Annotated in this window: 46 protein-coding genes, 1 tRNA gene and 1 pseudogene (1 of these 48 running past the window's edge); 7 read left to right on the forward strand and 41 right to left on the reverse strand. The window is 46.3% G+C overall.

What is annotated here, in order from left to right:
- The 17 genes and pseudogenes from ICN39_RS03305 to hrpA form a co-directional block, all read right to left on the reverse strand.
- Positions 1 to 193: pseudogene (locus ICN39_RS03305) on the reverse strand (IS3 family transposase); the annotation flags it as partial.
- An 89-nt stretch (positions 194 to 282) separates the two neighbouring features.
- Complete coding sequence (locus ICN39_RS03310; RefSeq protein ID WP_216232687.1) at positions 283 to 1170, reverse strand: alpha/beta fold hydrolase; 888 nt, start codon at positions 1168 to 1170, stop codon at positions 283 to 285.
- Between the two features lie 139 nt (positions 1171 to 1309).
- Positions 1310 to 2410, reverse strand: a complete 1101-nt coding sequence (locus ICN39_RS03315) for a patatin-like phospholipase family protein (RefSeq protein WP_216232688.1) — start codon at positions 2408 to 2410, stop codon at positions 1310 to 1312.
- Between the two features lie 66 nt (positions 2411 to 2476).
- Positions 2477 to 3787 carry a lipase family protein gene (locus ICN39_RS03320; RefSeq protein ID WP_216232689.1) on the reverse strand — a complete coding sequence of 437 codons (1311 nt, stop codon included), beginning with the start codon at positions 3785 to 3787 and terminating at the stop codon, positions 2477 to 2479.
- A 143-nt stretch (positions 3788 to 3930) separates the two neighbouring features.
- Positions 3931 to 7068, reverse strand: a complete 3138-nt coding sequence (locus ICN39_RS03325; RefSeq protein WP_216232690.1) for an efflux RND transporter permease subunit — start codon at positions 7066 to 7068, stop codon at positions 3931 to 3933.
- 2 nt (positions 7069 to 7070) lie between these two features.
- The gene (locus ICN39_RS03330; protein ID WP_216232691.1) at positions 7071 to 8324 is read right to left on the reverse strand and encodes an efflux RND transporter periplasmic adaptor subunit; all 1254 of its coding nucleotides are present in this window, start codon (positions 8322 to 8324) and stop codon (positions 7071 to 7073) included.
- Positions 8321 to 10000: an efflux transporter outer membrane subunit gene (locus tag ICN39_RS03335; RefSeq protein ID WP_216232692.1), complete on the reverse strand. Its 1680-nt coding sequence runs from the start codon at positions 9998 to 10000 to the stop codon at positions 8321 to 8323. The genes ICN39_RS03330 and ICN39_RS03335 overlap by 4 nt, the downstream gene beginning before the upstream one ends.
- A gap of 88 nt (positions 10001 to 10088) precedes the next feature.
- A complete protein-coding gene (gene xth / locus ICN39_RS03340; RefSeq protein WP_216232693.1) occupies positions 10089 to 10937 on the reverse strand; it encodes an exodeoxyribonuclease III in 849 nt (282 codons plus the stop codon).
- Positions 10930 to 12381: a nitrogen regulation protein NR(I) gene (ntrC, locus tag ICN39_RS03345; protein WP_216232694.1), complete on the reverse strand. Its 1452-nt coding sequence runs from the start codon at positions 12379 to 12381 to the stop codon at positions 10930 to 10932. Before ntrC ends, xth begins: the two co-directional genes overlap by 8 nt.
- Complete coding sequence (gene glnL, locus ICN39_RS03350; RefSeq protein WP_370623685.1) at positions 12378 to 13499, reverse strand: nitrogen regulation protein NR(II); 1122 nt, start codon at positions 13497 to 13499, stop codon at positions 12378 to 12380. The genes ntrC and glnL overlap by 4 nt, the downstream gene beginning before the upstream one ends.
- Positions 13500 to 13525: 26 nt before the next feature.
- Complete coding sequence (gene glnA / locus ICN39_RS03355) at positions 13526 to 14941, reverse strand: type I glutamate--ammonia ligase (protein ID WP_216232696.1); 1416 nt, start codon at positions 14939 to 14941, stop codon at positions 13526 to 13528.
- A gap of 205 nt (positions 14942 to 15146) precedes the next feature.
- The gene (locus ICN39_RS03360) at positions 15147 to 16013 is read right to left on the reverse strand and encodes a molybdopterin-binding protein (protein ID WP_216860010.1); all 867 of its coding nucleotides are present in this window, start codon (positions 16011 to 16013) and stop codon (positions 15147 to 15149) included.
- Positions 16006 to 16875, reverse strand: coding sequence for an EI24 domain-containing protein (locus ICN39_RS03365; protein ID WP_216190082.1), 870 nt, complete (start codon positions 16873 to 16875; stop codon positions 16006 to 16008). The genes ICN39_RS03360 and ICN39_RS03365 overlap by 8 nt, the downstream gene beginning before the upstream one ends.
- A gap of 59 nt (positions 16876 to 16934) precedes the next feature.
- Positions 16935 to 17906 carry a sterol desaturase family protein gene (locus ICN39_RS03370; protein WP_216232697.1) on the reverse strand — a complete coding sequence of 324 codons (972 nt, stop codon included), beginning with the start codon at positions 17904 to 17906 and terminating at the stop codon, positions 16935 to 16937.
- Between the two features lie 3 nt (positions 17907 to 17909).
- Positions 17910 to 18686: a polysaccharide deacetylase family protein gene (locus ICN39_RS03375; RefSeq protein WP_216232698.1), complete on the reverse strand. Its 777-nt coding sequence runs from the start codon at positions 18684 to 18686 to the stop codon at positions 17910 to 17912.
- Positions 18687 to 18693: 7 nt separating this feature from the next.
- Positions 18694 to 19740, reverse strand: coding sequence for a cytochrome D1 domain-containing protein (locus ICN39_RS03380; RefSeq protein WP_255532273.1), 1047 nt, complete (start codon positions 19738 to 19740; stop codon positions 18694 to 18696).
- A 71-nt stretch (positions 19741 to 19811) separates the two neighbouring features.
- Entirely contained in the window at positions 19812 to 23849 is a 4038-nt protein-coding gene (hrpA, locus tag ICN39_RS03385; protein ID WP_216860954.1) for an ATP-dependent RNA helicase HrpA, read from the reverse strand.
- A 53-nt stretch (positions 23850 to 23902) separates the two neighbouring features.
- On the opposite strand from hrpA, the gene argA reads away from it, so the two are divergent.
- On the forward strand, positions 23903 to 25267 hold the full coding sequence (gene argA, locus ICN39_RS03390; protein WP_216190079.1) for an amino-acid N-acetyltransferase: 1365 nt from the start codon (positions 23903 to 23905) through the stop codon (positions 25265 to 25267).
- Positions 25268 to 25308: 41 nt separating this feature from the next.
- Positions 25309 to 25581, forward strand: a complete 273-nt coding sequence (locus ICN39_RS03395) for an oxidative damage protection protein (RefSeq protein WP_015421224.1) — start codon at positions 25309 to 25311, stop codon at positions 25579 to 25581.
- A 256-nt stretch (positions 25582 to 25837) separates the two neighbouring features.
- On the opposite strand, the gene rpiA is transcribed toward ICN39_RS03395, so the two are convergent.
- On the reverse strand, positions 25838 to 26548 hold the full coding sequence (gene rpiA, locus ICN39_RS03400; RefSeq protein ID WP_216232699.1) for a ribose-5-phosphate isomerase RpiA: 711 nt from the start codon (positions 26546 to 26548) through the stop codon (positions 25838 to 25840).
- 100 nt (positions 26549 to 26648) lie between these two features.
- On the opposite strand from rpiA, the gene tal reads away from it, so the two are divergent.
- Entirely contained in the window at positions 26649 to 27626 is a 978-nt protein-coding gene (gene tal / locus ICN39_RS03405) for a transaldolase (RefSeq protein WP_216232700.1), read from the forward strand.
- Positions 27627 to 27807: 181 nt separating this feature from the next.
- On the opposite strand, the gene ICN39_RS03410 is transcribed toward tal, so the two are convergent.
- Positions 27808 to 29406 carry a beta-propeller fold lactonase family protein gene (locus ICN39_RS03410; protein WP_216232701.1) on the reverse strand — a complete coding sequence of 533 codons (1599 nt, stop codon included), beginning with the start codon at positions 29404 to 29406 and terminating at the stop codon, positions 27808 to 27810.
- A gap of 290 nt (positions 29407 to 29696) precedes the next feature.
- Between ICN39_RS03410 and ICN39_RS03415 the strand changes: the two genes are divergently transcribed.
- Entirely contained in the window at positions 29697 to 30317 is a 621-nt protein-coding gene (locus ICN39_RS03415) for a hypothetical protein (RefSeq protein WP_216232702.1), read from the forward strand.
- A gap of 141 nt (positions 30318 to 30458) precedes the next feature.
- Here the strand turns inward: ICN39_RS03415 and ICN39_RS03420 are convergent, their stop codons facing one another.
- The 3 genes from ICN39_RS03420 to rnr are packed head-to-tail and all read right to left on the reverse strand — an operon-like array spanning position 30459 to position 33865.
- Positions 30459 to 30644 carry a DUF2892 domain-containing protein gene (locus ICN39_RS03420; RefSeq protein ID WP_216224441.1) on the reverse strand — a complete coding sequence of 62 codons (186 nt, stop codon included), beginning with the start codon at positions 30642 to 30644 and terminating at the stop codon, positions 30459 to 30461.
- A gap of 15 nt (positions 30645 to 30659) precedes the next feature.
- Positions 30660 to 31427 (reverse strand): 23S rRNA (guanosine(2251)-2'-O)-methyltransferase RlmB, encoded by a 768-nt coding sequence (rlmB, locus tag ICN39_RS03425; RefSeq protein WP_216190066.1) that lies wholly within the window; start codon positions 31425 to 31427, stop codon positions 30660 to 30662.
- Positions 31428 to 31471: 44 nt separating this feature from the next.
- On the reverse strand, positions 31472 to 33865 hold the full coding sequence (rnr, locus tag ICN39_RS03430) for a ribonuclease R (RefSeq protein ID WP_216232703.1): 2394 nt from the start codon (positions 33863 to 33865) through the stop codon (positions 31472 to 31474).
- Between the two features lie 157 nt (positions 33866 to 34022).
- Here rnr and ICN39_RS03435 point away from each other — a divergent pair.
- Positions 34023 to 34109: transfer RNA gene (locus tag ICN39_RS03435), tRNA-Leu, on the forward strand.
- Positions 34110 to 34232: 123 nt separating this feature from the next.
- Here ICN39_RS03435 and ICN39_RS03440 read toward each other — a convergent pair.
- Positions 34233 to 35933 carry an amidohydrolase gene (locus ICN39_RS03440; protein WP_216232704.1) on the reverse strand — a complete coding sequence of 567 codons (1701 nt, stop codon included), beginning with the start codon at positions 35931 to 35933 and terminating at the stop codon, positions 34233 to 34235.
- Between the two features lie 178 nt (positions 35934 to 36111).
- On the opposite strand from ICN39_RS03440, the gene ICN39_RS03445 reads away from it, so the two are divergent.
- Positions 36112 to 37434, forward strand: coding sequence for an APC family permease (locus ICN39_RS03445; RefSeq protein ID WP_216232705.1), 1323 nt, complete (start codon positions 36112 to 36114; stop codon positions 37432 to 37434).
- On the opposite strand, the gene ICN39_RS03450 is transcribed toward ICN39_RS03445, so the two are convergent.
- From ICN39_RS03450 to ICN39_RS03465, 4 genes are read right to left on the reverse strand one after another with little or no spacing between them, the layout of a single operon-like run.
- Positions 37420 to 37920 (reverse strand): ureidoglycolate lyase, encoded by a 501-nt coding sequence (locus ICN39_RS03450; RefSeq protein ID WP_216232706.1) that lies wholly within the window; start codon positions 37918 to 37920, stop codon positions 37420 to 37422. The two genes, ICN39_RS03445 and ICN39_RS03450, sit on opposite strands and share 15 nt — an antisense overlap.
- A gap of 17 nt (positions 37921 to 37937) precedes the next feature.
- Positions 37938 to 38744: a DUF4239 domain-containing protein gene (locus ICN39_RS03455; RefSeq protein WP_216232707.1), complete on the reverse strand. Its 807-nt coding sequence runs from the start codon at positions 38742 to 38744 to the stop codon at positions 37938 to 37940.
- A 5-nt stretch (positions 38745 to 38749) separates the two neighbouring features.
- Entirely contained in the window at positions 38750 to 39436 is a 687-nt protein-coding gene (locus ICN39_RS03460) for a dienelactone hydrolase family protein (protein WP_216232708.1), read from the reverse strand.
- 25 nt (positions 39437 to 39461) lie between these two features.
- On the reverse strand, positions 39462 to 40727 hold the full coding sequence (locus tag ICN39_RS03465) for an MFS transporter (protein ID WP_216232709.1): 1266 nt from the start codon (positions 40725 to 40727) through the stop codon (positions 39462 to 39464).
- A 58-nt stretch (positions 40728 to 40785) separates the two neighbouring features.
- Here ICN39_RS03465 and ICN39_RS03470 point away from each other — a divergent pair, with 58 nt between their 5' ends.
- Positions 40786 to 41301, forward strand: coding sequence for a hypothetical protein (locus ICN39_RS03470; protein ID WP_216232710.1), 516 nt, complete (start codon positions 40786 to 40788; stop codon positions 41299 to 41301).
- Here ICN39_RS03470 and ICN39_RS03475 read toward each other — a convergent pair.
- From ICN39_RS03475 to rlmN, 14 genes are all read right to left on the reverse strand, one after another.
- Positions 41288 to 41779, reverse strand: coding sequence for a hypothetical protein (locus ICN39_RS03475; RefSeq protein WP_216232711.1), 492 nt, complete (start codon positions 41777 to 41779; stop codon positions 41288 to 41290). The two genes, ICN39_RS03470 and ICN39_RS03475, sit on opposite strands and share 14 nt — an antisense overlap.
- 70 nt (positions 41780 to 41849) lie before the next feature.
- Complete coding sequence (locus tag ICN39_RS03480; protein WP_216232712.1) at positions 41850 to 44066, reverse strand: malate synthase G; 2217 nt, start codon at positions 44064 to 44066, stop codon at positions 41850 to 41852.
- 65 nt (positions 44067 to 44131) lie between these two features.
- Positions 44132 to 45472, reverse strand: a complete 1341-nt coding sequence (locus ICN39_RS03485) for an adenylosuccinate synthase (protein WP_216232713.1) — start codon at positions 45470 to 45472, stop codon at positions 44132 to 44134.
- Between the two features lie 60 nt (positions 45473 to 45532).
- On the reverse strand, positions 45533 to 46696 hold the full coding sequence (locus ICN39_RS03490; protein ID WP_216232714.1) for an ATP phosphoribosyltransferase regulatory subunit: 1164 nt from the start codon (positions 46694 to 46696) through the stop codon (positions 45533 to 45535).
- 20 nt (positions 46697 to 46716) lie between these two features.
- Positions 46717 to 47586 (reverse strand): protease modulator HflC, encoded by an 870-nt coding sequence (hflC, locus tag ICN39_RS03495; RefSeq protein ID WP_216232715.1) that lies wholly within the window; start codon positions 47584 to 47586, stop codon positions 46717 to 46719.
- Positions 47586 to 49094, reverse strand: coding sequence for an FtsH protease activity modulator HflK (gene hflK / locus ICN39_RS03500; RefSeq protein ID WP_216232716.1), 1509 nt, complete (start codon positions 49092 to 49094; stop codon positions 47586 to 47588). Before hflK ends, hflC begins: the two co-directional genes overlap by 1 nt.
- Positions 49084 to 50289 carry a GTPase HflX gene (gene hflX, locus ICN39_RS03505; protein WP_216232915.1) on the reverse strand — a complete coding sequence of 402 codons (1206 nt, stop codon included), beginning with the start codon at positions 50287 to 50289 and terminating at the stop codon, positions 49084 to 49086. Before hflX ends, hflK begins: the two co-directional genes overlap by 11 nt.
- Positions 50290 to 50317: 28 nt before the next feature.
- Entirely contained in the window at positions 50318 to 50560 is a 243-nt protein-coding gene (hfq, locus tag ICN39_RS03510) for an RNA chaperone Hfq (RefSeq protein ID WP_068321135.1), read from the reverse strand.
- A gap of 171 nt (positions 50561 to 50731) precedes the next feature.
- Entirely contained in the window at positions 50732 to 52096 is a 1365-nt protein-coding gene (gene der / locus ICN39_RS03515; RefSeq protein WP_216232717.1) for a ribosome biogenesis GTPase Der, read from the reverse strand.
- Positions 52093 to 53247, reverse strand: a complete 1155-nt coding sequence (gene bamB, locus ICN39_RS03520) for an outer membrane protein assembly factor BamB (protein ID WP_216232916.1) — start codon at positions 53245 to 53247, stop codon at positions 52093 to 52095. The genes der and bamB overlap by 4 nt, the downstream gene beginning before the upstream one ends.
- On the reverse strand, positions 53247 to 53906 hold the full coding sequence (locus tag ICN39_RS03525; protein WP_216232718.1) for a tetratricopeptide repeat protein: 660 nt from the start codon (positions 53904 to 53906) through the stop codon (positions 53247 to 53249). Before ICN39_RS03525 ends, bamB begins: the two co-directional genes overlap by 1 nt.
- A gap of 48 nt (positions 53907 to 53954) precedes the next feature.
- Positions 53955 to 55301, reverse strand: coding sequence for a histidine--tRNA ligase (gene hisS, locus ICN39_RS03530; RefSeq protein ID WP_370623686.1), 1347 nt, complete (start codon positions 55299 to 55301; stop codon positions 53955 to 53957).
- 32 nt (positions 55302 to 55333) lie between these two features.
- A complete protein-coding gene (gene ispG / locus ICN39_RS03535; RefSeq protein ID WP_216232720.1) occupies positions 55334 to 56602 on the reverse strand; it encodes a flavodoxin-dependent (E)-4-hydroxy-3-methylbut-2-enyl-diphosphate synthase in 1269 nt (422 codons plus the stop codon).
- 12 nt (positions 56603 to 56614) lie between these two features.
- Positions 56615 to 57671: the 3' portion of a 23S rRNA (adenine(2503)-C(2))-methyltransferase RlmN gene (gene rlmN / locus ICN39_RS03540; protein ID WP_216860959.1), read on the reverse strand. 119 nt of this gene lie beyond the right edge of the window; the window shows 1057 of its 1176 coding nt (coding positions 120-1176); the start codon falls outside the window, past its right edge — the gene reads right to left on this strand; it ends in the stop codon at positions 56615 to 56617.

Below are 57671 nucleotides of genomic sequence, written 5' to 3' on the forward strand. Positions count from 1 at the left end.
GGACTTTAAACTCTGGGGAGTAGCGTTGGAAGCTGGGGTTAAGGCCACTATGACCATGGGCTTGATAAGCCAAGGTCCATTTACGGACATCTGAATGGCTAATCTTAAATAAGTGACCTACCCGCCTGAGACCGCCTGACTTTAAAAACTCTTTAACTACCTTTAGCTTGAACTGCTTGCTGTACTTGCTCATAAAACAAAACCCCCTTGGTTGGACATAATGTCCAACTTTTGGGGGTCAGTTCAAATGAGTGGCTTTTAACTTTAGCAATGCTGACCTAACTAGTCTTTTTGGAGAAATACATTCACAGTCTCAGAAAGCTTCTTATAGCTTTGAAATAAGAATGCATGACCGCCCTCATAAAAAGCCAACCAAGCAAAAGGGATTTGATTGGCAATCACAACTGAGTTTTTTGGATTGTCGATAATGTCCTCACGACCGTCAGCCACTAGAACGGGAACTTTAATTTTCTTTAAATCCTGGTAGTTCTGATTATCAGCATTCCACAGAGTAATGCGAGCACGAACTTGGCGCTCTTTGGCTTCTTTAGAAATTACAAAATCATCAGGGATAGCTCCTGCATCTTTTGCCGCCATAAATCTCCCGTATACAAGTTTGGCAGCTGCTTTGCCTTCAGGGGTAATTGGGAACAATAACTCGAAATTCTCCATAGGAGAAAGGCTTGGATTATTCAACTCCTCTCCAACCTTTTTATCAATAGCGATCTGATATTTTCCACCGGGATTTGGGGCACACAGAATGACTTTGTTAACCAGCTCTGGATGTCTGATAACAAGCTGCTGGCCAATTCGTGCACCCATTGACCACGAGAATACGTTTACCTTTTTGAAACCCAGCGCCTTAACCAAGCCTGCGGCATCGTCTGCCATTTGCGGAATGGTTGTATTGTTTTCTTTGGTATCGGTTGAGAGTCCAGCGCCGCGGTTATCAAAAATGATCAGCTGGTTATTCTTTGACAACTCACCGAGCAGGGCTGGATCCCAAGCACTCATGGTGGCGGCATAGCCCATAATAAGGATCATGGGGTCACCTTTGCCTTTTAGGTAGTAGGCTAATTTCACATCTCCTACTTGGGCATACTTAACCTCAGGTTTTTCTTGAGCTTGAACTGGAATGCTTAGACCCAGAGAAACGAAAATGATAGCCATCGTTAAATAAATGCCTCGCATTAAAGCGGTAGTCAAAACGCTTAGGGAGCTATTAAGAGCCGTCATAAGGCCTAGTTTGGATTAGTTTTAGAAAGGGTCATATTAGCATTTCAATACCGAGCAAGAATTGCTTTGATCTCTAAGCGGACATCCAAAAACGCTTCATCTCAGGGAGATCTTGCATTCCTCGCTCATATCCATACTTAATGGCTGGCTCCATAATTGCCGGATCTACAACACTCATGGTTTTTCTGCCGGGGAGCATCCCAACCACAACCAACTTGGTCTTTGTGCCGACCGCCTCCAAGTCTTTTACTTCTAGCAAAATGGTATTAGGCAGATGGTTCAAACGCAGCCCTTCTTTTTCCTGGTCAATAGTATCTGCAAGGGCAACTACTAGAGCTCGCTTAGATCCCGCAACAATGTCGCAATGGGTTTCGGTAGAGCCAATACTGCCATCCATACAGACACGATCCTTAACCCAGGTTGGGCCAGTGACGCCTGGCGCAGAAGCACTAGCCGCACAGGCATCAATGACCGATACACCCGAATCTGGAGCAATCACTAAACGCTCAGCCGTATAACAATCAATCGTGGTGATGTACATCTTCTGGGGGATAGTTTTCATACCCCCCAGGAAAACTTTGATGTTATTTTGAAACTTTTCAGATGGAATGGATTTTGCAGCCATTGCAGCATGGCCAATCGCCTGAATAGTATCGGGATTACCATCCTTGGCATTAAGCCCCATCTTCATTACACGCTCCTGGCTGGGCAAGAATTTTTTCGTTGGAACTAGCTTAGCCATGACCTTTGGATAGTCGGCCAATAAATTAAATTCTGCTGAAAATAGGTCCAGGCGGCTACCTAATAAAGCACTTCCCAAAACTGCGCCAGCAGATGTGCCAACCACAATGTCTGCCAAGCGAAGATCAATACCATTGGTTAGCATTGCATGAAAGTAGCCAACTAAAAATGAGCTCATGTATTCAGAGCCTCCACCTAATACGATCGCCCTATCTTTGCCCTTACCCGGAGGATTTTTATATGGAATGGGATGGGCTAGACCATCATCCCAGCTTGAGGTTGTTTTCTGAATGTCTTTTGCATCCAAAGCTCTGACTTCTGCAATAGTCTTTTTAGATAGGCCTGGCGATTGGGCAAAAGCCTGAGTGCTAACAGCAACTGCCGCACCAATTGCAGATGATTTAAGGAAATTACGGCGAGTGGGTTGGGCCATACATATACTCCTAAAGAATAACCACCCGAAGGTGGTTATGGATGTCTAAGCTTTTTGAAATTGACATTACTGCTTCTGACTTGGTTGCGGGCAACCATTTGCCAGCGGCTTACCTGCAATGCGATCCTTTACCCAAGCTAGATACATAGGCGCTGATACGCCAGGAGTTGTAAAGTGCGTTTGCTCACCTGGTAACTGATTTCTTCCCACATTCGCTCCCATTGCGCACATCTGCTTTTGATAAAGCTCGTGCATGAGTGGTGGGACTGCAGTATCTTTGGTACCCCAATAAATAACTACTGGCGCTACTGGTTTTACTGGTTTTACGCTGCCATTAATAAATGCTTTGATCCACGCTAAGGAGTTACTAGGCTGGGGCTTAATCAAAGACTTGTATTGATCGCCGTAAGCATAGCTAAATGAATCAGCCATCACGTGAACACATTTATTGCCGGCTAACTGGTTAACAACCTTTACACCCTCATCAGTCAAAACATCTGTTAGCTTCAGGTTCGGATTAGCTGCTTGAGCTCCCCACAGACCCATGACGTAATGAGCAAATAGAAATACATTTGGGACATTCGCCTGAGTAAATTCATTCATGAGCTTATTAGCGCCTACCTCATCCGCTGGTAACTTTGGCAATACCGCTGCTACATCATCTGGTGCTAACGCAACAAATCCAAGATATTGGAGATTATCTGCCGCAGTGCCCTGTTGAGCTTGGTACTCTGGCAGACTTGCAGCTGCAATCGTCGCCCCGCCACCTTGAGACCAGCCATAAATAATGGCCCTTTTGCCAGCGCCGACTTCTTTCATGGAGCTAGCTGCTCTTGCAGAATTAATGGCATCTCTACCATTAGTTTGAGCCACTGCGTATTGATGCTTACCGCCACCGCCTTGACCTTGATAGTCGGTAGCAACGATGACATAGCCTTCTTTAATGAACTCCTCCACATTCGGAATGCCGTAGTCAGTCCAAGAATTACCATCCATTAAAAAATACTCATTTAAAGGAGTGACTGGGTTAATAATTTGAGAGGGGCCACAGTTTTGGGCTGATCCTGTTGTGCCATGAACCCAGGCCATGATCGGCCTACCCTCTTTAGGAGCCTGTCCAATAGGCGCTACGATTAAACCAGTCGAAATGGTCTTACGCTCAGCAACATCTGAAGAAATATAAGCAATCTTCCATGCTTGCGCACCTTTAACGGATGTTTCTATCTTTTCTTTTTTAATAATCTGCCCCAACTTACCCTCTGGAGCCATTTTCATGACAGAAGCATAAAAAGGTGGCATTGGAGGCTCGGCAAATGTAACTGGAGACATTGCACCAAGATAGGCGCCAAAGATCAGAATAGATAGTAATTTTTTCATCGGAGTTTGAAAGTAATCAAGGCGCAAGCCCTGTTGGTTAAAAATAGAACAATTCTAGTAAATATACCAAACTACATTTACCTATATCCCATGGAATTGCTGGGGAAATCCCGAACTTACCAGCGAGATATCCCTTCTAATGATTACTTTGGCGCAGCCTTGTCAGCCTTCTTATTTTTACGATTCTCAAAGAAGGTTTCGATTTCAACATAGAAGACTGGCACCAATGCTACTGCAAGGCATGTGGAGGCAATCATGCCGCTGAATACCGTAATACCCAGAGAGATACGTGCTGCTGCACCTGCACCAGTAGAGGTTAGCAATGGCATCACCCCCAATATGAAAGCGATAGATGTCATAACGATTGGTCTAAAGCGCTCTCTAGAAGCCTCTAGTGCGGCATCAACAAAACTCATGCCTTTGTGTCTGCACTCAATGGCGACCTCAACAATCAAAATAGAGTTCTTACAAGAAAGAGCGATCATCAACACCAGACCAATCTGAACATAAATGTTGTTCGGTAGGCCCGTAAGCAATAAGGCCAATACCGTTCCTGATAAAGAAAGTGGCACTGCAGTCAGAACTGCCAATGGAGCAACCCAAGTTTCATATTGCGCTGCGAGCACTAAGTAGACCAATAAGATCGATAGAGCAAAGATCAAAATTACCGTGTTTCCGACCAAATCTTCTTGATAAGACATGCCGGCCCACTGATAAGCAATGCCATCCGGCAAAGTCTTAGCAGCTACCTGCGCGAGAACCTTCATTGCTTGTCCAGAGCTATAGCCATCATTAGCCGCACCTAAGACGGCAGCGGAAGGATAGAGCTGAAACTGTGATGCGAATGCTGGTCCAGTGGTATCTTTGACATCAATGAAGGATCCAAGCGGAACCATGTTGCCGCTCTTGTTTTTGACATAGAGTCGATTCACCTGCTCTACAGCATCCCGATATTTGCCATCAGCCTGCACATACACTTGGTAGGTTTGGCCATATTTGAAGAATTGATTGACGTAAGAAGATCCAAGATAGGATTGCAATACGTCGTAGGCATCACCAATATCCACACCAAAAGTTTCGGCCCTACCCACATTAAAGCTGAGCTGAAGTTGTGGAACATTATTTTGGAATGGCGTAAAGATCATCATGATCTCTGGATGTTTTTGTGCCTCAGCAATAAAGGCCTTAGCGGCAGCGTCTAACTTGGCAAAATTATTACTACCATCAGTCAGCATCAACCTCATCTCAAAACCACCCGATAGACCCAAGCCCGGAATAGCTGGCGGCAAGAGCACAAAGGACTTGAGCTCTTGAACCTGCTTAAGCCCTGCGTTCATATTGTTATAGATGTCACGAAGGCCCTCACCCTTGCCTCGCTCTTCCCATTTCTTCATGATGACATAGAGGCCACCGCTATTGGATTGGGAGCTACTGTTGTTCAGCAAGTTAATGCCGCCGATCACCACAACCGTATCAACGCCAGGAACCTTCTTAATCACCTCAACTGCTTTTTTCATGCCCCCTTCGGTCCGCTGTAAAGAGGCTGCATCAGGCAAAGTAGTTGAAACAACTAAATAGCCCTGATCTTCGTTTGGAATAAAGCCGGACGGTACAAACATCAAGCCGATGAGAGAAGCAACAATAATCGCAATACCCACCATCGATGCTTTAGCTCGATTCTTCATCAAGCCTTCAATCTTGTGGCCATACCAAGTTGCCAGACGATTGAAATACAGATCAAATTTTTGATAGAGCTTATTTTTAACCTTGTTAGGGTCAATCGGCTTTAAATACTGAGCTGACTGGGTTGGCTTCAGAGTAATCGCATTGATACCACTAATCAAGGCAGTTGCTGCAATCACCAAAGCAAACTGTCGGTACATTTGCCCGGTAATACCCGCAATAAATGAAGCAGGAATAAACACCGCCATTAAGACCAGGGTGATGCCAATAATCGGACCCATCAAGGCGGTCATGGCATCAATTGCACCCTGCTTAGGATCCTCACCCTCTTCCACCTTCTTAGAAACCGCCTCGACCACCACAATCGCATCATCAACCACAATGCCGATACATAAAACGATTGCAAATAAAGTGAGCAAGTTAATAGAGAAGCCAAGAGCGGCCATACAGGCAAACGCACCAATAATCGTGACAGGCACCGTTGTCGCAGGCACCAGTGTGGCACGCCAGTTCTGCAAGAAAATCATGATTACGAGAAGAACTAAGATGCCCGCCTCGTAAAGCGTTTTATAAACCTCATGAATAGAGGCCTTCACAAACATCGTGGTATCAAATGGAATAGCCCAAGTCACTTCTTTTGGAAGTGTGTTGGCAATACTCTTCATCTCATCCTGAACTGCTTGTGCAGTAGCAATCGCATTAGCACCTGGCATTTGGTAAATAGCTATTCCACCTGCAGGCTTGTCATCAATCTTGAAGAATTGACTGTAGTTCTGACTGCCCATTTCAATTCTGGCGATATCACGCAAGTAAGTGATTTCAGCCTTACCGCCAGACTTGACGACGATTCTGCCAAACTGCTCAGGAGTGGTCATAGCACTGGTGACATTAAGCGTTAGCTGAAAGTCTTGCCCCATTGGCGTTGGTGGTGCACCAATTTGACCTGCCGTGAGCAATACGTTTTGCTTATTAATGACGGCAATTACATCACTTGGCGCCAGATTGCGCATCTTGAGCTGGGCAGGATCAAGCCAAACTCGCATACTGTAATTACCCACACCAAACACATTGGCTGCAGCCACACCGGGCAATCGTGCCAAGCGCTGTTGCAGTTTGAGGTTTGCTAAGTTACTTAAAAATAAGCCGTCATGCTCTGGATTAGAAGAAGTTAGGGTGACGAACTGCAAAATAGCAGTCGATTGAGTCTTTGTTGTCACGCCCTGCTTTTGAACTGCCTGCGGCAAAGAAGGAAGCGCAATGGCTACTCGGTTTTGTACATTAACCTGGGCTAAATTAGGGTCTGTGCCAACTTTAAAGGTAACAGTGAGTGTGTAGTTTCCATCATTGGTGGATGCGGACTCCATGTAGAGCATGCCATCAACACCATTGACCTGAGTCTCGATATTGCTAGCAACCAATTGCTGCACTAGCGTGGCACTTGCACCGGGATATCTAGCGGTCACCTGGATTGTAGGCGGAACGATATTGGGATATTGAGCAATCGGCAGGCTATTAATCGATACTGCCCCGATCAATAGCATGATCAGAGCAATCACATTGGCCAGTACCGGCCGTTCGATAAAAAATTTAGAGAGCATGATTATCGAGCCGGCATTGCCTCAAGCGTAACCTCGGTTGGTTTGGCAATTTGATTAATACTCAGGTTAATAAACCCATTTATAACTACTTTGCTATCGGGATTTAAACCTTTGCTAATCTCTACATATTTCTCAAATCGCTGACCCAAGTTAATGTCTTGACGTTGTGCACGCAGGGCATTATCCAAAACAAAAACATAATCACCCACTTGATCTGTCATGACGGCAGTCTTGGGTAGCAGTAGAGCCTGTCTTGGCGCGCCATATTGAGCCATAACGCGAGCATATAAGCCAGGGATTAACTGGTACTTCTCATTCTTAAAGATTGCCCGCAATTGCAAGGCACCAGTCTCTGTGGATATTAAATTAGCAGCATAATCCAAGACACCCTCAAAAGGATAACCAATCTCACCTTGAAGACCAACGTAGATGGGTAAGGTATTTACTTCAGACTTGCGCTCCGCATTTTGGTCTTGACTCTTTTGAAACTTTAAGTAATCCCTCTCATTAATAGAGAAGTAAACATAGATGGGTGAGATTTGCTGAATAGTGGAGAGCTGAACACCTTTTGTAGTGCTATCTAAATAGGCACCAACATCTAATAAGTGTCTTCCCATGAGGCCATCAAAAGGTGCCCTGATTTCGGTATAGCCCAAATTAATCTTTGCGAGGGTTAAATTAGCTTCCGATTGCTGGAATTGGGATAAGGCTTTATCAACCGCAGCCTGAGAGGTTGCATTCTCTTTAAGTAGAGATTTCTGGCGACCATACTCTAGCTTCGCTTCGGTATAAATTGCCTGTTTTAATTTCACCTCTTGTATGTATTGGTCTTGCTCAATGACAAATAGAAGATCGCCCTTCTTCACCATAGCACCGTCAGCAAAACCAATCTTAGTCAGGTAACCCTTAAGCCGTGCATCAAGGTTTACTGTGAGGTATGGATCCACCAAACCATCGAACGTTGCGAAACTACGAATTTCTTGAGAAAGTGGTTGCGCAGTTGTGACTGGAATTGGGTTTTGCTTAATTTCTTTGCCACAGGACTTCAAACAAATCAGCACAATCAAAGCAATGAGAACAAAGAAAGATACGCCAATCGTCCGAGGTGAAAGCTTCTTTTTCAGAATAGGAATTTCAACTGTACTTAACTTTACTAGGAGTGCATTCCATTTGGCTAAGAGTGAATTCCCTAGCGTCACAATACGACCCCAAATAGGCATCAGTAGAAGTTTGGCTTTAATTAATAGATCTTTCATGGCGCAGTACTTCCCTGGGTCGGCGGAATAGGTGTATTTGATGGTGCAATAACTGGGGTTGGTGCTATAGCTTGCGAAGGCTTTGATGGATCTGGAGCATCCACTAGAAACTTACTAGCCTTCACCGTTAAGGGATCACCCGTCCTTGTAAGGACAGAGCCCCAATCTGTTCGGTCGGTCATATCAGCAATCATCTGGTCCGGCAACTTAGGGGGACTCATGTCCGCCGTCCAGCCGCCACCAAGCGCTTTAAATGCGCCTACATATCCGATGAGTTCGTTAGATGAAGTTTGGACCAGGGAGTTTTGGATATTCAATAGATTCTGCTGTGCAGTGATCACCGTGGTGTAATCGTTCTGCCCTGCCTTGTAGCGCTCAAGAGCCAAATCTGCCGCACTTTGCGCTGCAATCACGCCACGACTTAAATCTTCTTTCGAGCTTTTAGTAGTCGAGATAGTAATGAGCGAGTCTTCAACTTCCTTCTGAGCATTCAAGACTTGATTTTGATAGGCTAAAAGGCTTTGCTGGAAGATAGCATCCTGCACGCGGACTTGATCCACAATTGCGCCTCTATAAAAAAGTGGTAAGTAAAGTCCGGCATTTACCCCAGAAGAGTTATTGCCCCAACTAAATAAATTAGCAGAGGATAAGGTTCCGTAATTTGAGGTGGCATAACCAAAGATACCGCCCAAGGTAAATGTTGGAAACAGTTGCGCCTTGCTTACGCCAATTAAGGCAGATTTAGAGGCGGCATCAAATTCGGCCTGCAACACATCTGGGCGTCGACGCAATAAATCTCTTGGCATACCAACCCCAAGATCAGCAGGAGGCTTCAGACTTCCCTTAGTGTTTCCGTAAGTCTTTTCATAGTATTCAGGGGGCTCGCCAAGCAAAATACTCATGGCATGCTGGTTTTTCTTTAAATTTGCGATCAATGCCGGGATTTGGGCCTTCGTCTGTTCATACTGTGCTTGTGCCTGACTTAAATCGAGCATTGAAGTGGCGCCATATTTAAAACGAGCACCTGCAATACGCAAACTTTCTTTTTGCAAGGCCAGATTGGTTTTGGCAACCACGATCAGTTCTTCGTAGTTACGAATATTGATATAGGTATTGGCCACATCCGCAGTTAAAGAAACATCTGCCGAGTAGAAAGCTGCAACCCCAGATAAATAGGAGGTCAATGAACTCTGAATTCCGCGGCGATTCTTCCCCCAAAAATCTATCTCCCAACTCATTTGAACTAAGGCATTTTTTGAGACTAAATTATTGGAATCATTAATCGCCTCTTGTATTGCACTGTTTCGATTATTGGAATAGGAAGCGCTTAAATTAACAGTTGGCAATAATGCGGCATCACTCACACCCAGTTGCGCCTGCAGTTGATATATCCGCAAAGCAGTTTGCTGCAAAGTGAGGTTTTGCGCAGTAGCTTGCTTTAGCAAGGTATTGAGCGTTGGATCATTAAAGCTCTGCCACCACTCCACTGGGTCCAGTATCTTATTTGAGTTTTCACCCAAGGATTCGGTAAATTCTGTTTGAGCGGAGGATTTATATTGATCAGCGGCCTTAACAGGGGGTCTTGCAAAATCTGGGCCAACCATCGTGCAGCCGGCAAGCATCAAGATGCCGGTAATCATTAATGCATGGGTAATCGCTTTTCTAGGTGATGGCATTAAAGGGGTCAGTTTTTTAAAGCTAAAGGGCTCACCAAATGGTGCTATTTCTATCAATAATAAGCCAATATAACCCCAGCCCAGAATACTAAACCTTGCTCATTACCGCTATCACAGGGGCATGGTCTGAAGGCTGCTCCCAGGCTCTAGGCTCTTTGTCTACTGTGCTGGCACTACATTTATCCTTGAGCGCCTCGCTCAGCAAGATGTGATCAATCCGCATACCGGCGTTTCTTCTGAAACCCATCATGCGGTAATCCCACCAACTAAAGGTTTTGGGCGCCTGTTCAAACATCCTGAATGAATCATGAAGCCCAAGCTTGATGAGATCTTGAAATGCTTCGCGCTCTGCTGGTGAAACGAGGTTCTGCCCTTCCCATGCTTTAGGGTCATGAACATCTTGATCTGCCGGAGCAATATTGAAATCACCTAAGAGTGCTAAACGCTCGCTCTGTTGAAGCTCTTCTGTTAACCAAGTTTGCAATGCTTTCAACCAAGCTAATTTGTATTGAAACTTGTCGCTATCTGGTGACTGCCCATTTGGAAAATAAGCCGATACCAGTCTCATCGGTTTCGTACCAGCAAAACAGACTGTAGCCGCAAGAATGCGCTGCTGCTCATCTACGTAATTTGGAATATTTCTAATGGGTTTTAGAAATGCTGTTTCTGGATCAGAAGCGATTGGTGCTAGAGCGGCTTTGCGCAAGATGATCGCCACACCGTTATAGGTCTTTTGACCTGCAGCCAAGCTTAAGTAACCCGCATCTTCCAGCTCTTTATAGGGGTACTTATCATCCGTGAGCTTAAGCTCTTGTAAGCAGAGCGCATCTATCGGCTGCTTCTTGCTTTCCTGGTCCTGCAACCAACGAAGGACTTGTGGAAGGCGAACCTTTAAAGAGTTCACGTTCCACGCGGCTATTCGAACAGAATCAGTCATCAATACCGAGCTCTTGTAACTTACGGGTAATCGTATTGCGGCCTATACCTAGGCGCTGAGCAGCCTCCACCCTTCTTCCACGAGTAACCTCTAGAGCTGCCTGCAATACCGCCTTTTCAAAACGTGCAGTCAAGGCATCAAAAACTTCTTTATCGCCATCTTGCAACATCTTCACAGCAAGTCGCCCTAAACCACTCTCCCAGTCACCTACTGCAACTTTGGCGGCAACAGGATTGCTTGGCGAAGACTCTCCTTGAATAATGATGGGTTGCTCACTCGCCTCGGCAACAATGTCAGCTGGAAGATCGCTTACGCCGATCACATTTGCAGACGTCATCACCGTTAACCAGTGACACAAGTTCTCTAATTGACGTACGTTGCCCGGAAATGGCATGGCGCTCATTTCTTTTAAGACTTCATCAGACAATTTTTTAGATTCAACACCTAAAGATTTCGCGCAGCTAAGCATGAAATGTCTAGCCAGCATTGGAATATCTTCACTACGCTCACGCAATGAAGGCATGCGCAAACGAATCACATTCAAGCGATGTAACAAGTCTTCACGGAAGAAGCCGGCGGCTACTCTCGCATCCAAATTTTGATGGGTTGAAGCAATGATCCGAACATTTGCCTTAATCGGATCTTGACCGCCAATGCGATAAAAATGTCCGTCAGTCAGAACACGGAGTAAACGGGTTTGTAGATCAAAAGGTAAATCCCCAACCTCACCCAAGAATAGAGTACCGCCGTCGGCTTGCTCAAAGCGACCACGACGCAAAGTCTGAGCGCCAGGGAAAGCGCCACGCTCATGACCAAATAACTCAGACTCCAACAAGTCTTTTGGTACGGCAGAAGTACTTAAAGACACAAATGGACCTTTGGCGCAAGGACTGTGCTTATGAAGAGCATGGGCAACCAACTCTTTGCCTGTACCAGACTCACCAGTAATCAGGACTGTGGCGTTAGATTGCGCTAAGCGCCCAATCGCGCGGAAAATTTCCTGCATTGCTGGTGCTTGACCAATAATCTCAGTGGCATCCTGCCTCCATGCAGTCAACTCTTTCGCACCAGAGTCATTGCGGATGCCCTGCTCTACAGCGCGGTGGATTAATTCAATCGCCTTTTCGACATCAAAAGGTTTGGTGAGATATTCAAAGGCACCACCTTGAAATGAAGAGACGGCTGAGTCCAAATCCGAATAAGCCGTCATGATAATGACCGGTAAATTCGGATGACTTGCTTTCACGTGTTGCAATAAATCTAAGCCATTACCACGTGGCATGCGAATGTCAGAGATCAACACCTGAGGAGATTCTTTTTCCAGGGCATTGAGCACATCATTTGGATTAGAGAAACTTTTGTGCGGAATATTTTCACGCGCCAAGGCTTTTTCTAAGACCCAACGAATAGATTGATCATCGTCAACGATCCAAATTGGTTTCATGATGCTTTCTCCTGCCTACGGTATGGAATTTGAATATGAAAATCGGTGCGACCAGGACGACTATTACAAGCAATAGATCCCTGGTGCTGCTGAACAAAGGTTTGCGCTAGGGTAAGACCAAGCCCACTGCCACCCTCTCTTCCTGAAACTAATGGGAAGAAGATGCGCTCAATAATTTCTTCTGGAATGCCGGGTCCGTTATCAATCACATGCAGGTCCATCGCAAGTTTGTAGCGATGCTTTGCAATCGTGACAGAACGCGCCACGCGGGTCTTCAACTCAATTTGCGCAACACCACTGGTAATCTCTTCTGAAAGCGCTTGTGCAGCGTTATGAACAATATTTAAGGTTGCCTGAATCAATTGCTCGCGATCACCTAAGACATCAGGCAGACTTGTGTCGTAGTTACGAATAATTCGCAAACCTTTTGGAAACTCTGCCAAGACTAAACTGCGCACGCGCTCTAATGCTTCGTGCACATTGAAGGATTCCATCACGTGCGCCTTGCGATGCGGCGCTAAGAGACGATCAACTAAAGTTTGTAGGCGATCTGACTCTTTAATAATGACTTGTGTGTACTCGCGCAAGCCTTTGTCTGGTAACTCAAACTCCAACAGCTGTGCTGCCCCACGAATACCACCCAATGGGTTTTTAATCTCGTGCGCCAAATTACGCATTAATTGTTTATTTGCCTCAACTTGCTGCGTCACGCGTTCATCGCGCTCACTACGCAACTGTTGATCGATTGGAAACCACTCCATCAAAATTAGACCGGGATCTTCTAAAGCGGCTACCACTACGTGTGCCGGCATGGAATCCTGATGAATACTACTGGGCAGCGAATGCAAAATCATTTCTTGGCGTTGCGCGAGCACATGCCCCAGCTTCACCTCAGAAATCATGTCATTTAATGCAACGTTATCGCCAAATAAATGATGCACAGATTGACCCTCAAGTGATTTACGCGAGAGGTCCAAAGCTGACTCAGCAGCTGGGTTCACGTATACCATTTGTTGGTTCTCAGCCTCAAATACCACGATGGCATTGGGCATCTGATCAAGCAATGTCGGAAAAAAAGGAGCAGCCGAAGCTGCTCCCTTGAACGAATTGCGCAACAGACCTGCGCTCAAGTTCTCTCCTTCGCTTACAGGGAGTAGTACATATCAAATTCGATTGGATGAGTAGTCATACGGAAACGTGTGACATCTTCCATCTTCAAATTGATATATGCATCAATCATAGATTCAGTAAATACTCCACCGCGAGTCAAGAACTCGTGATCTTTCTTCAATGCATCCAATGCCTCTTCCAAGCTTGCGCAAACAGTTGGGATCTTTGCATCTTCTTCTGGTGGCAAGTCATACAAGTTCTTGTCAGCAGCTTCGCCTGGATGAATCTTGTTCTGAACACCGTCCAAACCAGCCATCATCAATGCAGAGAAGCAGAGGTATGGGTTGGCCAATGGGTCTGGGAAACGAGTTTCAATACGACGACCCTTAGGATTGGGAACGTGTGGAATACGAATTGAAGCAGAACGGTTACGTGCTGAGTATGCCAACTTCACTGGAGCCTCAAAGCCTGGAACTAAACGCTTGTATGAGTTTGTGCCTGGATTAGTAATCGCATTCAATGCTTTAGCGTGCTTGATGATGCCGCCAATGTAGAACAAAGCAAACTCAGACAAACCTGCGTAGCCGTTACCAGCAAACAAGTTCTCGCCGTTTTTCCAAATAGACTGGTGAACGTGCATACCCGAGCCGTTATCGCCAACTACTGGCTTAGGCATGAATGTTGCTGTTTTGCCGTAAGCGTGAGCAACGTTTTGAATAACGTACTTCTGCCAGATAGTCCAGTCAGCGCGTTGTACCAATGTACTGAACTTTGTACCCAATTCGTTTTGGCCTTGACCAGCAACTTCATGGTGATGAACTTCAACTGGAATACCTAATGATTCAAGAATCAAACACATCTCAGAACGCATGTCTTGGAATGTATCGACTGGAGCAACTGGGAAGTAACCGCCTTTTTTACCTGGACGGTGACCAGTGTTGCCGCCTTCGATTTCCGCACCAGATGACCATGGCGCCTCTTCGGAATCAATCTTCACGAAGCAACCCTGCATGTCAGCACCCCAACGAACGCCGTCAAAGATAAAGAATTCTGGCTCTGGACCAAAGTAAGCAGCGTCACCTAAGCCGGTGCTCTTCAAATATGCTTCAGCGCGCTTAGCGATGGAACGTGGATCGCGATCGTAACCTTTGCCATCGGCCGGCTCGATAACGTCACAAGTGAGAACCAAAGTTGGCTCTTCATAGAATGGATCGATGTAAGCAGCTGTTGGGTCTGGTTTGAGCAACATGTCTGAAGCTTCAATACCTTTCCAACCAGCGATAGAAGAACCGTCAAATGCATGACCGCTCTCAAATTTATCTTCGTCAAAAGCAGAGATAGGAACTGTCGTGTGCTGTTCTTTACCCTTTGTATCCACAAAGCGGAAATCAACGAAAGTACACTCTTTCTCTTTTACTAACTTCATCACATCAGCGACGGTCTTCGTCATGCAAATCTCCTCTATTAACTAAATTCGGAATCAAAACTTAAGGCATACACCCTTGTTTATTCCAGGCACCAAACATGCCTATTGGATGTATGTAATTTACTGAAGCAAACAAATGGGAACTTCCATTATTGCACTGTTTAAGTGCCCAAATATCCCTTATACAAGCTCAAATACTCCTATTTGCACCATATTAGTGCAAATAGATTCAGCTGATGTCGTGGATTTCATAACCCAACTCCTGGGTGCCCGCTCTCAAGGCAATCCAAGCACTTTCCAGAAGGTTTGCATTGCCCTTAATGCCCAATTCAATATGGCGTTGGGCGTAGACACCGCCCCTGCTGGAATCGCCTACAGATGGCAGGCTAAAGACCTTCACCCCAGGAAAATTAGCTTCTATATGCTCCATTAAGGGCGTCAAAGTCGATTCAATGCCCTTAGGAACAATAAAGCTCTGCTCCGCCCAGTTTTCTTGATGGAAAAGATCCTTGTAATGTGTATCCAGACACCAAGCCATCATCGGCGCAGCCATCACTGGAAAGCCGGGAACAAAGTGATGCTCTTGAATTCGAAATCCCGGAATCTGGTTGTATGGATTCGGAATGATTTCACTGCCAATCGGAAACTCTCCCATCTTGAAGCGATGTTGATTCTCGGGAGTATTTAAATCTGCCTTAATCGGATCGCCCTCTGCCATCGACTGAATGCGGCCGGCAATCAACTCTTGCGCAGTAGGATGTAATTCGGTTTTAGTTCCCAATGCGAGTGCTGCGCATTGGCGGGTGTGATCATCTGGTGTTGCGCCTATACCGCCAGTACTAAATACAACGTCTCCGCTTGCAAAGCTCTCCTTTAGCGTAGCAGTGATTTGTGCAGCATCATCTGCAACGTATTTCGCCCAAGCAAGAATGAGGCCGCGCTCATTGAGCAACTCAATCAGCTTGCTCATGTGTTTATCTTGGCGACGTCCTGACAAAATCTCATCGCCAATCACGATTAAACCGAAGCGACGTTGTGCTGCAGCTGCTACATCTTTTGGTTCGTCAATTTCAACTTTTTTGATTGCATCAACCATGGTAAGGGAGTTCCATATCAACAACACGTGAATCCACTGTAAGTGCCTTATTCAATTCCTCTTCTCTTAGTTGCTTGAGTGCATCTAACAAGAAGTAGCTAAACCAGAGGGCAGCAAACACGAAAATTAAAGAATAAATCCAAAGCGCCACAAAACTCACAATCGGAAATAGGACTAGAGCCAAGGCGGAGGTGGCCCAGAAGAAAGTAGGCACTGCACCCAACATCCCCGAGGCAATACCCATGCAGAGCAAAGGCCAGTGATACTTTTGAAGCAGCAGATCACGCTCTTCAGTGCTGGCATGTTTGGCCAATACGTCATACGACATCAGGCGCATCGTTAACCAACCCCAAAGCAATGGTGGCAATACTGCCACTAAAGGAGGCACCCACCATACGGGCAAGGTCAACATCACCAACACTAAACAAATGAGCGCTGACCACAAGGAGTAAATCAAGCTACCAAAGAAACCGCCGCCCCGCTTACATTCAAGATCATGAAATTGAGATTGTCTAGAGGCGATTTTGACGATCGCAGGAACAGTTGAAAAAGCGATAAACACAAGCAAGCTGATCGTGATTAACGGAATGATCAGCATGACAAAAAAGAGAGGCGCAATCCATGCTCTGGCATTTTCAAAGCCTGCCCAAATAAGCCCCTCCTGTATCCAGCTCGTAAAGATGGAGGTGGTTAGAAAAATACTGAGCGCTTCAAGTGCTGGCGTCCATGTGAGCCAAATCAGCACACCCCATAAAACGGAGACGATCAGAAATGGCCTCAAGCTTAGCCAGAGCATGCGTGGATGCATGGTCCCAACCAAAGCCATGCCAAACGATTTGAATACCTGCTGCAATCCGACCATACAACTCCTATTGCCCTATTACCCCATTACTCCATTACCCGATTACCCAGTCAGTAAACCTACTTAGGCATGATTTCTTTAAGGGCGCGAACCAAACCTTGCCATTGTTGAGTAAAGATATTGTGTGAGACAGTTAAATTTCTTACGCCTGTAGGATAGACCTCTTTGGGGAAGATGGCCGTTCTAAACAGCATGTCCCACCATGGAAACAAAATACCAAAATTACAGCCGCCTAGAACACCTGGCTTGCCCTTGGCCTCATGACCATACCCAACTGCATGGTGCATGCGATGAAACATTGGGGAGATCAATAGATATTTTGCAGGCCCCAAGTGAACTTTGATATTGGCATGCTGCCAGCTTTGAATAAATTGGCTGAGCGCAATCAACATAATGAATTGCCCTGGAGAAACACCAAATAAGAGCGCAAAGAAGGCCATAAAACTCGCGCGCATGATGTCATCAATAATGTGATTTCGGTTATCTGACCAAGCAGTCATGATGGTTTGACTGTGATGCAAAGCATGTAGTTGCCACCACCAGTTAAAGGCATGTGAAGCGCGATGGTAAAGGTAATCAACGAAATCTAGCAGCACTAGATAAATCAAGAAGCTCACCACCGGAACTGAGCTCACCCCCGGCCACCAGGACTCTACATTCAATCGACCAAAACGAAAGTCGTGCAGAATGGAATCGATTTCAAAGAAGAATCCCGATAGGGCAATAAATATAAGTCCGTGAAATATTCCCAGGCGATGAAACAAGGTGTAGAACATATCCGCCCTGCTCGCTTTTGCAAAGCGTTCTTGCTTTTCTGCTGGAGCAAGTCTTTCCCAGGTCCTGAGTACAAAGACAATTAAGAAAATCTGAATGCAGCCAAACAAAAACCAATCGATGCCATCGAAGAGATCTTCAGCCCAAGACATCAAATCAAACTGATACAGAATTGGGCCTACGATATTGGAAAACAGAAACTCCTGAACACTGGCGTAAGCGTCTGAAATAAAGGAGGTGATGGTATTGAAATCCATGTCTTATTTTGCTGGATTTGGGGAATTCTTGGGCAGGAGCCCAAAGCAGAAGCCACGCCCCTTGAGGTTGACGATGAGTTGCTCCAAAACCGCAGGTGCCCAAGGGTCTTTTCTAGACCAAATGCCTAAGTGGGCCATGGTAACGTCGCCATCCTTTAGATCTCTAGTGGCTTTATTCAAAAGAGCGTCATTGGGATGTTTGTCGGAATTCAACTCATCCCCCAAGAAACCAGCAGGTGCCCAGCCAATATGCTGATAACCACACATATCACCCATACGAATCAAAGTAGGTGAAGTTTTTCCGCCTGGTGCGCGCCATATTCTTTGAATTGGATGATCTGTGAGCTCCTGAAAGCGCTGATCTACCCTGCGAATTTCTTTACACATGGCTGCTTCGTTATAGAGAATCGTCATGCCTGCTTTTGGTCCAAATTGAGGTTTCTCAAACACCTCACCCTTTGGTCCATCTTTCACGAAATACGTATGGTCGTAAGTATGGCTACCAAAGTGATGACCTTCTTTAACGCGCTCTTGCCAATAGGCCTTCCAAGAATCACCTAAAGAAAAGTCGCCGCGGAAAGTTTTCTCGTTCGCCAAGAAAAAAGTGGCTTTCACGTTTTGTCGCTTCAGAATCTCCGCCACTTTTTCTGCTACAGACATATTGCCGGTATCAAAAGTTAAATAAACCTTCTTACTGCATTCCGCTTGCGCAATAGCGCCCAATGAAAAACAGCCGAGCAAAAGCGCGGCTGCAATACGGATGATCAATTGATTATTCATCGCTTGCTTATTCCCATCCAGCCCTTGGAGTAAAGAACACGCCATGTGGAGACTTACCTACTGGAATCACGGCAACTAACTTCATAGATGGAATATCAATCACGCCCACCTTCTTAGAGAATCGAAAAGTAACCCACAGAGTTTTGCCATCAGGAGTGATTTCCATATCGTCTGGACCTGCTGGTAGGCCTGTGATATCACCAACCTTCTCTAAGGTTTGCATATTGATCAAGCTAATTGTGGAGGCAATACGGTTGCTGACGAAGACATGCTTCTTATCGCCTAAGGGGCGGAAGTTATGAGCACCCTTCCCGGTTGGAATGCGTTTTACTTCTTTGCGATTCTTCCAGTCGATGACCTGAACATAATCTTCGCCTGTGATACCTACCAACAAATACTGGTCGCCAGGAGTCATCCATAAACCAGCAGGCACTTTTCCTGTAGGCATAGTCCACAATACGTTTTGGGTATCAAGGTCAATTGCCGAGAGCTCATTAGAATCTTGCAAGGTAATAAAAGCAATCTTGCTATCAGCAGTGAAAGCAATATGACTTGGTGTCTTTGCTAACTTCACCGTCTTAGCCAATTTAAGATCGGCACCATTAGCAGCATAAATATCTACACGGTCCAAACGGTTGCCGTTTGCTACGAACCATTTGTGGTTTGGTGAGTAACCAATTTGATAAGGGTCAATGATGTTCGGAATTTTGCCGTTCAACTCACCAGTAGTTGGGTTCATCAATACAACATCATTGCCAGCTGCGTTTGCAATGAGTAATGTTTTTTGATCAGGGGTAATCATCAAGTGATGAGGCTCTTTGCCAACTGGAATCGTTTTCACCACCTCACGGGTACTCATATCAATCAAGCTGACTGAGGCTGCACCTGAGTTGAGAATCACTGCCAGCTTTGGTTGATTTGCAGAGTTTGCCGATGTTGCTGCTGTTGCAACATTAGCGGCTTGCGCAAAGGCGTTTTGATTAGCCAACAGAAGTGCAAATAATGCAGAGGTCGCAATTGTGCAAAAACCTCTATTCTTGATAAATGTATACATACCTCTATTGTAAGCATTCAGAGGGGGTAAATTGACCTCTACAGCTCAATGGATATGCTTAGGTTTTTGACTTAGCGCAAGCTCGCCAATACCTTTTCAAGGCGCTTTAAGGACATCGGGGTCGGGGTTTTGAGCTCCTGGGCATATAAAGCCACCCTCAACTCTTCTAGCTGCCACCGGAAATCCGTTAAAGCCTGATCCTCAGACATTGCGTACGATGTGGCACCCTTGTTACCTTGCATCAACTTTTGCCATGGGCGAGCTACAGATTCCCAATCCTTTTGACATTGCGCATCACGGCTTGGGTTGGAGCGCAATTTATCGATTCGCATGGCAATAGCCTTCAGATATCGCGGCAGATGAACTAGTTGTGCATACGGTATTTCAGCGACAAACTTTGGAAAAATCAAACCTTGCATTTGGGTTTGAATATCAGCATAAGCAGTTGGTGAAGCGGCTTTGGCACTGGCTACTTTTTTCTGCAGATCTGCATGGGCCTGTAATGCATTTAATGCGTGACGTGAAATCTCTTGCGCAATCAGCGCTAACCGTGGCTTACCTGTCTGGAGTCGCTCTGCAAATTGCTCTGCATTGACTGGGAGAGGCTCACTCATACATGCACGTTCAAGAGCAAGATTGAGTATCTGATCAATTAAGCCATCAACGGATCCCACATTAATAAATAACAATCCCAGCTCACGAATGCCAGGCAACTGCTTTTGTAAAGCTTTGAGTGTGTCTTTATTGCTCAGAGCAAATAAGCGACGCAATCCAAGGACATGCTGCTTACGAGCCTCCTCCAAATCATCGAACACTTCAAGATCACAGAAATCAATACGATCGACTAATGCAGGGTAGCCAAATAGTGTTTTATTACCCTTTTGAATCTCTAAAGTTTCAGGCAGCTCACCAAACTCCCAGGAGCGGTAACCGCCCTGCTCGACTTTGCGTGTGGCATCAGCGGTCTTTACGCTCCCATTGATATTGGATTTACCTACTGGCGGCTCAACTCCTAGCTCTACCTGGGCAGTTTCCTGAGCAATCGCTTGGAAGGCACTGCGGGCAGTTTGCCCATACTCTGAACGTAAACGCGCTAAGTTGCGCTCCACCTCCAACTGGCGCCCATGCTCATCAATCAAACGGAAGTTCATGGATGAATGTAAAGGTAGTGACTCAGGCCTGAAGTCAGCGCGCTTAATCTCAAGACCACGCTCTTTACGGATATCGTTAATCAGACTATCCAAGAAATCACCTGTGCCAAATTGTTTTTTTTCCAGCTTGCGCTCGAGGAAAGATTTGGCGTAATCCGGTAGTGGTACACAATGGCGCCTCAATTTCTGCGGCAATGATTTGAGAAGCAGAAGTACTTTCTCTTCACACATGCCAGGCACCAACCACTCGCAACGGCGTCCGTCGACTTGATTGAGTTGGGTCAATGGAACAACGAGGGTCACGCCATCTTTTGGGCTGCCCGGCTCGAAGTGGTAAGTAAGGCTTAGTTGCGCGCCGCCGACCAACATGGTCTTTGGATAGCGATCGACTGTAATACCAGCCGCCTCATGGCGCATAAGATCTGCTTTTTCCAAGCGAAGCTGAGCATCTCGCTCATTTCCTTGATTTTTATCTTCTCCACCTTTTTTTGTCAGCCATGCTTTAAAACTTTCTCGACTACACACCCCTTTAGGAATGCGGGAGTCATAAAAGGCGAATAGCAATTCGTCATCCACCAATACATCAGGACGACGTGAGCGATGCTCTAGCGCTTCAATTTCTTTAATGAGGCGACGGTTATGCCAGAAGAATCCAAACAGATTGGGGTATTTTTTCTTGGCATCGGTTTCGGTTTCACGCTGTAATGCTAGCGTATCCATGCGCCCAAACATCTCCTCCTGAACCAATGCCTGACGAATAAATAACTCTCGTGCTTCATCCGGATTGTGAGGTTCGTAACGAACACGGCGGCCATGGTAGATGGGCAATCCATAAAGAGTTCCACGCTCAAATGCCATCACTTCACCTTGGCGGTTATCCCAGAATGGGTCACTCAAAGACTTAATCAGACGATGTGCCGCTACACGCTCAACCCATTGCGGCTCAATCTTTGCAATCGTTCTGGCATACATGCGATTGGTTTCTTGTAACTCTCCAGCCAGAATCCAAGCGCCCGCCTTCTTGCCAATCGTAGAGCCAGGCCAAATAAACGGACGAATACCGCGCGCCCCAACATAACTACCGGTTTTACTATTGCGGTCTTGGGGTTTTTCATCCTCTTCTTTTTTGGCTACATAACCGAGCAGCCCTGTCAGCAAAGAAAGATGGACTTTCTCATAGGTTGCAGCTAAACCATTTTCTTTCCAACCCTTCTCACCAAGCATAGTGTGTAACTGACCATGCACATCGCGCCACTCACGCAAGCGGCGCGGCGATAGAAATTTACTCTTACATAAATTCTCTAACTGGCGATTGCTGTGCTTATGTTGCAAAGCATCTTGGTACCAATTCCACAACTTTACGAAACTCAAAAACTCTGATCGCTCGTCGGCAAACTGCAAGTGGGCTTGATCTGCTGCAGCAGCTTGATCCATAGGTCGATCACGTGGGTCTTGGGTCGCTAGTGCAGAAGCAATAATGGTGACTTCTTTTAATGCGTTGTGCTCTTTGGCAGCTAAAAGCATTCTGCCAATGCGTGGATCTAGCGGTAAGTCTGCTAATTGCTTGCCTGTAGCAGTGAGCTTGAAGCTGTTATTTATGTCCTTACCATCCGTTGGATCTGATTCATCAAACTCAATCGCACCCAATTCATCCAAAAGCTGCACGCCATCGGCAATCGCTCTACCTAGTGGCTTATCAATAAATGGAAAGTGCTGAATCTTGGGCAAGCGCAATGAACTCATGCGCAATAGCACTGCAGCTAAGGAGCTGCGGAGTATTTCTGGGTCGGTAAATTTAGGGCGGCCTTGATAGTCTTGCTCGCTATACAAGCGAACACAGATGCCATCAGAGACACGCCCGCAACGACCTGCCCTTTGATTGGCTGCCGCCTGGGAGATTGGCTCAATCTGGAGTTGCTCTACTTTATTGCGGTAGGAGTAACGCTTCACTCTCGCCAAACCACTATCGATAACGTAACGAATGTTCGGGACAGTTAATGAAGTTTCGGCAACGTTGGTTGTCAGAATGATTCTGCGGCCGTTGCCCGGGCTAAATACCCTCTCCTGCTCAGCAACCGACTGGCGCGCAAACAGACTCAGAATCTCCGGATGAAAGCGTTGCTGCAAGACATGATCTTTACGTAAGGCCTCAGCACAATCGCGTATCTCACGCTCGCCTGGCAAGAACACCAATGCATCTCCAGCACCCGCTGCGCCTTCACGCCATAGACTCGCAATCTCTTCGGTCACTGCATCCGGAATTTCCTTTGCAGTCTTGGATTCTTTTTTGCCATCTGGCTTTACATCTGGCTCGAGCGGCGCATAACGCTGCTCCACCGGAAAGAGTCGACCGCTGACTTCAATGACTGGCGCTACTTTGCCATTCATTGCAAAGTGCTCAGCAAAACGCTGAGCATCGATGGTCGCTGAAGTGATGATCAGTTTGAGATCAGGTCGCTTAGGCAGTAATTGGCGCAAGTACCCCAATAAGAAATCAATATTCAGACTGCGCTCGTGCGCTTCATCAATGATGAGCGTGTCATAAGCGCGAAGCTGAGGATCACGCTGGGTCTCGGCGAGCAGGATGCCATCTGTCATCAACTTGATAGAAGCGGTATTGCTAGTCTTATCAGCAAAGCGCACTTGATAACCAACATCTTGACCAATAGGTGAGCCTAGCTCTTGGGCAATTCTCTTGGCAGTGGCAGTTGCTGCGATTCGACGAGGTTGGGTGTGGCCGATCAGCTTTCCGCCATTGATCGTGCCTCGCCCCAGATCCAAGCAGATCTTCGGAAGCTGAGTAGTCTTGCCTGAGCCCGTCTCACCGCAAACAATCACCACCTGGTGGCCCTGCAGGGCATCTTTGATCAGCTGACGCTGACCAGAGACCGGCAATTCCTCCGGAAAGCGAATTTCTAGCTTGCGTGAGGTGTTGGAAGCAGGCACAGGCTTGGGCATTGCTTTGGGTTTTTGTTGGTTTATAGGCTCTTGCACCCTATAATTTTCTCACTATGCCAACAAATGCACCGAACCAGGCCTTAATGGCCGAAGAAACGACCTCCAACTTCCCTTTCGTAGGGTGGTTGCGCGATGTTGCGCCCTACATTCACAGCTTCCGCGAGAAGACCTTTGTTATCGCTTTTGCCGGCGAACTTGCCCAAGAAATCGGTCTTGAGAACCTGATTGAAGATATCGCCATGTTGCATGCCATGGGCATGCGCATTGTGCTGGTTCACGGTATCCGCCCCCAGATTGAAGAGCAGCTCATGCTGCGTAATATTAAGAGCAAGTTTGGTAAGAGCGCCCTGCATAGCTATCGGATTACTGACGCCGCTGCACTCGAGTGCGTTAAAGAAGCCGCCGGTGAATTGCGTCTCGACATTGAGGCTGCGTTTAGTCGTGGACTTCCAAATACTCCAATGGCGGGCTCACGTATTTCCGTTATCTCTGGCAACTTTATTACTGCGATGCCTGTGGGCGTCGTGGAAGGCACAGACTACATTCACACCGGCTTGGTACGTAAAGTGGATTCTGGTTCGATTAGACAATCTCTAGACAGCAACAAAATTGTTCTACTCTCTCCACTAGGCTTCTCTCCAACAGGTCAAGCATTTAATCTGGCCTATGAAGATGTAGCAGCTTCTACTGCTGCTGCATTAAAGGCAGACAAGCTGATTTTCTTGAGCCCATACGCTGGCTTAAAAGATGCTGAGGGTGACTTTATTACCGAGATGTCTATGCCGCAGCTCCAGGAATACATTGGCCAGCATAAGGATATGGATCTTGGCATGAAGAGCCTGCTCAATACTTCTGGCAGAGCTATCCGTGCAGGTGTTAGCCGCGTTCACTTCCTGCCCTGCAATCAAGATGGCGCACTTTTGGAAGAACTCTTTACCCATGATGGTATTGGCATGATGCTTGCCTCATCCGATATCGAGAACTTGCGTGAAGCCAATCAAGATGACGTTGGCGGCATCTTGCAATTGACTATGCCTCTGGAAGATGAAGGTATCTTGGCAGCTCGTGGTCAAGACGTGATCGAGCGTGATATTCAACGCTTCTCAGTAATTGAGCATGACCGCGTACTCTTCGGTTGCGCTGCCCTCTTCCCATTCCCAAATGGTGTTGGTGAATTAGCCTGTCTTGCCGTTGATCCAGATGTTCAAGGTTCGGGTGACGGCGAGCGTCTTCTCAAGCGGGTTGAAATGCGCGCCAAGCAAGAAGGCATCAAAAAATTATTTGTTCTCACCACCAGAACGGAGCATTGGTTCTTGAAACGTGGCTTCAAACGGGCATCAGTAGATGACTTGCCCGAAGAAAGAAAACAAATTTATAACTGGGATCGCAAGTCCATGGTTTTAACTAAAGATCTATAAGAAATCTAAGCAACTACAGAATTACTAGAAAGGCATTACAGATGGCACGCATGGTTCAATGCATCAAACTCAACAAAGAGGCTGAAGGAATGGATTTCGCCCCGCTTCCAGGCGATCTTGGCAAAAAGATTTGGAATCAAGTTTCCAAAGAAGCCTGGGCTGCCTGGTTAAAGCAACAAACGATGCTCATTAATGAAAACCGACTCAATATGGCTGACCCACGTGCACGCCAATACCTTTTAAAGCAGGTTGAGAAGTACTTCTTTGAGGGCGGCGCTGATATGGCACAAGGTTACGTGCCACCAGCAGAGTAAATATTCATTAGCTTTTAATTAATTATTGATTTGGGGTGTTGACACCGCCAAAGATAAGCGTAGGATGAAGTCGTGGTGAGGCAGTTTTGGTGCCCCGCTACATTGGCGAAAGCCACTCTAAATAAGTACATCTATGTACTTATAGGCTAAGGAACTAAATACCTTCCGAAAGCCTGTGCCATGCATACCATGGCAAACAAACCCGATGGGCATACCCCGTCGGGTTTTTTAATACCTAAATAATCTCAAGCTGTAATTAGAGAGCTATGCGTTCCACACCAGCAGCATTGCTGACCAGCAGAATATTGGCTTTTTCTTTGGCAAATAAGCCAACGGTAATCACTCCAGCGATTTGATTGATTTGCGCTTCCATCTTCAGTGGGTCAGCTATCTTAAGGCCCGCCACATCTAAGATCCAACCGCCGTTATCCGTCACGAATGGCTCGCTTGGTGTTTGATTCAGATCGGCGCGGGTGTTTTTCGCTAAGCGCAAAGTCACCTTGCCGCCAAACTTCTCCAGCTCTCTGCTGACAACGCCTTGAGCAAGCGGAATGATTTCCACCGGCAATGCAAAGTTACCTAGAACTGGCACTTGCTTAGACGAATCGCAGATACAAATAAATTGTTTGGCCATCGAGGCAATAATTTTTTCTCGAGTGAGCGCCCCGCCGCCACCTTTAATCATATGTCCAGATGGATCGATTTCATCAGCGCCATCAACGTAGGCCGGTAGGCCTTGCACATCATTGGGATCTAAAACCTGAAAGCCATGTTTGAGTAGGCGCTCAGTAGTAGCATTAGAGCTCGATACCGTGCCAGCAAAATGATCCTTATGAGGAGCTAGCGCATCAATGAAGCAATTTGCAGTTGAGCCTGTGCCAACACCCAAAATCTGCCCAGCAGGAAGCTTAAGCACTTCGTCTCTAGCCGCTTCACCCACCATTTGCTTTAATTGATTTTGATTCATATGCCTACTGAATACCTTTATGACTTAATTGGAATGGAGTAATAATCCATCTATCATATGATATTCACAAGAAACCCACTTTAGAGTATTGAGCAAGCCCATGAATAGCACCGCCTCAGCATTAAGCCAGTTAGAGCAACTCAAGAAACTGACTACAGTTGTAGCCGATACAGGCGATTTTGAGCGCATGCAGGCCTTCCAGCCACAGGATGCGACTACTAACCCTTCACTCATTCTGAAAGCTGCTCAGCAAAGCAATTACCAGGATTTAGTGAAGTCTGTAAAAGCAGCCCATCCAGGTATGAGTCCAACCGACCTCGTGGATTACATCTTGGTTGCGTTTGGCTTGGAGATTTTGAAAATAGTTCCAGGACGTGTTTCTACAGAAGTAGATGCCAGACTATCTTTCGATACCAAGGGTACCGTAGCTAAGGCTAAGCATTTAATTGCCTTATATGAATCTCATGGCATTGATCGTAAACGCATCCTAATTAAATTAGCAGGCACATGGGAAGGTATTGCTGCCGCAAAAGAATTAGAAGCACAAGGCATCCACTGCAATATGACTCTACTCTTCTCGCTAGTGCAAGCGGCTGCATGTGGTGCCGCCAATGCCAAACTCATTTCTCCATTTGTGGGTCGCATTACGGATTGGAACAAGGCCAAGCTTGGTGCCAACTGGAGTGATACGGCCAATGGTGGAGCAAATGATCCTGGTGTGACTTCAGTGAAGAGAATTTTTCATTACTACAAGCACTTTGGGATCTCTACAGAGATCATGGGTGCCAGCTTTCGCAATACCAGCCAGATATTAGAGTTAGCTGGTTGCGACTTATTAACCATCAGTCCAGAACTATTGGCCGAGCTCCAAAGTGGCGATGCGTCTGTTGAGAAAAAACTCAATCCCGCCAATGCTCAGGCAACATTACAGGCTGAAGGCATTACGCCATTAAAGCTCGATGAGTCTAGTTTCCGCCTACAGCTCAACAACGATGCCATGGCAACTGAGAAACTGGCGGAAGGAATTCGAAACTTCTGTGTGGATACTGAGAAGTTAGAAGCGCTACTGGCCAACTAACTGAAATTAGGGTCAAGACTTATTGAGGCTCAAGATACAGAGGCATCTATACAAGTCAAACATGGCTTGATATATCCCGCCTCTGCAATGACTTCCAACGACCCAAAGTAGCCCCTGAGAAGTCAAGAAAAAACCGTCCGAAGACGGTCTTCTCTATTAACACTAACAAAGACTATTTGACTCAATGTAGGATTGTGAAATCCCACGGAGAGGGTCCTGTCGCCACGGTAGGCGTACTCAGTGGAGTCAAAATACCGTTGCTGCCAATGGAATACATGGATACGTTGCTAATGTTGCCATTAAGTACGTAGGCATAGGTGCCGGATGCGTTAACTTTCACAGCAATAGCTCCAGAGCCTGCTGCTATGGTGGGCGTACTTAAAGGAGTCAAAATACCATTGCTACCAACGGCGAACATAGAAATAGTACCGCTACCACTATTGGCTACATATGCATAGGCTCCCGCAGGAGTAAATGTAATTGCAAATGGATTGCCATTCGCCGTCACATTAGGCGTGCTTAAAGGCGTCAAAACACCGTTACTTCCAATGGCATACATTGATATAGTATTGGCTGCATAGTTAGCTACATAGGCATATGTGCCTGCTGGATTAACAGTGATCGCTGGAGGGCCCAAGCCTGTCGCCACAGTAGGCGTGCTCAAAGGCGTCAAGATGCCATTGTTACCAACAGCGTACATTGAAACAGTGCTATCACCGTAATTAGTTACATAGGCATATGTGCCCGCTGGATTAAGTGTGATTGACTGCGTGAAGTTTCCCGCTGCAACGCTTGGAGTAGTTAAAGGAGTCAAAATACCATTGCTACCAATTGAATACATTAAGACATTAGTAGAGCCATTGATTACATAAGCATAAGTACCCGCAGAGTTAATGGCAATTTGATAAGGATTGGGGCCAGCTATCACCGTAGGGGTACTCAAGGGCATCAAAATACCATTGGCGCCTACGGAGTACATGGAAATAGTGTTCTCTCCGTTATTTGCTACGTATGCGTATGTTCCCGCTGGATTGATTGTTATTCCATTAGGGGTGCGTCCAGTTGATACGGTTGGGGTACTTAGTAGAGTCCAAACGCCACTACTACCAATGGAATACATTGATACAGTATTGTCACCTTGATTGGTAACGTAGGCAAATGGTGTTGTACAGGTCACAGCCACATTGGAAATTGCTGAATTGGCTACTGTTCCAACACCATTAGTGACCGAACAATAGAGGCCACTCGGCTGTGTGAGCACGCTAACCGCATAGCTTGTACCATTAGCTAAAGGCGTGTCAAAAGTGAAAGAGCCATTTGCACTCACTGTCGTTGAATTGGAGCTGTTATCCTGCAGCACCACAGAAGCCCCAGAACTTAAGCCACTCACCGTGCCACCAACCTCATAAGCAGTGGTTGCGCAAGCGACTGCTACATTCGTGACATCTGCACTGGCGACCATTCCAGTACCATTGGTAACGGTACAAATTAAGCCACTCGGCTGCGCTCCAACTGTTACCGCATATGCAGCGCCATTAGCCAAAGGCGTGGCAAAGGTAAATGTGGAGCTACTTACAGACACTGTTAATGCATCGCCGCCATTATTTTTCAGAGTTAATGAACCGCTAGCTAAACCACTAATTACACCGCCAACTGCATAATTTGATGTAGATACGATTGAAGTGGTTGGTGAAGCGCTTGAACTATTGCTACCCCCACAGGCAGCTAAAGACGCAGTTAGGATAATTGCCAATAGGGGGAGTAGTAGACGATTTTTCATGGGCTCTCAGAGTATTAATATGCAAATAAAATTCTTAAAAAATATGACCATATGACCTTGCTTATTAATATTAGGCATGTAACCTTCAATGTCGTACTAATAAGAAAATAGGGGGGAGTCATTTTTAAAAAAGTTAAGTTAACAAAATAAAGAGCAATATTTCATCAATATCTGTACACTTTTCATCGCTCTCTCCCTCGAATGAAACCCCCATAAATAAAGGGTCGCCATTCATTTGAGTAAGTTACCCACCTTTTTGTATACTTTTTAGAAAGCTATGTGGCGTCAATATGCCTAAAAATCCTGAAATCTCCTTTGCACAGGCAAAACAGGAGCGCTCCAAAAAAACGTTAAATGACTTATTGGAAGCCGCTCATGAGCTTGTTGAAGGTGCTGACCCCAATTTATTTACCAGCAGGTCACTTTCAAAAAGGTCCGGCTACGCTTTGGGCACCTTAACTAAGCGTCTTACGTCAATAGAAAAGGTTTTTCTCTGGGCAATTAAGAAGGCTCAGCAAAAAAAACTCGAAGAAATGTCTCAACTCATCGAAGATTTTGATCCCAGCCAACCCCTAGAGATCCTGATGGGAGAGTTGGTTGATATGGCAATAAATAACATTCAGAAGGTGAATCCACTGGTAATTCGTTTTTATGACGAGCGCATCCATAAAGCTGGAAATCTACACAATTTTCACCACTTGTCAGACCCCTTGGTTCCAGCCTTTTTTAATGCGATGAAACGAGATAGGACGAATACTTTCCGACCTATGTCAGAAGATGAATTGAAATTAATTCTACGCACAACATCAGTCTTTATCGAAAGGCCTATTGTCGAGAATGAATCCTTTGTTGGAACAAATGAACATCGACGGCTGGCTCTAAAAAACATGTTAAGGCTACTGGGACAATAGGATCAAAAAATAAATCAAGCGTAGGTAACCATTGAAATTTTGATTGACCGCTTCTGGCCGATAGCGGAGCATCAGCGCCAAAAGAAAAGCCATCCTAAGGATGGCTTTAGTATGGATTTGGGTAGTAACTAAGACTAGTACCTATTTCTTGGCGGTATTAATACCTAGTATTGAGTAAGCGGGGCAATTACCAATCATTCCCGTTAATAGCGGGATCACGCCTATCCAAGCCCAAGGGCCAGTGATACCAAAGCCAGCTAAACCCATTAGCGTTACGCCAACAGTCATTCGCAGAACGCGATCAGTGTGTCCGATATTGCATTTCATATGAAGCTCCTTGTTTTACTTGGCAGCTTTGTCATTCTCTTTTGCTAGGCGCTGTCTTAATGCCTCATACAAGCATACGCCACTTGCAACAGATACATTCAAACTGGAGACAGCACCTTGCATAGGAATACGCACTAACTCATCACAGGTTTCTTTTGTAAGGCGGCGCATACCCTCACCTTCGGCCCCCATCACAATCGCAATCGGACCTGTGAGGTCGAGGTCATAAATTGATTTTGTGGCTTCGTCATCGGTACCGATGAGCCAAACACCTGCTTCTTGCATCTCTTTCATACTACGAACCAGGTTGGTCACTGTAATGACCGGTATCACCTCTGATGCACCGCTAGATACTTTACTAACAGTGGCATTGATAGATGCAGAGCGATCTTTGGGAACTACTACGGCATCTACGCCAGCACCATCCGCTACACGCAGACAAGCGCCAAAGTTATGGGGATCAGTAATACCATCTAAGACTAGGAGCAATGGCTTCTTCTGCGCACCCTCAGCATCTTCAATCACTTCAGTAATAGTGCGCGCAACAGTCATTTTTTCAGCCAAAGCAACGACACCTTGGTGACGATCATGGCCCGTCAATTTATGTAGACGCTCTGCATCAGCCGCATGCAAACGTTCGCCCAGAATCTCTTCGGCTTGCTTTAAAAAATCACCCATACGTCTATCGCGACGACCAGAATCAAAGTACACCGACTTCAAGCTATCTGGGTCTACGCGTAAACGCGCTTGAACTGCATGGAACCCTACTAGTATTTGCTTCATTTCGTTTGCTTCATCTTTTTTAATCTTATTTTTCTAATTAATCTTTATTTGCGACGCGCTTTAGTGCTGCGGACTGGAGGTTTGCTACCTGCTGGCTTGCCGACAGACCTGCCTGGCTTAGCGGATTTACCGTTTTTACCATTTTTACTGTTGGCTTTGCTCTTGGACTGGTTGGCTCCTAGAGTCCCCGCAGATTTAGCCGCGTTTACATTAATGCCGCTTGGCTTTTGCGGAGTCTTATTATCTGCACGACTTCTTTGGGGGGCTGCTTTTTTGTTTGGCCTACCCGTATCGGATGCTAATAGCAGCTGACGACGGTTAGAGGAGCCACCAGGTTCTGCGCCAACGGATTTAACAAGACTAAATTCAATCTTGCGCGCATCCAGATCAACGCGACTCACCAATACATGCATGCGATCACCTAAGCGATAACGAATACCTGTACGCTCGCCACGTAACTCTTGGCGTGCTTCATCATATTGGAAGTAATCCCCACCAAGCTCAGTGACGTGCACCATACCTTCGACAAAGAGATTTTCCAGCTGAATAAATAATCCAAAGTTCGCAACACCAGTGACAGTACCTGCATACTCCTGACCTAAATGGTCGCGCATGTAGTAACACTTGAGCCAGGCTTCCACGTCACGCGATGCCTCATCAGCACGACGTTCATTAGATGAGCAGTGAACACCTAATTGACCCCAAATTGGCAATGCGGCGTTTGCCCCCTTAGGTAACTTTGCACCTTTGGCTGCTCCTGCTTTTGCATCGCTTTGGGATTTCTTGGCATTAACTGCGTTCTCACGACCCTTACCTTTGCGCGGCAAAGTCAGGTTGAGTGGCACTTTAGGCGGCAAGACTGGTACGTAAGGCTTTTTTTGCAGAATCGACTTAATTACCCGATGTGTGAGCAAATCAGGATAACGACGAATCGGACTAGTGAAATGAGAGTACGCTGGATAAGCTAAGCCAAAGTGGCCTTCGTTATCCGGTTGGTACATCGCCTGCTGCATCGAGCGCAATACAACTGACTGCAGCATATTGGCATCAGGCCGCTCTTTGATTTCACGCATCAATTTAGCGTAATCGCGTGGCTTAGGTTTATCACCGCCGCCCAATGAGAGTCCTGAGGTTCTGAGAACTTGACGCAATGTCACCAACTTCTCTTCCGATGGCTCACCATGCACACGATATAGACTAAGGTGCTTATTTTTCTCTATAAAGTCTGCGGCACAAACGTTCGCAGTCAGCATGCACTCTTCAATTAAGCGGTGAGCGTCATTGCGAAGACGTGGCTCAATACGCAGAATCTTGCCAAGCTCATTACTAATGATTTGAGTCTCAGTGGTTTCAAACTCAATCGCACCCCGCTTCTCACGAGCTGCCAACAGAATCTTATAAAGTGAATAGAGGTTGCCCAGCAATGGGCGGAACTGTGCAAATCGTGTCGCTTCAGGACCTTTGCTGTTTGAGAGAATCTCCCAAACCGTATCGTAGGTAAAACGTTGTGCTGAATGCATTACCGCTGGATAGAACTGGTATGCCAAAACAATACCGTTGTTATCGACAACCGAGTCGCAAACCATACACAGACGGTCCACGCCTGGATTAAGAGAGCAAAGACCATTTGAGATCTTCTCTGGCAGCATTGGGATCACGCGTCTTGGGAAATACACCGAAGTAGCGCGCAATAAACCATCATCATCTAGCGGCTGTCCAGGCTTCACATAATGCGATACGTCAGCAATAGCAACAATCAAACGCCAAGCTTTGGTCTGACCATACATGACAGGCTCACAGTAGACAGCATCATCAAAGTCACGTGCGTCAGCACCGTCAATGGTGACCAAAGGTACGTCACGAAGGTCAACGCGACCTTCCAAATCAGCTTGCTGAACTGTATCTGGCAATGCTGCAGCCTCTTTCATGGCAGCAGCAGAAAATTCATGGGGTACACCGTACTTACGCACAGCGATTTCGATTTCCATACCGGGATCGTCAATTTCGCCCAATACTTCAACTACACGTCCAACTGCCTGACGATAACTATCTGGGTAATCAATAATTTCAACACTAACAACCTGACCTAACTTGGCCTGCCCCTGACCTTTTGGCGGGATCAAAATGTCATGACCAATACGCTTATCTTCCGGCGCAACAATCAAAACACCGTTTTCATTTAAGAGACGACCGATCACTACTTTATTGGCGTGCAGAACTACCTCGACAATCTGCCCTTCTGGGCGACCACGTCGATCGGTTCCTAATACTCTGACATTGACTCTGTCGCCGTGCATGACGCGTGACATTTCTCTTTCCGATAGAAAGATATCTTCACCACCATCATCGGGAATGACAAATCCAAATCCATCTCGGTGCCCTTGAACTGTTCCTAAGCGGTCAGCCTCACGTGGCAACAAGTCTTTTGCTTTACGCATTTAATTCCTTCGGCAATACATGCCCTATCTATATATCTACTGATATCTATTTTTGTTATGAATAAGGCTACTGTATCAAACCACCAAGTCTGAAGGGGAAAAGCCAAATGGGGGTGGAAATGACCTCAAAACGCCCATCCCTCTATAATAAGGTCATGCCCAGGTGGCGAAATTGGTAGACGCACCAGCTTCAGGTGCTGGCGATCGTAAGGTTGTGGGGGTTCGAGTCCCTTCCTGGGCACCAAATACACCTACAAAGTCCTATATGGGGGCTAAAACGCTCTTTTCAATAGGCAAGGCCTCAAAGCACCCAAAGAAAAACCGCCCGAAGGCGGCTTTAAGCTTTGTATCTAACTGCAAATGATCTTTAGTTTTTCTTGAATACCTGCTGACCGTTTACCCAGGTTTCATTGACTTCAATGTCTCTAATCTTATAAGCGTCCGTTTTCATTGGATTTTTATCAACAATGGCAAAGTCAGCATACTTACCTGGTTCTACCGACCCAATCTTGTCATCCATCTTTAGCTGATAAGCTGCGTCAATAGTGACCGCCTTTAATGCGTCATTAATGGATACCTTTTCATTTGCATTCAATACCTTTTGCGGGGCAACCTGCCAAAGTCGTGAAGCGCCTTCCGAGGCATACTTCAATGGATGAATAGGAGATACTGGAGAGTCACTATGGTAAGCAAAATGCATACCCCGTTTAATTAGGCTAGCGCCTGCATCAATGCGGTTTGCTCTTTCAGGCCCAAGTAGATGATCATGAAATGCCTCACCCCAATAATCTGTATGACCAATTGTGAAGCCAGGGACAACACCCAGTTTTGCAGCTCTTGAGATCTGCGCTTGCGTGGGAACAGTGAAATGCTCAATTCTTAATCTAGTTTTAGCATCGCCTGGTTTGGTAACCATCTTTTCGAAAACATTCAGAGTTTGCTCAATCGATTTATCGCCATTGGAATGCACGGAGATTTGCCATCCTTGATCAAATCTTGGCTTGGCAAGATCATAGAGCTCTTGCTCAGTAAAATTGAGGGTGCCGGTATTTGCGGTTCCTGCAGGATACGCATATGGCTTAGTCATTGCACCAGTCAGACCTTGATCAGAGCCATCCGCCACAATCTTTACCCCAATAAGCTTATAAAGGTCATCCCCCTGGCCTGGCTTATAGCCATTGTTGGTAAGCGGATAGGCGCCTGCATACATATATGCTCTCACTCGCACTGGCAGCTTGCCACTGTGGGTCATCGCATTTAATAAGGCGTATTCCTTATCAACACCAAGGTATCCGCCAACAGTAATTTCTGCTGAAGTGGTGACACCCTTACGCACCATTCTCTGACCAACCCTTTCAACAGCTTGCTCAATCATTTCTTGATTTGGAACAGGCATTTTGCTTAAAAACAAATAAAAGGCTGGTACCTCATAAATCACCCCTGTTAAATGCCCATTACTATCTTTTAGCAACTGGCCACCCTTTGGATTCGGACTAGCATCAGTCACCCCCGCCATCTCCAAAGCCTTATGATTTACATAGGCAATATGCATGCTTTGATTCATCACAAAAATTGGCTTAGTGGTGGATACCTTATCCAAGATATCGGCCGTCAACTCAGCCATGAATGGTTCTGTCCTGGATGGATCAACACCGAATGCAGTGATCCACTCACCATCCTTTACATTCTTACTGTATGCAGTCAGCTTTGTAACCAAGCTATCCAAGGTGTCATGTGGCATCGTGAAATTGGACATGTTCTGCCACAGCTCTTCCGAAAATGCCGTGCCCAGAATGTGTACATGAGGCTCAACTAAGCCAGGCATCAAGGTTTGACCATTTAAGTTAATGAGCTTGGTGTCTTTGCCTTGCAAAGCTTTCACTTGAGATAAAGATCCAACCTTAAGGATTTTTCCATTCTGAATTGCAACAGCCTCAGCTGCAGGTTGAGCTTTATTCATTGTGACAATATCGCCACCATAGAAAATAGCATCTGCGCTCCCACTTGCGATGGCTGATTGTGCAATCAAGCACATGGCTGTAAAGGCAATTTGATTGAAATGGCGCATTGTTTAACCTTAGGATTTAGGGGGTATTTCTTATGAATTCTAACAGTGCAAAGGCTAGAAATTGGCTATGCAGACTATCTCAATCCCAGCACCTTATTGGAATGTCAAATAGCCTTTATTCGCCACAACCTTTAATATTGGGCACTTGTCCCAGCTTTACGACTTCAGAAAACACAAATTGACCAGCCAGCCAAATCCGACTTTACTCAAAAATTCGAGCAAGAAAGCCAAGGGCATTAGCCTCTTTTCAGCGACTGCCCTCGGCATCGGCGGAATGATGGGTGCTGGGCTGTTTTCTCTTTTGGGAACTGCCAGTGCTCATGCGGGGTCACACATTCCCCTGGCATTTTTGTTGGGGGCTATTGCCGCCTCATTCTCGGTCTACTCATACGCCAAATTAGGCGCTACTTTTCCTAGTAGCGGGGGCGCCGCTACGTTTACGGTAATGAGCTTTGGGCCTGGAGTTATTTCTGGTGGCCTCAATATCTTTCAATATCTCGCCTATCTGATTGCGGCAGCACTCTATGCCGCTGGATTCTCCGAATACGCAAATACCCTGTTAGGTGGAAAGCTGTCCCCTTTCGAAATTAAGCTCGTGGGTGCCGGCATAGTCATTTTTTGTGCCGGCATTAACTTACTGGGTACCGATATCGTTGGCACTGCAGAAATGCTGGCGATTGGGTTTGTCACATTTGCCCTTCTACTCTTTTCTATTGAAGGCATTCATGTGGCCGATGTAGGTGCATTTAAGATGTCTAGTTGGTCTATTAATGGAATAGCTATTGCTACTGGCATCTTGTATATCAACTACCAAGGCTTTGGGGTTGTGACTAATTCTTCCAATGCCATGCAAGCACCCCAAAAAGAGCTCCCTCTGGCGATGTTCTGGGCGCTGATTTTGGTAACGATTGCTTACGTATTAGTCAGTACCGCAGTGATACTACTGCTTTCCCCTGCTCAGATAGCGCAATACAGCGGTCACGTATTAGCCGATGCAGCTCAAATCGTCGCTGGTAAAGCAGGTTTTATTGTGATTGGTGCCTCTGCCCTTCTGGCCTGTGCCGCCGCACTCAACGCCACGATCTTTGCCGCATCCAATATTGCAGCCGATATGACGCTCAAGAGCTCAGTATCAAAGGCCTTAAGTGACGAGGTCTTAAATACAGAATTTCGTGCATTAACCATATCAGCGCTCTTGGTGTTTGCTTTAGTAATGGCATTTCCATTAGACGTTGTTGGCAAAATGGCAAGTCTTGCCTTTTTATTGGTCTATGCCGCCATTACTTACGGACACATTCGTGTACGAAATCAAACAGGCGCCAAACTTTGGCCGCTTTGGGCGGCCATCATCATTAACCTAGGCTTGTTTGCTACTTTATTTGTGAATGTGATCGAGACTGCTCCGAATAGCGCCCTTGCTCTAGCAATCGCTCTCGTAGGTTCTTTTGCGATTGAGGCAACTTCTCGTAAATTTCTGAGAAAGAAATTAAAGACCCATTGAGCGGTGCAAAATTTTAGATTTCATCTCTGCCCACAGACTTTCAAAATCTTCAATTTTTTCTTCTGATATCTGCACAGGCTCAAAGAGGCCGCCAAAGATAATAGAGCCCTTCTTCACCAAAGTCTTATCAAACTCACCCAAGGATATCGGCTTATCGTCCATATCTCTGGTGAGCTCAGCCGAGCAGACAATCGCATCTGCATCATCTCGATCAATTACTGCAAACTCAATGAACTGTTGATTCTTTTCGACAATGACCAAAGTACCACGGGCATAGCAAACCGCCTCATGTGCTTGCACGATATAAGCAAGAAACCGGCTCTGCTCATCGCCATCCCCCATGGGAAGATCGTCAATAAAGAAAAGGTATTGATCTCCCTCGCCATTTACCAAAGTAAATACCTTTGGAACAACCCCATGGCCTAAAGCCAAATTGCGGTAATAGGAAGAAATTTCTACTGCGAGATTTTCAGCAAATAAGTGCATAGTGATTCGGGAAAATATTACTCTTTACGGGTTTTAATAGATTCAATAATTTTATAGAAGGCATCCGGCTGAACCGCATTTTGGCCTTTAAATGGCTGATCGGTAATAACCAATAAAGAAATCAACGCTCCCATCGTAATCGGCAGAATCTTCAAGCCTAAAAAGAATGAGTCTGATGGCAAGAAAAGCGTATTGATACCCATCAAGGCAAACATACAGATCAAAATAACAATCCAGAATAAGCCCGGCAACCGGATATTGGAACGCTCAATACGCGCCTCCCTACTCTCAGCAACCTCTTCGGATTTTTTGATGATATCGGTATACATTGCTGTTTGACGATTGGTTTGGGGTTCGATAGACATGAGTTGTCTAGAAATTCCACGCCAGAGCATATGCGTATTGGAACTTCCCTCGCCTTTCTGCAATCGAGCCCACTCGTCATTAACGATGGAATTCATATACTCAAATAACTCAATACGAATAGGCGCTATGGATGGATCACCAAATCGAGTAAGTAGACGATCTAAGTTATTAATGCGTCCAGCCTCTTGGGATACTAGTGTTTGCACTTCGCGAAAATTGCTTTGTGCTTGATTGAGTAAAAAACCAATTAAGAGCCCGCTTAAAGTAATGATTGATCCAAAAAGACCCAAGCCCAATCGAGTGCTATCTTGTGTAGGCGCAAAGATCGGGATGGTTTGCAATAGGCGCGGCAGCACATCTAGCAGTGTGACGAAAAATAGAATCAATAGCAGGAGAATTTGGATGTTACTTTTTTTATAAATCCAGTTAAAAAAAACATCTTCACGTCGAGTATTCATAAGGCCTAACTATTGATATTTTTTTGTAGGAAATTAAGAGTGCGTTCCCAGGCCAGCTGTGCTGCTTCAGCGTTGTACTTTAGCGGTGCCAATCCCCGTTCATCGGATTTAGGGTTTGCAAAGGCATGCTTTGTGTCGTAGCGATGAAATTCATAACTCACACCTGCTTGCTGTAGCTTTTGCTCTAGTTGATCGACTCCAGCTATTGGGAAGAACTCATCATGCGTAGCCCAGTGGCCCAACATCGGCTTGCTAATAGCATCAGCTTTTACATACTCCAAAGGAGGATTGCCGTACCAAACGATAGAAGCATCGAGTTCGGGCACATTACAAGCAGCCAAAATAGTCAGCGCACCACCCATGCAAAATCCTGTTACCGCTACCTTTGCACTACCAGTGGCTTTCAAGTATTGAACCGCACCCCGAATATCCTGACCAGCAGCATCTCCAAAATTAAGGTCGCCCATTAAATGCTCGGCTTCATTGGCTTCAACCGCTAACTTGCCTCGATATAAATCGGGGACTAGTGCGCGATACCCTGCTTCAGCAAGGCGATCGGCAACTGCCTTAACCTCATCATCAAGTCCCCACCATTCCTGAATGACAACCACTCCAGGAGCATTCGTATTATCCACTGGCTCAGCCAAGTAACCATTTACCGCCTGTCCATCAGGTCTTTTAAATTCAATCATGGAGTCTCCTTATGTTCTTTAGTTCTTACGCTTTTTTCATATCAGAATGAATATATCCCACAACCCAAAAAGTGAGCAAGCCACAAATGGCAGCCCCATAACCAACTAGGTTGTAATGTTCCATCCTGCCATTAGTTGTAATTGTGACCACCAGGCCTGCCACTACTGATGCTATGCCGGAAGCTAACATCTGTACTGAGCCAATTAAGCTCATAAAGGTTCCCCGAATTTTAGGCTCCACCATTTGACTCACAATAGCCATGGCCGGAATCATTCGGCCAGAAATCAAGACAAAGAAGGCGGTCTGATTAACAAGTACCACCCATAAAGGAACCGGTATTAAATTGGTTGTTACTAGGATCGGTATCAAACTAATGATGGCTAGTATGCGAAATACTTTGACCTTGCCATATTTATCCGCCATGTGTCCAATAAATCTAGAGCTCATCAAAGTCGCCAAACCACCACAAAGATAGATCAGGGAAATGTAGGAATTTTCGATCCCAACGTTAGCGGTGAGATAAAGGGCAATATAAGGAATGACAGTAAAGCCAGTCAACATAATTAGACCCACAAACAGAAAGGCACGTAGATGGCGATGGGCCACAAAGACTTCGTAGATTTGCTGGAAGCGACTACCCTCATGAATGTGATGCAAGTGTCCAGAAATTTTGGGGATATAGCGATATCCAATCAATAGAATCAATATAGAGATCAGGCCAATAAACATAAATGGAGCGCGCCAGCCTAGAAAGCTGATGTGGTTTGCTAAGAACAAACTCAAAGGCACGCCTGCAACAGTTGAAACTGAGAACGCAGCCATGACCGTACCCAGCGCCTTACCCCTGCGCTCAAAAGGAATGGAATCAGCCACAATCGTCTGCACCAAAGATCCTAGAATGCCTCCAAAGGCGCCTGCGCATGCACGGGCGATAAATAACATGTGGTAGTTTGAAGCAAATCCACAAGCTATCGTTGCAATAATGAAGCAAACATACAAACGCAGGAGCAATTGCCTCCGTTCAAAACGGTCGATGTAATAAGTCGCAAACACCCCAGCGATCGCAGCGGCAAAAGTATAAGAAGACAGCAGCAGACCGAATTGATGCGTATTAATGGAAAGTGCTGTAATGAACTGAGGCCCCAAAGGCATCATGATCATGAAGTCAAGGATGTGGGTGAACTGAATACCCGCCAATGAAAACAAAAAGAAGCGCTCTTGCTTCTTCGTTTCGGCTGTATGAGGGGCGTTATTCAAGGGCTGCTTTACTTGGGTTATTTGATATGACATTATCAACCCTGATAAGGATGTTTGCTTATCCAATCCTTTTTCAGCTACCTCTAAATTTATGCCAATATCTACTGAAGTTATCAATCAAGCATCTCTAGCCGGTATTCCTATACTCCCGTTAATAAGGGATAGTCTTTATGGGGTGCTAGGCCTCATTGTGGTGATTGCTTTTCATGGTGGCTTTATCAATTTCGTCATGATTCGCTTTGAGCGGTTGACTAATCAAAACCTCAAGAAAAAGCAATATGACCGCGTTTTTTTTCATTTCTACGCATCTTTTTTAATCATCGCCCTCATTCACCTGTTAGAAATTATCATTTGGACAATCTACATCATCAGACTCAATTTAATTGATGATGGCCTACAGACCTTGCTCTTCGTGGGGAGCTGCTACACCACGGTGGGCTTCGTCTCAGATATTCTGCCAGCCGGCTGGAAAAGCTTAGCTTTCTTTATCTCTTTTTCAGGATTATTCTCAATCGCATGGACCACCTCAACCATGATTGGGATGACCGCCACTTTTAAGGCGGCCTGGAATATCAAACACCACCAAAACGACCCTACCGTCTCTTAATATAGTAACCATATACGCAACGAGTCCCGCCCCTAGAAGGGTTGTGCGTATCGTGAATCACGCCATCCATGATTGCGGTGAGATGCTTAGAAACTTTAGCAATCAGTATTTCCTTGGGAAGCTCATCAGGACGTAGGTGCACCTGGCAACCTGCCCCCACTTTCATGGTGGGCACCCATTCAAAACCTAAACCCAAAATGTAATCATGAAATACATTCCGGTGATTACCGTTCCTAGGTGATGAACCTTTGACATTCAGTCTTTTAGCAAGACGGTCATTTCTTAGTTGGGCGTAACTCTCATTTGCCAACCTTAAATCCTCATAGACGCGCATGTAAGGTAGGTTTGCAGCAATCGCAATGGATCTCACAACGCAGTCCCCTGCACCACCTTTGAAGCCAGCCGCCTCCCTACCACCATCATTAAAGTGAAATGAAAACAGGGAAGTTTTAGAGAAGGGGTTTAGAAATCCAAACATTTGACGGTACCCAATAAAAAATGGATTTGCTTTTTGGGCAAATCCATTCTTACTTAAAGCATCGGCTAATTTACTTAGCGTGTGCCTTCTTCACTTCTAAGCGCCATGCGTGCAACAAAGGCTCTGTGTAGCCATTAGGCTGCTCAAGACCTTTGAAAATCAAGTCACTAGCGGCTTTATAGGCATATGAATCTTTGTAGTTAGGCATCATTGGCTGATACAAAGCATCACCAGCATTCTGGCCATCCACCACTTTAGCCATACGCTGCAAACTCTCGTTGACCTGATCAGCAGTCACGATGCCATTGAGTAACCAGTTAGCAATATGTTGGCTAGAGATACGCAAAGTTGCACGGTCTTCCATCAAGCCTACGTTATGAATATCAGGGACCTTAGAGCAACCTACGCCTTGATCGATCCAACGAACTACATAACCCAAGATGCCTTGGCAGTTGTTATCTAATTCTTGCTGAATCTCTTCCTTAGACCAGTTAGCCTTCTCAACCACCGGAATAGTCAACAGATCATTGAGTAATGCTTCAGCTTCCGCAGCCGTATCGAGCTTTTCCATTTCTTTTTGGATTTCAGCTACTTTTACTTGATGATAGTGAAGCGCATGCAAGGTAGCCGCTGTTGGTGATGGTACCCAAGCTGTATTTGCCCCTGCCTTAGGGTGAACAATCTTCTGCTCAACCATGGCCTTCATCAGGTCGGGCATTGCCCACATACCTTTACCAATTTGAGCGCGGCCACGCAAGCCGCAATCCAAGCCTGCAAATACGTTACGACGCTCATAAGCGGATAACCATTTGCTGGTTTTCATGTCGCCTTTGCGCATCATTGGACCCGCGTACATTGCAGTATGCATTTCATCGCCAGTGCGATCCAAGAAACCAGTATTAATAAAGGCAACGCGTGCGCCTGCAGCGGCAATTGCTGCTTTGATGTTGGAGCTCATACGACGCTCTTCATCCATAATGCCAAGCTTTACGGTATCCGCTGGTAAGCCGAGTAATTTCTCAACGCGACCAAAGAGTTCGCCCGCAAAAGCCACTTCTTCTGGGCTATGCATTTTTGGCTTCACGATATAAACGGAACCCTTGCGAGTATTTCCAATCGCCTGGCTTGCTGGACGGTTGATGTCATACAGAGCAATCAATACAGTCACTACGGCATCTAAGATGCCCTCGTAGATTTCCTTGCCTTCACCGGTAATGACAGCTGGGTTCGTCATTAAATGACCAACATTACGGAGGAACAAGAGTGAGCGGCCGTGCAGAGTTACGACGCCATCTTTTGCATCAACAGCACCGATACCAGCTTTGTATTTGCGATCTGGGTTCAGTGAGCGAGTAATCGTCTTGTCGCCCTTCTTTACTTCCTCAACCAAAGTGCCTTTTAAGATACCTAACCAGTTGTCATAAGCAAGAACCTTGTCGTCAGCATCAACGGCAGCAATAGAGTCTTCCAAATCTAAAATAGTAGAGAGTGCAGCCTCGAGTACAACATCGTTAATGCCGGCAGGATCGCTGGCACCAATGGTTTTGCTCTTATTGATTTCAATATCAATGTGAATGCCGTTATTGCGCAGCAAGATAGAACTTGGAGCTGATGCCTCACCTTGGTAACCAACAAATTGCTTCTCATCCGCCAAACCAGTTGTAGTGCCGTCTTTTAATTTAACGGACAATTTATTGCCATCAACAGAGTAAGCAACTGAGTCACGGTGTGAACCCTTAGCTAAAGGTGCAGCCTGGTCCAAGAAATTGCGAGCAAATGCAACTACTTTTGCGCCACGAATAGGGTTGTAAGCACCAGCTTTAGTGGCGCCATCTTCTTCTGAGAGAACATCAGTGCCATAGAGAGCGTCATATAAAGAGCCCCAACGTGCATTAGCAGCATTTAAGGCATAACGCGCATTGAGAACCGGAACCACTAATTGAGGGCCGGCTTGAAGCGCCAACTCATCATCCACGTTTTGAGTTGTAGCAGTAATTTTTCCTGGAACATCCACCAAGTAATCAATCTCTTTCAAGAACTTGCGATACGCTGGCATATCTGTGATTGGTCCTGGATTAGCTTGGTGCCATTTATCCAAATCCAACTGAATGCGATCGCGCTTTGCAAGCAACGCATCATTCTTTGGTGTGAGGTCTTTAACAATCTCATCAAAACCCTTCCAAAAATCGGCACTCTTAATGCCGGTACCCGGAAGCACTTTGTCTTCGATAAAGCGATATAGGGGAGTTGCCACTTGGAGGCTATTGCAGGTAGTGCGCGCGGTCATGTTGATATCTTCTTAAGCAAAAGTTAATAAATAGGTTTGGTTAATAAATTATTAAATATTTTCCATCAATCCTGGAAAGGATGCTGAAGGAGGATGGTTTCATCACGCTCTGGGCCCGTAGAAACCATGGCGATTGGCTTACCAGCCACTTCCTCGATACGACGCAGGAACTTTTGTGCCTCAGCAGGCAACTTATCCCACTCGCGGATACCGAAGGTTGTACCCTTCCAGCCCGGGAAGTCCTCATAAATCGGCTCGCAACGGGCGACAGATTCCGCGCCACGTGGCAATACATCTAGCTTCTTGCCATCAAGGTTGTATCCAACGCATAAGCGAATGGTTTCAAAGCCATCGAGGACGTCTAATTTGGTAATGCAGAGGCCAGATAAGCCGTTAATCTGAATCGAACGCTTTAATGCAGCAGCATCTAACCAGCCAGTGCGACGTGGGCGACCGGTTACAGAGCCAAATTCTTTACCTACTTCAGCCAAACGTACTCCAATCGGATCTTGTCTTGCAGGATTGTCGTGATCATAGAGTTCGCTCGGGAATGGACCTGCGCCAACGCGTGTGCAGTAAGCCTTCGTAATGCCCAAGATATATTGCAAAGAGTCTGGACCAACGCCTGAACCTGCAGCAGCATTACCTGCTACGCAGTTACTGGAGGTTACATAAGGATAGGTGCCGTGATCGATATCGAGCAATGTGCCCTGCGCACCTTCGAATAATAGGTTTTGACCGGATTGCTCGGCAGCATATAAAGCGCTAGATACATCCACCACCATTGGCTTGAGACGCTCCGCGTAAGACATTGCCTCAGCCAAAGTCTTTTCATAGCTCACTGGCTCAGCACCATAGTAATTACTGAGCATGAAATTGTGATATTCCAAGTTCTCTCGCAATTGCTCTGCAAATTTTTCTGGGTAGAACAAATCCTGCACGCGCAAAGCACGACGCGCTACTTTATCTTCATACGCAGGTCCAATGCCGCGACCAGTAGTTCCGATCTTTGCTTCGCCGCGCTTCTTCTCGCGGGCATGATCAATGGCAACGTGATACGGCAGAATTAAAGTGGTTGCTTCAGAAATTTTGAGTCGAGACTGAACATCTAAACCAGCGGCTTCGAGCTCACCGATCTCTTTAAACAGGGCCTCAGGTGAAAGTACTACGCCGTTGCCGATATAGCAAATTACGTTTTTATGCATAATTCCGGAAGGAATCAAACGCAGAATAGTCTTCTTGTCGCCGATGATGAGGGTATGGCCCGCATTGTGTCCGCCCTGGAAACGGACCACGGCTTGCGCATGATCAGTTAACCAATCCACCACTTTACCTTTGCCTTCATCACCCCACTGGGTGCCAATGACAACTACGTTACGACCTTTGGTTTGCTGCTTTGAAGACATAATGAAATCCAAAAAGATAATTACAAAATAAGTTAACTGCTTAACGCCAAATTGATTGCTTTACTTCTTTTTTACTTCCCAAGAACTGCCCTGCTTCACCAGCTCTCGATCACATTCGTATTCAGCAGCTTCTGCTGCTGTTCCTGCTGGAACCTGTATCACTACTTCGCCCTGACTTCTCAAAGTGGTGATTGCCTTGCTTAATTCAGCATCCTCAACCCAAGGAGCCAAGATAGCCAACTTGCGCACATTCATGGGAGACAAGTTTGCTAGAGTCAAAAGATCTAATGAAAACCCAGTTGCAGGACGCGGACGACCAAAAGCCTGACCTACATGGTCGTAACGACCACCTCTGGCGATTGGCTGCGGCAATTGATCAACGTAAGCCGCGAACATCACACCACTATGGTATTGGTAACCACGAAGATCGGCCAAATCGATGCTGAGCTCTAAGTTGGTAGATAGCTGTGTCGCAGCAGAAACTAAACGCTCAAGATCTGCTAGCGCCTGATCAATCGCTACGTGTTTAGGCAATACCTTTTTCGCTTTAGCCAATACTTCTGAGCATGGGCCATTGAGTTCAGTGAGTGCCATCAAGGCTTCGGATACTTTCGCAGGCAGGCAAGTGGCCCACTGACTTAAGCGAGGACGATCCTTGCTTTGCAGAAGGCTATATAAAGCTTCAATCGTAGCTTTATCTAAATTCTGTCCATCTAAGATGCCCGCCAAAATGCCCGCGTGAGATAAATCGAGATAAACCTTTTCTAAACCTGCAACAGACAGCGTTTTCAGAAGCAAGGTAATCGCCTCTAGGTCAGCCTCCCAGGTTGCACATCCATAGATCTCAGCACCTAACTGCAACTCTTCACGAGCAGAGCTCCCAACTGGTGTGCGAGCGTGCGCAACGGATCCAGCATAACAAAGGCGAGTTACGCCAGCACGATTTAAGAGATGCGCATCAATACGAGCAACTTGCGGGGTCATGTCTGCACGCAAACCTAAGGTGCGCCCAGATAACTGGTCTACCAATTTAAAAGTTTGCAGATTAAGATCGGAACCAGTACCGGTCAATAAAGAATCTAAGAACTCCAAAATAGGAGGGGCAACCAACTCATAGCCATACGATTGATATAAATCCAAAATGGCACGACGCAATGACTCCACTTTGCGAGCCTCAGCAGGCAAAACGTCTGCAATATCTTCAGGAAGTAACCAGCGATTCATGATGTGGACTATTCGCTTTCTTATTTTTTGTGCAGGAACTTGAAGAACTCGCCATTTGGCTCAACCACCATAATGTCTTTCTTGTCCTTGAATGAGCTTCTGTATGCCTCTAGACTCTGATAGAACTGGGCAAACTGAGGGTCGCGCCCAAACGCTTCCGCATAGAGTGCAGTTGCTTTAGCGTCACCAGCGCCCTTAATCTTTTGGGCATCACGATAGGCTTCCGCCAAAATAGTGTCACGTTGACGCTCTGCATTCGCACGAATCTTGTCAGACTCTGCCGCACCAGTTGAGCGGAGTTCATTAGCCACTCGCTTACGTTCCGCTTCCATACGGCGGTAAACAGAATCACTAATTTCGGCCAAGAGGTCAACACGCTTTAAACGAACGTCCACAATCTCTACACCGATATCAGCAGCATCATCAGCTACTTTTTTACGAATACCCTGCATCACCTCTTCACGCTGATCAGAAATTAACTCACGCACAGTGCGTTTGGTGAACTCTTCATTTAGCGCTGAACGAACTAGCTGGGTTAAGCGGTCTTCAGCCAGGCGCTCATCACCTTTAAAGCTAATAAAGAACTTGCGTGGATCCACAATGCGCCACTTCACATAAGAATCTACTAATAAGTTTTTCTTCTCAGCAGTAATGAAGCGCTCTGCCTCTGGGTTATCGATCGTCAAAATACGACGATCGAAGAAGCGCACGTTTTCAAATGGCGCTGGAAACTTAATTTGTATACCCGGCTTCTCAATCACCCGAACAATCTGCCCAAATGAGAACACCACGGCAAACTTACGTTGGTCTACGACAAAAATACTGGAAGACAGAACATATATCAGCGCAATAAAGCCAATACCTGCTGCAATTAAACGATTGGCATTCATTATCTGGACTCCCGATCACGACTACGGAGGCCATCACGTTTATCGTTAGAGCTATTGATAGCTGGTGCTGGCGTTGCAGGAGTGGCACTAGAACTTGGGGATGGTGTATTTACTCCAGTAGCACCACCCACTGTCACACTACCAGTCGGAGTATTTGTACCAGACTGATTTGCTTGTGTATTTGCTGCTTGAGCACTTTCAGCACTCACCTGCGCAACGATCTTATCGAGCGGAAGATATAAAAGACTGTTGCTCTTAGTAGTGTCAACCAAGATTTTGGTGACGTTGTTATACATCTCACGCATGCTATCGATATACATACGATCACGCGTTACTTGTGGCGCCTTCGAATACTCAACCAAAATTTGCTTAAAGCGTGTCGCGTCTCCCTCTGCGGTAGCGACTACACGAGCCTTATAGCCCTCAGCTTCCTGAATAAGACGAGCAGCAGTACCTTTGGCACGTGGAATGATGTCATTGGCATAAGCCTGGCCTTCACTCTTCAAGCGCTCTTGATCTTGGCCTGCTTTTACTGCATCGTCAAATGCTGCTTGAACTTGTTCGGGTGGCTGAACGTTTTGCACAGTCACACTGGTCACGTAAATGCCCGTTTTGTAGCTATCCAAAATCTTCTGAATCGAATTGGCTAAATCAATACCAATCTTTTCACGTCCCTCATACAGCACGGTATCCATTTTGCTGCGAGCCACAATCTCACGCACCGCAGTTTCTGCTGCTTGAACAACTGCAGTATCTGGATCACGGTTATTAAATAAATAATCCGTAGGATCTTTAAGGCGGTATTGCACAGCAAAACGTACGTCGATGATGTTTTCATCTTCGGTAAGCATTGAAGAATCTTTTTGATTGGTGGCTTTGATCAACACAGGGCGGCCGACTTCTACCGAGCGAACGCCTGAGAGATTGACGGTCTCCTCAGACTGAATCGGCCAAGGCATGTGCCAATTAATACCAGGCTTAGCGGTGTAATCGTACTTACCAAAAGTGAGAATAACGCCGGCCTGCCCCTCTTGAATAATGAAGAAGCCGCTACACACCCACATGAAGAAAACAACGGCGCCGGCAATGAGGATGCTCGCCTTGGATCCAAATGGATTGCTAAAATTAAAATTAGGTGTATTGATACCACCATTGTTTCCACCACCATTACCGCCGCGCTGTGAAGGCGGAGGAATATCAGTGCTATTTGGCTTATTCGCTGGCTTACTAGTGGAACTAGCTGTTGCCCCTGGTTTTTTCTTGCCACCAAAGATGCCGGCAATTCTGTCATTGAAGTCGCGCCACAGCTCGTCCAAATCTGGAGGGCCATCCGGCTTGGCGGGCTGACTGGTTGGCTGAGTTTCTACCGGCCTATTGGTTTCTGGATCCGCTTTTGGAGCTTGATCACTTCCCTGCCCATCTTTGGCATCCTTAGATCCACCAGAATTGTGGCTATTGCCCCAACCTGGATCATTGACCGAAAACAGGTCGAGAAATTTACGCATCATTAGAAAAATAGCTTCGCTTGGCAATCGGATTAAATTCAGAAGTTTCTGGTCGTTCGGGTAAAGGCTCTAAAAACTCATCCGGGGCCAATTGCTTCTTGGCACGGTTGTGCTCGACCCTTATTCTATCAGTCATTTGGGAGCATTCGGCTAAGGCTGAGCGAAGCAAATCAAGGCCTAAGCCCGTCTTGGCCGACAGGAAAACCTGGCTTGGGAAGCCCTGCCCATCGCGCTCTAAAACAGCCCCACGGGTGAAGGTTTGGGGCATCTGATCGATCTTATTCATGATCTCGATGCGGGGGATGTCATCTGCCCCAATTTCCTCCAAAACCGCCTCTACTTCCGCTTTTTGCTCCCTGGCGACTGGGCTACAGGCATCTATGACATGCAAAATGAGGTCGGCATGGATGGTTTCATCCAAAGTAGCCCTAAAAGCCTCCACCAACTGGTGGGGCAAATCCCGGATAAATCCCACTGTGTCAGAGACCACAATTGAGCCTACCCCCTCCAAATGGACCCTTCTGGAGGTGGTATCTAAGGTTGCAAATAGCTGGTCAGCAGCATAAGTCCCGGCTTTAGTTAGCGCATTAAATAAGGTTGATTTACCGGCATTGGTATATCCCACCAAGGAGACTGAAAATACATCCCTACGATTTCGAGAGCGTCTTTGGGTTCTTTGCTGACGCTGCAGCTTTTCAAGCTCATTTTCTAAGCGCTTCGCTTTGGTGGCTAACATCCGGCGATCCAACTCCATCTGCGTTTCACCAGGACCACCACGCACACCAATACCACCGCGTTGACGCTCTAAGTGACTCCAAGCCCTCACTAAGCGCGACATGCGATAACGCACTTGTGCAAGCTCAACTTGCGTCTTACCAATATGACTTTGAGCTCTTTGACTAAAGATATCCAAAATCAAGCCGGTACGATCCATCACATGAAAACCAATGTGACGCTCTAAATTGCGTTGCTGAGTTGGGGAAAGTGGGTGATTAAAGATCGCAAGCTCTGCACCCTGCTCCTCCATTACTCTTTTGAGTTCATTGGCTTTACCTGAGCCAATAAATAAGGCGGGGTCGGTTTTGCCCTTGCGTGCAATAACGCTGGCTGCGGGTATAGAGCCGGCGCTGTCAGCTAAAAGACTGAGCTCAGCCATGCTATCCGCAAAATCCTCGCGTCCTGTATCTACTCCAACCAGAACGGCGCGTGCCGCATCTACTCCAGTTTTATACAGGGCTAGCTTCTTCTAAACGAAAATCAATCGCACGAGCAGGAACGATCGTGGAGATTGCATGTTTGTAAACCATCTGCGTCACTGTATTACGCAAGAGCACAACATATTGATCAAAGGATTCAATATTGCCCTGCAACTTAATACCGTTTACAAGATAGATCGAAACAGGAACATGCTCTTTGCGCAAAGCATTGAGGAAAGGATCCTGAAGTAATTGAATTTGTTTGTTATTCATACTGCCCCTTATTTATCTTTTGTTAATACTTTTTTGGGAGTCTTGCTTTTTTTATTAAATACCAATTCACTACAAATTATTGATTACAAACTACTCAATAAAACCTCTATATTGGGCTGATTTTCGAAAAAATCAAGCCCATTTCAAATGGTGGAAAAACCAAGCGCAAAATTAACGCTTTTTACCTTTTTTACCCTTATCCGCATCTACATAGGGATTTTTGGCAGTATTCATCTGTATCCGTAAAGGCGTACCGCGTAATTTAAAGACATCCCTAAATCGACCCTCTAAGTATCGCTTGTAGCTATCGGTCACGCCACTCAATGATGTGCCATGAATGACCACAATTGGGGGGTTCATGCCCCCTTGGTGGGCATAACGCAATTTAGGACGACCCATACCAACACGTTTAGGTTGCTGATGTTCGATTGCCTCTTGCAGAATACGAGTTAAGCGTGGGGTTGGCAGCTTAGCCATTGCTGCTGCGTATGCAGAATCCACATCTTTAAAGAGCTCCTTAAGGCCCGTGCCCTTTTTAGCGGAGATTGGGTGCACATTTGCAAAATCTAAGAAGCGGAGCTTTTGTGCGATTTCTAATCGGGCACGCTCTTTTACATAAGCGTCCAAACCATCCCACTTGTTCACTGCAACCACTAAAGCGCGGCCTGCTTCAACAATAAATCCTGCGATATGCGCATCTTGCTCAGAAATATCTTGCTGAGCATCTAACATCAAAATCACTACGTTACAGTCAGCAATCGCTTGCAATGTTTTAACAACAGAAAACTTTTCAATCGCTTCAAATACCTTTCCACGGCGACGCAAGCCTGCAGTGTCAACCAAGATATAAGGCTTACCATTACGCTCGAAGGGAACTTCGATTGCATCACGAGTAGTGCCCGGCATATCAAAGGCAATAACACGCTCTTCACCAATTAACTTATTAATCAATGTTGACTTGCCAACGTTAGGACGACCCACTACTGCAATTTTCATTGGGCGATTTGGATCGTTAGCCAATTCATCTTCATCCGGCTCTGCAATGCCCAGAGAATCTAATGCGTCGTCGATCAAGCCGCGCACACCATCGCCATGCGCTGAAGAAATTGGGAACGGCTCGCCTAAACCAAGCTCATGAAAATCAGCTGTGACAACGCCAGCCTGCATGCCTTCCGTTTTATTAACCGCGAGAATGACTGGACGACCAGTCTTACGCAAGAAGTCGGCGATGACACGATCTTGTGGCGCCATGCCGAGACGACCGTCAACCAAGAAAATCACAATGTCAGATTCAGCAACGGCTTGCTTAGTCTGCTTTGCCATCTCAGCAACGATGCCGGTCTTTGCTACTGGCTCAAAGCCACCAGTATCTACGCAAATGAAGGCCCGCTCGCCGATGCGGCCTTTGCCATAGTGTCGATCTCTAGTAAGGCCAGAAAAGTCGGCCACCAAAGCATCACGTGAACGCGTTAAGCGATTAAAAAGGGTCGACTTTCCCACATTAGGACGGCCGACGATAGTGATGACTGGATTCATTTTGGACTGTACGCCGCTATTTTTCCACCTTGAGACTGAACCAAGATGAGGCCACCTACCGCAATGGGGGCAGCCGAGATTGGACTACTGTCGTGACGAATACGCGCAACCATCTCGCCATTCGCCTGTGAAAATGCATGGATATAACCTTGAGCGTCTCCCATGAGCAGCACCCTGCCCACAGCAAGTGACTCACCTACATCACGGAATGTCAGCTGCGTGCTTTCCCAAACTTGGGTGCCATCTTTGGTGGCAAAGGCGGTGACATAAGACTTATCGTTCGCCGAGAAAACCATGTCAGTACTTTGTGAGGTACCCGTATAGCTTGAGTAGTCCTTGAACCACAAGAGATTACCGGTACGAGCTTGTCCACAACCAATGCGCCCTTGGTAAGAAACTGCGCAGAGAATATCGCCTTCCATACTCGGTTTGGCAGTGACATCATTCAAGCGCTCGATCTCTGAGAAGCCTTTCGGAAAGGAAATGGGGGTCTCCCAAACTAAGCCACCATTAGCAATGGCAATCATGCCAAAGCGGCCGCCGGTGAAACCGGTGACGATGACTTCATTGCCGATAGCCAGCATGCCATATCCGACGCGCAATGACAAAGCAGATTGCTGGCGCTGATAAGTCCATTTTTTTGCACCAGTAAGCGCATCCAATCCAATAAAGCGATTATCGAGCGCACGCACAATCACAACACCACCGGCCACTACTGGCTCACTCAATACTTCACTGCCCACACTCACATTCCAAATCGACTTGCCAGTATCGTCATAGGCATAGACCATACCCTTCGTACTTACTGCAACAGTAGTACGCCCATCAGAACCAGGACCAATAGCCAAACGCTCAGGAACGGATACGGACCAGACTTTATTGCCTGTTGCTAAATCAATCTTGGCCAAGTTCCCGCCATGAGAGGCCGCGTACACCGCATCGCCAGCAACAATAGGATGAAAGTTAAAGGATTCAGAAGAACCAATACTGGTTGACCATACGGGTTGCAGATCAAACTGATTGGTTATAGTGACTAAATCGGCAGGCTTTCTGACTCTAGAGCTACCAGAGCATGCTGCCAAAGCAATGACCGCGGCACCCAATACGAGGGCGCTACCTATGCGCATCGGTAAACGCATTTCTTTAATCATCACTGAGCAACTCCTCCAACAGCATCTAATTTAACTTTTAACAGACGGCGTGCCTCTTCAGGAAATTCTTTTGCTTGGTCTAATTTTTTCCAGGCCTCTTGATAGCTTGCTTTAGCCTGCTCATTTTTCTTTTGCGCTAAATACCAATCGCCACGACGCTCAAGCCATAAAGACTCAAAGCCAGCAATGGGTTTCTCATTCAAAATCTGATCCGCTTCAGCAAAATCTTTTTCACCACCCTGCTCAATCAATTGAGTTACTAAACGTAACTTCGCCAATGCAAGGTAACCATCATTTGATGCATTCTTTGCCGCCCAGCGCAAATAATCCAAAGCCTTCGCGCTATCACCTGCATCCGATGCGATCCGTGCAGCGATCAAACTAGACATTGCTGCATAAGGGGTGCGGCCAAAATCTTTTTGTAAATCGTCTGTTGCGCGCAGAGTCAGATCTTTATCGCCTTTAGCAATCGCGCCTACCATTGTTTCGTAAAGCTTAGAGGCTTCCAGGGCCTGACTATTGCGCCACCACTGGTATCCACTGTATGCGGCGTAAGCAAACAATGCAACAGTAACCACCCCGGTAATCAGGTTGCGATACTTTTGCCAAAACGCTTTGAATTGGTCTAATTGTTCTTGTTCTTCTAGATCTAAAGGCATGTCAATCCAAACTCTTTTAATAGGTAATTGGTGTGTATTAGCTTAATTCTATTCGGAGGCGCCTACCAAGGCATCAATTGCCGCCCCCAGGACATCATCCAGAGGCACAGACTTCTGCTCCCCGGTGCCACGCAAGTCCTTGAGTTGCGCCTCATTCTTGGCTAATTCATCAGGCCCAATAATGACCGCAAAGGCAGCCCCACTGCCATCCGCCTTCTTCATTTGGGACTTAAAGCTGGCTGATTGGCCGTCAGGAGGACAGAAAAGAATAGTATCGATTCCAGCGCTACGTAAGCGTTCAGCAATGATCATGGCGGCGGTCAAAGTCTCGCCACCTTGATGCAATACAAAAATATCGCATTGAGCCTGCGGTTCCGGTAATGATCCAGAAACCTTCATGAGCTCAAGAACCCGCTCCATACCCATGGCCCAACCACAAGCTGGTGCCGCTTTGCCACCCATACGCTCAATCAATGGGTCATAACGACCACCGCCAGCGATGGTGCCTTGAGCACCTAATTCATCAGTTACCCACTCAAATACAGTGAGGTTGTAGTAATCAAGACCACGCACTAAACGTGGATTAATTTTGCAGGGGATGTTATTTGCCTTGATTAACGCCTGTACTGCATTGAAATGTTTGAGTGACTCCTCGCCCAAGAAATCCAATAATTTTGGCGCGCCCTCAATCAATGCTTGCATCTCTGGATTTTTAGAATCCAAAATACGCAAAGGATTGGTAATGAGACGACGCTGTGAATCTTCGTCGAGCTGCGCTTGATTTTTCTCAAAGTAGGTTACCAACGCAGCACGGTGTTCGGCGCGCTCAGGAGCCTGGCCCAGAGAATTGATTTCCAAACGAACACCCTTCAAGCCCAACTCATCCCATAAACGCTGCCCCATGAGGATGATTTCGGCATCGATATCTGGCCCAGCAAAGCCCAAAGCCTCAATACCAAACTGGTGGAACTGGCGATAGCGGCCACGCTGCGGGCGCTCATGGCGGAACATGGGGCCGGTGTACCAAAGGCGCTTAGGCCCCTCATATAACAAATTGTTTTCAATGACAGAGCGCACTAAAGCCGCAGTACCTTCAGGACGCAAGGTAAGTTGCTCACCATTCAAACGATCCTCGAAGGAGTACATTTCTTTTTCAACAATATCGGTAACCTCACCAATACCGCGCTGAAATACTGCAGTCGCTTCAACGATTGGTGTTCTCAAAAACTCATAGCCATAAGCACGAGTCAAATCACGCAACACATGCTCAAGATGAGCCCACTGCGCAGCATCCGCTGGCAGCAAATCATTCATGCCGCGCACGCCATTAATCTTCTGAACCTTGGCTTGTGTTGCTTGTACTTTTAATTCTTTGTTCTGATCAGTCATTTTTATTATTGTTGTACTTTTGCTTTTCTTAAACCCATTTAAATCTTGGCTGCGTAATTTTGCTTCACGTATTCATCAACAATTACCTGAAACTCTTCGGCAATTTTCTCACCGCGCAACGTTTTGACTTTAACTCCATCGACAAATACAGGTGCCGCAGGGGTCTCACCTGTTCCTGGCAATGAAATACCGATATTGGCATGTTTGCTTTCGCCCGGGCCATTGACGATGCATCCCATCACAGCAACATTCATATTCTCAACGCCTGGATGGGTTTTCTTCCAAATAGGCATCTGTTGGCGCAAATAAGACTGGATATTCGCTGCCAACTCTTGGAAGGTAGTACTAGTAGTTCTACCGCAACCTGGACATGCAATCACCATTGGCGTGAAATTACGCAAGCCCATGGTTTGTAATATCTCTTGGGCGACGATGACTTCATTTTCACGAGGTGCGCCTGGATCAGGCGTTAATGAAACACGAATCGTATCGCCAATACCTTCTTGCAACAAAATACCCATTGCTGCTGTTGAAGACACGATACCTTTACTGCCCATACCCGCTTCAGTTAAACCTAAGTGCAGCGGATAGTCAGAGCGACGAGAGAGATCGCGATATACAGCAACCAAATCTTGCACATTACTGACTTTGCAGGAAAGCAAAATTTGGTCAGGGTTCATGCCAAACTCAACCGCTTTTTCTGCTGACTGTAAGGCTGACTGAATTAAGGCCTCAATCATCACTTCTTGCGCAGTTTTTGGAACCGCTAAAGCCGCATTGCTATCCATGATCGAAGCCAGTAGATCTTGATCTAAGCTGCCCCAATTCACACCAATACGAATCGGCTTGTCGTACTTACATGCTGCTTCAATCATCTGCGCAAACTGTGGATCGCGCTTGGCTCCCTTGCCCACATTACCTGGATTAATACGGTACTTGGAAAGGGCCTTAGCGCACTCCGGAAAATCATTCAATAAAGTATGGCCGTTGTAATGGAAGTCGCCAATCAATGGCACCAAGACATCCATCTTGTCTAACTGCTCACGAATATAGGGAACTGCAGCAGCAGCCTCTGGAGTGTTGACAGTGATGCGCACCATCTCAGAACCTGCGCGAGCCAATTCTTTTACCTGAATAGCAGTACCCACTGCGTCTGCAGTATCGGTATTGGTCATTGACTGCACGCGTACTGGTGCATCACCACCAACGGTAATGATGTTGGTTTTCCAGGCAACTGTCGCTTGACGCGTTGCACGCTTAGGTGATGGTCCTAGCGGTAGCTTTGGTAATGAATTATTAGAGCTCATTAGAACTAATCTTTACTTTAATTTTTTGAGCCACTCAATGGGATGCTCATTAGGCCCCAGATTGGAATCTTCATCAGGCTCAACCTCAGCGAGTTCGATCTCGGTATTGTGAACAGCTCGCTCACGTACACGGGTGCGATCCACAACATCTCCTACCAGCTGACCACAGGCGGCAGCAATGTCATCACCACGCGTTTTACGCACAGTAGCCACCATGCCTGCATCTAACAAGATGCCAGCAAAAGCATTAACTCTCTGAGCTGACGAACGCTTAAGGCCTGATTCTGGGAAAGGATTAAATGGGATGAGATTTATTTTGCACTTAATGTTTCTGAGTAAGCGTACCAATTCTTTTGCTTGGACGTCGGAGTCATTCACGCCATCGAGCATGCAATATTCAAAGGTCAAGAAATCTCTTGGTGCAAATGGCAAGTAACGCTCACAAGCATCAAGCAATTCACGCAAAGGATATTTTTGATTGAGTGGCACTAATTGATCACGTAATGCGTCATTCGGTGCGTGCAAAGAAACTGCTAATGCGACTGGGCAATCTTGTGCGAGACGATCAATCATCGGCACTACACCTGATGTCGAAACAGTTACGCGACGTCGTGACAAACCATACGCTCTGTCATCCAGCATCAAGCGCAATGCAGACACAACGTTGTCATAGTTGAGCAAGGGCTCACCCATGCCCATCATCACCACATTAGAAATCACACGACCAGTGTGCTCCCAGCCTGGCGTTGGAAACTTTTCAATGCGACGAACTGCTTGTGGGTCATTGCGCAAAAGATGTTCAGCAAACCAGAGTTGACCAATGATTTCGCCGGAAGTCAGATTGCGTGAGAAACCTTGATGCCCAGTTGAGCAAAAACGGCAATTAACTGCACAGCCTGCCTGAGAAGAGATACACAAGGTGCCTCGATCATCCTCAGGAATAAACACAGACTCAACCGCATTACCAGCGCCCACATCCAATAGCCACTTGCGTGTGCCGTCATTGGCGTGTTCATCTTTAATAACGGGGAGTGAAAGTACTTCTGCTTTATCTAGCAAAGTTGCTCTA

The organism is Polynucleobacter sp. AP-Reno-20A-A9 (assembly GCF_018882085.1).
In the GTDB taxonomy this organism is placed as follows: Bacteria; Pseudomonadota; Gammaproteobacteria; order Burkholderiales; family Burkholderiaceae; genus Polynucleobacter.

Coding starts and splice junctions, on each gene's coding strand:
- ICN39_RS03310 (WP_216232687.1), bottom strand. CDS start 1,170: ATGGCTATCATTTTCGTTTCTCTGGGTCTAAGCATTCCAGTTCAAGCT.
- ICN39_RS03315 (WP_216232688.1), bottom strand. CDS start 2,410: ATGGCCCAACCCACTCGCCGTAATTTCCTTAAATCATCTGCAATTGGT.
- ICN39_RS03320 (WP_216232689.1), bottom strand. CDS start 3,787: ATGAAAAAATTACTATCTATTCTGATCTTTGGCGCCTATCTTGGTGCA.
- ICN39_RS03325 (WP_216232690.1), bottom strand. CDS start 7,068: ATGCTCTCTAAATTTTTTATCGAACGGCCGGTACTGGCCAATGTGATT.
- ICN39_RS03330 (WP_216232691.1), bottom strand. CDS start 8,324: ATGAAAGATCTATTAATTAAAGCCAAACTTCTACTGATGCCTATTTGG.
- ICN39_RS03335 (WP_216232692.1), bottom strand. CDS start 10,000: ATGCCATCACCTAGAAAAGCGATTACCCATGCATTAATGATTACCGGC.
- xth (WP_216232693.1), bottom strand. CDS start 10,937: ATGACTGATTCTGTTCGAATAGCCGCGTGGAACGTGAACTCTTTAAAG.
- ntrC (WP_216232694.1), bottom strand. CDS start 12,381: ATGAAACCAATTTGGATCGTTGACGATGATCAATCTATTCGTTGGGTC.
- glnA (WP_216232696.1), bottom strand. CDS start 14,941: ATGACGAAGACCGTCGCTGATGTGATGAAGTTAGTAAAAGAGAAAGAG.
- ICN39_RS03360 (WP_216860010.1), bottom strand. CDS start 16,013: ATGGTTGATGCAATCAAAAAAGTTGAAATTGACGAACCAAAAGATGTA.
- ICN39_RS03365 (WP_216190082.1), bottom strand. CDS start 16,875: ATGGTCGGATTGCAGCAGGTATTCAAATCGTTTGGCATGGCTTTGGTT.
- ICN39_RS03370 (WP_216232697.1), bottom strand. CDS start 17,906: ATGGATTTCAATACCATCACCTCCTTTATTTCAGACGCTTACGCCAGT.
- ICN39_RS03375 (WP_216232698.1), bottom strand. CDS start 18,686: ATGAATAATCAATTGATCATCCGTATTGCAGCCGCGCTTTTGCTCGGC.
- ICN39_RS03380 (WP_255532273.1), bottom strand. CDS start 19,740: ATGTATACATTTATCAAGAATAGAGGTTTTTGCACAATTGCGACCTCT.
- hrpA (WP_216860954.1), bottom strand. CDS start 23,849: ATGCCCAAGCCTGTGCCTGCTTCCAACACCTCACGCAAGCTAGAAATT.
- argA (WP_216190079.1), top strand. CDS start 23,903: ATGCCAACAAATGCACCGAACCAGGCCTTAATGGCCGAAGAAACGACC.
- ICN39_RS03395 (WP_015421224.1), top strand. CDS start 25,309: ATGGCACGCATGGTTCAATGCATCAAACTCAACAAAGAGGCTGAAGGA.
- rpiA (WP_216232699.1), bottom strand. CDS start 26,548: ATGAATCAAAATCAATTAAAGCAAATGGTGGGTGAAGCGGCTAGAGAC.
- tal (WP_216232700.1), top strand. CDS start 26,649: ATGAATAGCACCGCCTCAGCATTAAGCCAGTTAGAGCAACTCAAGAAA.
- ICN39_RS03410 (WP_216232701.1), bottom strand. CDS start 29,406: ATGAAAAATCGTCTACTACTCCCCCTATTGGCAATTATCCTAACTGCG.
- ICN39_RS03415 (WP_216232702.1), top strand. CDS start 29,697: ATGCCTAAAAATCCTGAAATCTCCTTTGCACAGGCAAAACAGGAGCGC.
- ICN39_RS03420 (WP_216224441.1), bottom strand. CDS start 30,644: ATGAAATGCAATATCGGACACACTGATCGCGTTCTGCGAATGACTGTT.
- rlmB (WP_216190066.1), bottom strand. CDS start 31,427: ATGAAGCAAATACTAGTAGGGTTCCATGCAGTTCAAGCGCGTTTACGC.
- rnr (WP_216232703.1), bottom strand. CDS start 33,865: ATGCGTAAAGCAAAAGACTTGTTGCCACGTGAGGCTGACCGCTTAGGA.
- ICN39_RS03440 (WP_216232704.1), bottom strand. CDS start 35,933: ATGCGCCATTTCAATCAAATTGCCTTTACAGCCATGTGCTTGATTGCA.
- ICN39_RS03450 (WP_216232706.1), bottom strand. CDS start 37,920: ATGCACTTATTTGCTGAAAATCTCGCAGTAGAAATTTCTTCCTATTAC.
- ICN39_RS03455 (WP_216232707.1), bottom strand. CDS start 38,744: ATGAATACTCGACGTGAAGATGTTTTTTTTAACTGGATTTATAAAAAA.
- ICN39_RS03460 (WP_216232708.1), bottom strand. CDS start 39,436: ATGATTGAATTTAAAAGACCTGATGGACAGGCGGTAAATGGTTACTTG.
- ICN39_RS03465 (WP_216232709.1), bottom strand. CDS start 40,727: ATGTCATATCAAATAACCCAAGTAAAGCAGCCCTTGAATAACGCCCCT.
- ICN39_RS03470 (WP_216232710.1), top strand. CDS start 40,786: ATGCCAATATCTACTGAAGTTATCAATCAAGCATCTCTAGCCGGTATT.
- ICN39_RS03475 (WP_216232711.1), bottom strand. CDS start 41,779: ATGTTTGGATTTCTAAACCCCTTCTCTAAAACTTCCCTGTTTTCATTT.
- ICN39_RS03480 (WP_216232712.1), bottom strand. CDS start 44,066: ATGACCGCGCGCACTACCTGCAATAGCCTCCAAGTGGCAACTCCCCTA.
- ICN39_RS03485 (WP_216232713.1), bottom strand. CDS start 45,472: ATGTCTTCAAAGCAGCAAACCAAAGGTCGTAACGTAGTTGTCATTGGC.
- ICN39_RS03490 (WP_216232714.1), bottom strand. CDS start 46,696: ATGAATCGCTGGTTACTTCCTGAAGATATTGCAGACGTTTTGCCTGCT.
- hflC (WP_216232715.1), bottom strand. CDS start 47,586: ATGAATGCCAATCGTTTAATTGCAGCAGGTATTGGCTTTATTGCGCTG.
- hflK (WP_216232716.1), bottom strand. CDS start 49,094: ATGATGCGTAAATTTCTCGACCTGTTTTCGGTCAATGATCCAGGTTGG.
- hfq (WP_068321135.1), bottom strand. CDS start 50,560: ATGAATAACAAACAAATTCAATTACTTCAGGATCCTTTCCTCAATGCT.
- der (WP_216232717.1), bottom strand. CDS start 52,096: ATGAATCCAGTCATCACTATCGTCGGCCGTCCTAATGTGGGAAAGTCG.
- bamB (WP_216232916.1), bottom strand. CDS start 53,247: ATGATTAAAGAAATGCGTTTACCGATGCGCATAGGTAGCGCCCTCGTA.
- ICN39_RS03525 (WP_216232718.1), bottom strand. CDS start 53,906: ATGCCTTTAGATCTAGAAGAACAAGAACAATTAGACCAATTCAAAGCG.
- ispG (WP_216232720.1), bottom strand. CDS start 56,602: ATGAGCTCTAATAATTCATTACCAAAGCTACCGCTAGGACCATCACCT.